60 protein-coding genes and 2 pseudogenes (1 of these 62 only partly in view) are annotated in these 56,439 nt (G+C 45.9%); 26 read left to right on the forward strand and 36 right to left on the reverse strand.

Translation table 11 applies throughout. The features are described from left to right. Window positions 1–105: 105 nt before the first annotated feature. From JGK20_RS01610 to JGK20_RS01630, 5 genes are all read right to left on the reverse strand, one after another. Window positions 106–5,304, reverse strand: a complete 5,199-nt coding sequence (locus JGK20_RS01610; protein WP_293229028.1) for a hypothetical protein — start codon at window positions 5,302–5,304, stop codon at window positions 106–108. Window positions 5,305–5,939: 635 nt separating this feature from the next. Beyond that, window positions 5,940–6,317, reverse strand: coding sequence for a hypothetical protein (locus JGK20_RS01615; RefSeq protein ID WP_293175861.1), 378 nt, complete (start codon window positions 6,315–6,317; stop codon window positions 5,940–5,942). A gap of 509 nt (window positions 6,318–6,826) precedes the next feature. Continuing rightward, window positions 6,827–7,519 (reverse strand): response regulator transcription factor, encoded by a 693-nt coding sequence (locus JGK20_RS01620; RefSeq protein WP_293155027.1) that lies wholly within the window; start codon window positions 7,517–7,519, stop codon window positions 6,827–6,829. Between the two features lie 437 nt (window positions 7,520–7,956). Further along, entirely contained in the window at window positions 7,957–8,784 is an 828-nt protein-coding gene (gene map, locus JGK20_RS01625; protein ID WP_293175863.1) for a type I methionyl aminopeptidase, read from the reverse strand. A gap of 413 nt (window positions 8,785–9,197) precedes the next feature. Then, window positions 9,198–11,300, reverse strand: coding sequence for an FAD-dependent oxidoreductase (locus JGK20_RS01630; RefSeq protein ID WP_293229077.1), 2,103 nt, complete (start codon window positions 11,298–11,300; stop codon window positions 9,198–9,200). A 133-nt stretch (window positions 11,301–11,433) separates the two neighbouring features. Here JGK20_RS01630 and JGK20_RS01635 point away from each other — a divergent pair, with 133 nt between their 5' ends. Together JGK20_RS01635 and JGK20_RS01640 are read left to right on the forward strand one after the other, a co-directional pair. Beyond that, window positions 11,434–11,946, forward strand: a complete 513-nt coding sequence (locus JGK20_RS01635; RefSeq protein WP_293213743.1) for a hypothetical protein — start codon at window positions 11,434–11,436, stop codon at window positions 11,944–11,946. An 88-nt stretch (window positions 11,947–12,034) separates the two neighbouring features. Then, entirely contained in the window at window positions 12,035–12,796 is a 762-nt protein-coding gene (locus JGK20_RS01640; RefSeq protein ID WP_293175869.1) for an aldolase/citrate lyase family protein, read from the forward strand. 43 nt (window positions 12,797–12,839) lie between these two features. Here the strand turns inward: JGK20_RS01640 and JGK20_RS01645 are convergent, their stop codons facing one another. Continuing rightward, window positions 12,840–12,965 (reverse strand): hypothetical protein, encoded by a 126-nt coding sequence (locus JGK20_RS01645; protein ID WP_293175871.1) that lies wholly within the window; start codon window positions 12,963–12,965, stop codon window positions 12,840–12,842. Window positions 12,966–13,049: 84 nt separating this feature from the next. On the opposite strand from JGK20_RS01645, the gene JGK20_RS01650 reads away from it, so the two are divergent. Continuing rightward, the gene (locus JGK20_RS01650; RefSeq protein ID WP_293195945.1) at window positions 13,050–13,718 is read left to right on the forward strand and encodes a 2OG-Fe dioxygenase family protein; all 669 of its coding nucleotides are present in this window, start codon (window positions 13,050–13,052) and stop codon (window positions 13,716–13,718) included. 367 nt (window positions 13,719–14,085) lie between these two features. On the opposite strand, the gene JGK20_RS01655 is transcribed toward JGK20_RS01650, so the two are convergent. The 4 genes from JGK20_RS01655 to JGK20_RS01670 form a co-directional block, all read right to left on the reverse strand. After that, window positions 14,086–14,499 (reverse strand): nuclear transport factor 2 family protein, encoded by a 414-nt coding sequence (locus tag JGK20_RS01655; RefSeq protein ID WP_293175875.1) that lies wholly within the window; start codon window positions 14,497–14,499, stop codon window positions 14,086–14,088. Between the two features lie 122 nt (window positions 14,500–14,621). Continuing rightward, complete coding sequence (locus JGK20_RS01660) at window positions 14,622–16,112, reverse strand: hypothetical protein (RefSeq protein WP_293175876.1); 1,491 nt, start codon at window positions 16,110–16,112, stop codon at window positions 14,622–14,624. A gap of 146 nt (window positions 16,113–16,258) precedes the next feature. After that, window positions 16,259–17,098: a Uma2 family endonuclease gene (locus tag JGK20_RS01665; RefSeq protein WP_293195943.1), complete on the reverse strand. Its 840-nt coding sequence runs from the start codon at window positions 17,096–17,098 to the stop codon at window positions 16,259–16,261. A 221-nt stretch (window positions 17,099–17,319) separates the two neighbouring features. Further along, the gene (locus JGK20_RS01670) at window positions 17,320–18,315 is read right to left on the reverse strand and encodes an AEC family transporter (RefSeq protein ID WP_293175880.1); all 996 of its coding nucleotides are present in this window, start codon (window positions 18,313–18,315) and stop codon (window positions 17,320–17,322) included. 98 nt (window positions 18,316–18,413) lie between these two features. Between JGK20_RS01670 and JGK20_RS01675 the strand changes: the two genes are divergently transcribed. Next, window positions 18,414–18,728: a hypothetical protein gene (locus JGK20_RS01675; RefSeq protein WP_293175882.1), complete on the forward strand. Its 315-nt coding sequence runs from the start codon at window positions 18,414–18,416 to the stop codon at window positions 18,726–18,728. 122 nt (window positions 18,729–18,850) lie between these two features. On the opposite strand, the gene JGK20_RS01680 is transcribed toward JGK20_RS01675, so the two are convergent. The 8 genes from JGK20_RS01680 to patD form a co-directional block, all read right to left on the reverse strand. Next, window positions 18,851–19,057, reverse strand: coding sequence for a glycogen debranching protein (locus tag JGK20_RS01680; protein WP_293175884.1), 207 nt, complete (start codon window positions 19,055–19,057; stop codon window positions 18,851–18,853). A gap of 214 nt (window positions 19,058–19,271) precedes the next feature. After that, entirely contained in the window at window positions 19,272–19,757 is a 486-nt protein-coding gene (locus JGK20_RS01685) for a GNAT family N-acetyltransferase (protein WP_293175886.1), read from the reverse strand. 445 nt (window positions 19,758–20,202) lie between these two features. Continuing rightward, the gene (locus JGK20_RS01690) at window positions 20,203–21,276 is read right to left on the reverse strand and encodes an RNA polymerase sigma factor, RpoD/SigA family (protein WP_293175888.1); all 1,074 of its coding nucleotides are present in this window, start codon (window positions 21,274–21,276) and stop codon (window positions 20,203–20,205) included. Between the two features lie 125 nt (window positions 21,277–21,401). Then, on the reverse strand, window positions 21,402–23,075 hold the full coding sequence (locus JGK20_RS01695; RefSeq protein ID WP_293189617.1) for an ABC transporter ATP-binding protein: 1,674 nt from the start codon (window positions 23,073–23,075) through the stop codon (window positions 21,402–21,404). Window positions 23,076–23,370: 295 nt separating this feature from the next. After that, the gene (locus JGK20_RS01700) at window positions 23,371–23,520 is read right to left on the reverse strand and encodes a hypothetical protein (RefSeq protein ID WP_293229082.1); all 150 of its coding nucleotides are present in this window, start codon (window positions 23,518–23,520) and stop codon (window positions 23,371–23,373) included. Window positions 23,521–23,524: 4 nt separating this feature from the next. Further along, window positions 23,525–24,109 carry a zf-TFIIB domain-containing protein gene (locus JGK20_RS01705; RefSeq protein WP_293175894.1) on the reverse strand — a complete coding sequence of 195 codons (585 nt, stop codon included), beginning with the start codon at window positions 24,107–24,109 and terminating at the stop codon, window positions 23,525–23,527. 50 nt (window positions 24,110–24,159) lie between these two features. After that, window positions 24,160–25,614 carry a transposase gene (locus JGK20_RS01710; RefSeq protein WP_293189613.1) on the reverse strand — a complete coding sequence of 485 codons (1,455 nt, stop codon included), beginning with the start codon at window positions 25,612–25,614 and terminating at the stop codon, window positions 24,160–24,162. Between the two features lie 92 nt (window positions 25,615–25,706). Beyond that, on the reverse strand, window positions 25,707–26,105 hold the full coding sequence (gene patD, locus JGK20_RS01715) for a heterocyst frequency control protein PatD (RefSeq protein WP_293189611.1): 399 nt from the start codon (window positions 26,103–26,105) through the stop codon (window positions 25,707–25,709). Window positions 26,106–26,206: 101 nt separating this feature from the next. Between patD and JGK20_RS01720 the strand changes: the two genes are divergently transcribed. Both JGK20_RS01720 and JGK20_RS01725 read left to right on the forward strand, forming a co-directional pair. Continuing rightward, window positions 26,207–26,332 carry a hypothetical protein gene (locus JGK20_RS01720; RefSeq protein WP_293175899.1) on the forward strand — a complete coding sequence of 42 codons (126 nt, stop codon included), beginning with the start codon at window positions 26,207–26,209 and terminating at the stop codon, window positions 26,330–26,332. Between the two features lie 345 nt (window positions 26,333–26,677). Next, complete coding sequence (locus JGK20_RS01725; protein WP_293175901.1) at window positions 26,678–28,951, forward strand: bifunctional (p)ppGpp synthetase/guanosine-3',5'-bis(diphosphate) 3'-pyrophosphohydrolase; 2,274 nt, start codon at window positions 26,678–26,680, stop codon at window positions 28,949–28,951. Window positions 28,952–29,381: 430 nt separating this feature from the next. Here JGK20_RS01725 and JGK20_RS01730 read toward each other — a convergent pair whose 3' ends face one another. Continuing rightward, entirely contained in the window at window positions 29,382–30,251 is an 870-nt protein-coding gene (locus tag JGK20_RS01730; protein ID WP_293217462.1) for a glycine betaine ABC transporter substrate-binding protein, read from the reverse strand. 93 nt (window positions 30,252–30,344) lie between these two features. Between JGK20_RS01730 and JGK20_RS01735 the strand changes: the two genes are divergently transcribed. The 6 genes from JGK20_RS01735 (at window position 30,345) to JGK20_RS01760 (ending at window position 34,692) form a co-directional block, all read left to right on the forward strand. After that, the gene (locus JGK20_RS01735) at window positions 30,345–31,712 is read left to right on the forward strand and encodes an aldehyde dehydrogenase (RefSeq protein ID WP_293175905.1); all 1,368 of its coding nucleotides are present in this window, start codon (window positions 30,345–30,347) and stop codon (window positions 31,710–31,712) included. 235 nt (window positions 31,713–31,947) lie between these two features. Beyond that, window positions 31,948–32,268, forward strand: coding sequence for a nucleotidyltransferase domain-containing protein (locus JGK20_RS01740; RefSeq protein WP_293229085.1), 321 nt, complete (start codon window positions 31,948–31,950; stop codon window positions 32,266–32,268). 229 nt (window positions 32,269–32,497) lie between these two features. After that, a complete protein-coding gene (locus tag JGK20_RS01745) occupies window positions 32,498–33,403 on the forward strand; it encodes a Uma2 family endonuclease (RefSeq protein ID WP_293229088.1) in 906 nt (301 codons plus the stop codon). A gap of 153 nt (window positions 33,404–33,556) precedes the next feature. After that, window positions 33,557–33,931: a DUF433 domain-containing protein gene (locus JGK20_RS01750; protein WP_293175912.1), complete on the forward strand. Its 375-nt coding sequence runs from the start codon at window positions 33,557–33,559 to the stop codon at window positions 33,929–33,931. Further along, on the forward strand, window positions 33,932–34,294 hold the full coding sequence (locus JGK20_RS01755) for a DUF5615 family PIN-like protein (RefSeq protein ID WP_293175914.1): 363 nt from the start codon (window positions 33,932–33,934) through the stop codon (window positions 34,292–34,294). A gap of 47 nt (window positions 34,295–34,341) precedes the next feature. Next, window positions 34,342–34,692, forward strand: coding sequence for a 4a-hydroxytetrahydrobiopterin dehydratase (locus JGK20_RS01760; protein ID WP_293175916.1), 351 nt, complete (start codon window positions 34,342–34,344; stop codon window positions 34,690–34,692). An 8-nt stretch (window positions 34,693–34,700) separates the two neighbouring features. Here JGK20_RS01760 and JGK20_RS01765 read toward each other — a convergent pair whose 3' ends face one another. Continuing rightward, the gene (locus JGK20_RS01765) at window positions 34,701–35,450 is read right to left on the reverse strand and encodes a response regulator transcription factor (protein WP_293175918.1); all 750 of its coding nucleotides are present in this window, start codon (window positions 35,448–35,450) and stop codon (window positions 34,701–34,703) included. Between the two features lie 311 nt (window positions 35,451–35,761). On the opposite strand from JGK20_RS01765, the gene JGK20_RS01770 reads away from it, so the two are divergent. Further along, window positions 35,762–35,902, forward strand: a complete 141-nt coding sequence (locus JGK20_RS01770; protein ID WP_293175920.1) for a hypothetical protein — start codon at window positions 35,762–35,764, stop codon at window positions 35,900–35,902. Window positions 35,903–36,046: 144 nt separating this feature from the next. Next, window positions 36,047–36,301 (forward strand): DUF6761 family protein, encoded by a 255-nt coding sequence (locus tag JGK20_RS01775; protein ID WP_293175922.1) that lies wholly within the window; start codon window positions 36,047–36,049, stop codon window positions 36,299–36,301. Between the two features lie 388 nt (window positions 36,302–36,689). On the opposite strand, the gene grxD is transcribed toward JGK20_RS01775, so the two are convergent. From grxD to JGK20_RS01790, 3 genes are all read right to left on the reverse strand, one after another. After that, on the reverse strand, window positions 36,690–37,010 hold the full coding sequence (grxD, locus tag JGK20_RS01780; RefSeq protein WP_293175924.1) for a Grx4 family monothiol glutaredoxin: 321 nt from the start codon (window positions 37,008–37,010) through the stop codon (window positions 36,690–36,692). 338 nt (window positions 37,011–37,348) lie between these two features. Next, window positions 37,349–37,606, reverse strand: coding sequence for a BolA family transcriptional regulator (locus JGK20_RS01785; RefSeq protein WP_293175926.1), 258 nt, complete (start codon window positions 37,604–37,606; stop codon window positions 37,349–37,351). Window positions 37,607–37,648: 42 nt separating this feature from the next. Then, window positions 37,649–38,272 carry a hypothetical protein gene (locus tag JGK20_RS01790; RefSeq protein ID WP_293175928.1) on the reverse strand — a complete coding sequence of 208 codons (624 nt, stop codon included), beginning with the start codon at window positions 38,270–38,272 and terminating at the stop codon, window positions 37,649–37,651. Between the two features lie 299 nt (window positions 38,273–38,571). On the opposite strand from JGK20_RS01790, the gene JGK20_RS01795 reads away from it, so the two are divergent. The 4 genes from JGK20_RS01795 (at window position 38,572) to JGK20_RS01810 (ending at window position 43,176) form a co-directional block, all read left to right on the forward strand. Then, window positions 38,572–38,970 carry a transcriptional regulator gene (locus JGK20_RS01795; RefSeq protein ID WP_293175930.1) on the forward strand — a complete coding sequence of 133 codons (399 nt, stop codon included), beginning with the start codon at window positions 38,572–38,574 and terminating at the stop codon, window positions 38,968–38,970. Window positions 38,971–39,175: 205 nt separating this feature from the next. Continuing rightward, window positions 39,176–41,503, forward strand: coding sequence for a S8 family serine peptidase (locus tag JGK20_RS01800; protein ID WP_293229092.1), 2,328 nt, complete (start codon window positions 39,176–39,178; stop codon window positions 41,501–41,503). A 291-nt stretch (window positions 41,504–41,794) separates the two neighbouring features. Next, window positions 41,795–42,712 (forward strand): fructosamine kinase family protein, encoded by a 918-nt coding sequence (locus JGK20_RS01805; protein WP_293229095.1) that lies wholly within the window; start codon window positions 41,795–41,797, stop codon window positions 42,710–42,712. 35 nt (window positions 42,713–42,747) lie between these two features. Next, window positions 42,748–43,176: a hypothetical protein gene (locus tag JGK20_RS01810; protein ID WP_293195926.1), complete on the forward strand. Its 429-nt coding sequence runs from the start codon at window positions 42,748–42,750 to the stop codon at window positions 43,174–43,176. 273 nt (window positions 43,177–43,449) lie between these two features. Here JGK20_RS01810 and JGK20_RS01815 read toward each other — a convergent pair whose 3' ends face one another. Then, window positions 43,450–45,150 (reverse strand): ABC-F family ATP-binding cassette domain-containing protein, encoded by a 1,701-nt coding sequence (locus JGK20_RS01815; protein WP_293229098.1) that lies wholly within the window; start codon window positions 45,148–45,150, stop codon window positions 43,450–43,452. Between the two features lie 300 nt (window positions 45,151–45,450). Here JGK20_RS01815 and JGK20_RS01820 point away from each other — a divergent pair, with 300 nt between their 5' ends. After that, on the forward strand, window positions 45,451–45,678 hold the full coding sequence (locus tag JGK20_RS01820) for a DUF2281 domain-containing protein (protein ID WP_293229100.1): 228 nt from the start codon (window positions 45,451–45,453) through the stop codon (window positions 45,676–45,678). Next, window positions 45,675–46,064 (forward strand): annotated as a pseudogene (locus JGK20_RS34410) (type II toxin-antitoxin system VapC family toxin). The gene JGK20_RS01820 and the pseudogene JGK20_RS34410 overlap by 4 nt, the downstream one beginning before the upstream one ends. Window positions 46,065–46,093: 29 nt before the next feature. Here the strand turns inward: JGK20_RS34410 and JGK20_RS01835 are convergent. Then, window positions 46,094–46,417: a hypothetical protein gene (locus JGK20_RS01835; RefSeq protein ID WP_293229108.1), complete on the reverse strand. Its 324-nt coding sequence runs from the start codon at window positions 46,415–46,417 to the stop codon at window positions 46,094–46,096. A 31-nt stretch (window positions 46,418–46,448) separates the two neighbouring features. Between JGK20_RS01835 and JGK20_RS01840 the strand changes: the two genes are divergently transcribed. The 3 genes from JGK20_RS01840 to JGK20_RS01850 all read left to right on the forward strand — a co-directional run bounded on the left by JGK20_RS01840 (window position 46,449) and on the right by JGK20_RS01850 (window position 47,584). Beyond that, window positions 46,449–47,006 carry a XisI protein gene (locus JGK20_RS01840; RefSeq protein WP_293229111.1) on the forward strand — a complete coding sequence of 186 codons (558 nt, stop codon included), beginning with the start codon at window positions 46,449–46,451 and terminating at the stop codon, window positions 47,004–47,006. Between the two features lie 136 nt (window positions 47,007–47,142). Further along, window positions 47,143–47,427 carry a type II toxin-antitoxin system mRNA interferase toxin, RelE/StbE family gene (locus JGK20_RS01845; RefSeq protein WP_293229114.1) on the forward strand — a complete coding sequence of 95 codons (285 nt, stop codon included), beginning with the start codon at window positions 47,143–47,145 and terminating at the stop codon, window positions 47,425–47,427. After that, window positions 47,411–47,584: a hypothetical protein gene (locus JGK20_RS01850; protein WP_293229116.1), complete on the forward strand. Its 174-nt coding sequence runs from the start codon at window positions 47,411–47,413 to the stop codon at window positions 47,582–47,584. Before JGK20_RS01845 ends, JGK20_RS01850 begins: the two co-directional genes overlap by 17 nt. Before the next feature lie 96 nt (window positions 47,585–47,680). Here JGK20_RS01850 and JGK20_RS01855 read toward each other — a convergent pair whose 3' ends face one another. Continuing rightward, a complete protein-coding gene (locus tag JGK20_RS01855; RefSeq protein ID WP_293229119.1) occupies window positions 47,681–48,454 on the reverse strand; it encodes a GUN4 domain-containing protein in 774 nt (257 codons plus the stop codon). Window positions 48,455–48,544: 90 nt separating this feature from the next. Further along, the gene (locus JGK20_RS01860) at window positions 48,545–48,808 is read right to left on the reverse strand and encodes a hypothetical protein (protein WP_293229122.1); all 264 of its coding nucleotides are present in this window, start codon (window positions 48,806–48,808) and stop codon (window positions 48,545–48,547) included. A 221-nt stretch (window positions 48,809–49,029) separates the two neighbouring features. Between JGK20_RS01860 and JGK20_RS01865 the strand changes: the two are divergent. Together JGK20_RS01865 and JGK20_RS01870 are read left to right on the forward strand one after the other, a co-directional pair. Then, window positions 49,030–49,867 (forward strand): annotated as a pseudogene (locus JGK20_RS01865) (Rpn family recombination-promoting nuclease/putative transposase). A gap of 360 nt (window positions 49,868–50,227) precedes the next feature. After that, window positions 50,228–51,034: a pentapeptide repeat-containing protein gene (locus JGK20_RS01870; protein WP_293229125.1), complete on the forward strand. Its 807-nt coding sequence runs from the start codon at window positions 50,228–50,230 to the stop codon at window positions 51,032–51,034. Between the two features lie 66 nt (window positions 51,035–51,100). On the opposite strand, the gene JGK20_RS01875 is transcribed toward JGK20_RS01870, so the two are convergent. From JGK20_RS01875 to JGK20_RS01890, 4 genes are all read right to left on the reverse strand, one after another. Next, a complete protein-coding gene (locus JGK20_RS01875) occupies window positions 51,101–51,433 on the reverse strand; it encodes a type II toxin-antitoxin system RelE/ParE family toxin (RefSeq protein ID WP_293175957.1) in 333 nt (110 codons plus the stop codon). Further along, the gene (locus JGK20_RS01880) at window positions 51,430–51,681 is read right to left on the reverse strand and encodes a hypothetical protein (protein WP_293175959.1); all 252 of its coding nucleotides are present in this window, start codon (window positions 51,679–51,681) and stop codon (window positions 51,430–51,432) included. Before JGK20_RS01880 ends, JGK20_RS01875 begins: the two co-directional genes overlap by 4 nt. Window positions 51,682–51,722: 41 nt before the next feature. Continuing rightward, window positions 51,723–52,013 (reverse strand): helix-turn-helix transcriptional regulator, encoded by a 291-nt coding sequence (locus JGK20_RS01885; protein WP_293175961.1) that lies wholly within the window; start codon window positions 52,011–52,013, stop codon window positions 51,723–51,725. A 108-nt stretch (window positions 52,014–52,121) separates the two neighbouring features. Next, a complete protein-coding gene (locus JGK20_RS01890) occupies window positions 52,122–52,487 on the reverse strand; it encodes a transcriptional regulator (RefSeq protein ID WP_293175963.1) in 366 nt (121 codons plus the stop codon). 138 nt (window positions 52,488–52,625) lie between these two features. Here JGK20_RS01890 and JGK20_RS01895 point away from each other — a divergent pair, with 138 nt between their 5' ends. Further along, complete coding sequence (locus JGK20_RS01895) at window positions 52,626–53,063, forward strand: hypothetical protein (protein WP_293229129.1); 438 nt, start codon at window positions 52,626–52,628, stop codon at window positions 53,061–53,063. 16 nt (window positions 53,064–53,079) lie between these two features. Here the strand turns inward: JGK20_RS01895 and prfA are convergent, their stop codons facing one another. The 5 genes from prfA to truA form a co-directional block, all read right to left on the reverse strand. Further along, window positions 53,080–54,177 (reverse strand): peptide chain release factor 1, encoded by a 1,098-nt coding sequence (prfA, locus tag JGK20_RS01900; protein ID WP_293175967.1) that lies wholly within the window; start codon window positions 54,175–54,177, stop codon window positions 53,080–53,082. 314 nt (window positions 54,178–54,491) lie between these two features. Further along, a complete protein-coding gene (rpmE, locus tag JGK20_RS01905; RefSeq protein ID WP_293175969.1) occupies window positions 54,492–54,800 on the reverse strand; it encodes a 50S ribosomal protein L31 in 309 nt (102 codons plus the stop codon). A gap of 332 nt (window positions 54,801–55,132) precedes the next feature. After that, window positions 55,133–55,543 (reverse strand): 30S ribosomal protein S9, encoded by a 411-nt coding sequence (gene rpsI, locus JGK20_RS01910; RefSeq protein ID WP_236504525.1) that lies wholly within the window; start codon window positions 55,541–55,543, stop codon window positions 55,133–55,135. Then, window positions 55,543–55,998, reverse strand: coding sequence for a 50S ribosomal protein L13 (gene rplM, locus JGK20_RS01915; protein ID WP_293189578.1), 456 nt, complete (start codon window positions 55,996–55,998; stop codon window positions 55,543–55,545). The genes rpsI and rplM overlap by 1 nt, the downstream gene beginning before the upstream one ends. A gap of 117 nt (window positions 55,999–56,115) precedes the next feature. Continuing rightward, on the reverse strand, window positions 56,116–56,439 hold the 3' portion of the coding sequence (gene truA, locus JGK20_RS01920) for a tRNA pseudouridine(38-40) synthase TruA (protein WP_293175974.1). It continues 519 nt past the right edge of the window; only the last 324 of its 843 coding nucleotides appear in the window; the start codon falls outside the window, past its right edge; it ends in the stop codon at window positions 56,116–56,118.

Consider the following 56,439-nt stretch of genomic DNA (forward strand, 5'->3'; position numbering starts at 1 on the left):
AACTACGTACCTTAAGAGCGCTGAAGCGCAACTACGTACCTTAAGAGCGCTGAAGCGCAACTACGTACCTTAAGAGCGCTGAAGCGCAACTACGTACCTGTAGCTTTACTTATTCTTATTGAACGACTGTTTGCCAAACCCAAGACAAAGCAATCGATCGCCCTCAGCGACATTTGGGTCATTCTGTAAATAATCCCCCAACCACTCGCAACTCCGAGCAATAATATTATTTAGCTCCAAATTCTCCACAGGTAACAGAATTACAGTCCGATCCCTGCTAGCAAAACCCAGAGTTTTGCTGTCAGAACTAAAAGTAACGCTCAACACCCGATCGCTCGATTCCAAAGTCTTCGATAGCAGCGCCTTCTTGCCGTCAAAATTCCACAGCTTAACAGTATTTCCCGCACTCGCTGCCGCAATCAATTTGCCGTCTGCGCTGAAACTCACGCTTTCCACAGTATCGCTGTGGTTGAGTTTTTCAGTTAAATTAGCTGTCTTACCATCAAAAGCCCACAAGTAAACTTTTTTGTCAGCACAACCAGCAGCAATAGTCTTACCATCTGGACTGAAACTGACATTTCTTACACTGTCTGCGTGATCGAGAGATTTCAGCATCTTCGCCGATGTACCGTTAAATTGCCAGAGGTAAACTCTCTTTTCTCCAGCCATTTCAGCATCATTTTGTGTTTCACTTGCTTTATTCTCAGCAGCGGTAGCAGTAGCAATTGTTTTGCCGTCAGGGCTGAAACTAACGCTAATTACTGGATTGCTGTGATCGAGTTTTGCAAGCATTGTTGCTTTAGTACCGTTCCAGCGCCAGAGATACAATTTGCGATCGGCACTGGCGGCGGCAATTATCTTGCCATCTGGACTAAAACTCACGCTTCTCACAAGGCCACTATGACGCAGGGTATCTAACAGTTTCCCGTTTAAACTCCAGACTTTCACGGTTTTGTCATCGCTGGCAGAAGCCACAGTTTTATTGTCTGGCGAAAAGCTCGTCCAGGTAACAGAATCCTTGTGGTCTGTTAAGGTTTTGATTAAACTCCCATCAGGGCGCCAAAGTCTTACCGTATTATCGCCACTAGCAGATGCAATTGTTTTGCCGTCCCCACTAAAACTGACTTTATAAACCCAATCTCCATGCCCGGATAAAATCTTATTCAACGGAGTGCTGTTTGGTTGCCAAAGTTTCACCATCTTGTCCTTGCTGGCGGAAGCAATCGTGCCGTCGCTGCTGAAAGTTACGGCCCTCACGTCGTCTTGATGTCCTCGAAAAGTGTTGAGCAAATTGCCGCTGCGACTCCAAATTTTTACGGTATCGTCGGCGCTGCCTGTAACTATCTTTTCGCCGTCGCGACTGAAACTCGCGCTGACAACTCCGTCGTTGTGTCCTTTGAGAGTTTTGATTTCCTCACCCTTTCGATTCCAAATTTTGGCTGTGGTGTCGGCACTGGCTGAGACGATTTGTTGGCTGTCGGGACTGAACTTCACGCTGTAAACAATGTCAGAATGTTTGGTTAATGTTTTGGGATTAATTTGAAATTTCTGGGTTTTACCTTTGCGATTCCAAAGTTTGATAGTTTTGTCAACACTTGCGGTCGCAATTGTTTTGCCGTCGGGGCTGAAACTGACGCCGAGCACCCAGTCTTTGTGTTTGGTTAAGGTTTGCAGCAATTTTTTTGTTTCCAGGTTCCAGATTTTGACGGTGTTGTCGTGACTCCCGGAAGCTAGGGTTTTGCCGTCGGGGCTGAAACTGACGCTGGTAACAATTTTGGTGTGGCCGGATAAAGTTACGATCGCACTTTTGTCGTTATCCACTTGCCAAATTTTAATTGTGCGATCGGCGCCACCAGTTGCGATCGTTTTCCCATCCGGGCTAAAACTAACACTCGTCACGCTATCGCCGTGCTTGAAAGTCTTTAATAACTTACCTTCTTTGCTCCACAATTTAACCGTTTTGTCAGCACTTGCCGAAGCAACTGAATTGCCATCTGGACTCACACTCACATCCAAAACAAACTTGCTGTGCTGCTCAAAACGGTTGCGTTCTTGCACCCCCGAAACTGCTTGTCTGAGCCTCTCAGCAATCTTATTTTTAGTATCCACAGGCAGCGCCGTACTTTTCAGAGAATCGCGACCGATTTTGATACTATTTTCCAACACTCCTAATTGATTTTTTTCATTAGAAAGCACCAAAGCCTCCGATGCGGAATTTAGGGCATCAGTCCGACTTGTTTCTGCTTCTTGCCGCGCGCTTTCTGCTAATTTTGCTTGCTCGAATCCTATCCAAGAAACACCTCCGAGTACCAGCACTCCTAGAATCGCCGCCCGCAATTGCCATCTCCGAGTTTGATAAAGTTGAGCTTCCGCTTGGTGCTGTTTGTCTCTAGCTAAGCGCTGGTTGTCTCTAGCTTCCGACAGCAAAGCATCTCGCTCTCTGTCTTTACGAATTTGTTCAATTTCATCTCGGTTAATTTGGTTTTGCTTGCGTAGTTCCTCAAATTCTGCTTTTTTATCTAATTCCTGCTGCTGGCGGATGAAGCTAACTAGATAGTCGTGAACGAGCTGATAAAGCTCTGCCGGCAGTTCAGTCCACCGAAAAACTAAACCGGATTTGACTAACAGTTCTAAGACTAAATCTAATTTATCAGTGGCTGCAAATATCGCTAGATCGGAGGCTAATTCGGCGCGGGTTTTCAGGGGTCGAATCTCATCTTCATCTGTGAGAAAATACAATATTCGGCGAGCAGCCCCTTCATTTTCTGGCCCGCAATCTTTGATGACTTCTTCGAGAAATCTTTCGACTAATTTTTGTTGGGGACTGTTGCCCAGTTCCTGATATTGAGTTAAAGTTCTAATGTCCTCTTGTTGGAGTTGAGCGCCCACAAGTTGCAGTTCGATCGGGCGGACTTCTCCCAATTCTCCAGCTAAATCTTTGACTAATTCTTCGATCAGCTCCGGTTCTAAGTAAAACTGCGATCGTTCAGTTAAAGTGCGAATTACCGCTCGCGCATCGCCCTGGGAAAAATTACCCAAATAAAACAGAATATCTTTGCTGAGAACGTCCGCCAAAATATCATTGTTGATAAATTTTGTTGGGTTTTTGGGTCGGGAAAATTCCAGCAAATAGTGCAGGTAATCTTCCCGCAAAGACAGGACGACTTTTAAATACTTGATTGTCAAGCATTCCCGCAAAAAATCAAAGAATATCTGTCTTTCCGCAGGCTCTTTCCACACGAAAAAGAATTCTTCAAATTGGTCAAATATCAGAACAGTTACTAGATGTTCTGAGTTTGTTTGCAACTCTTTGATGATTTTCTCATATTCGATCGCCTGTTTTTCGACAATTACTTCTACAGGCTGTGACTGCTCAATCCGATCCTGATTTACTCCAACCGAGCCGCCGTTAAATTCCTGCCGCAGATTGCCGTTGGCTGCGCCTGCTGCGCTCAAATCTCCCGAAGCCGATCCCGGTACTGCATCGAAAATGTCGCGATCGAATATTTCAGCTTTCCCGGCAGATAACTGTCTGGTCAATTCCCGCGGCCAGTTGTTGTAAACTTGCAGCACTACAGGCAAAACAGTCCGCATTTCGATCTTTTTTTGCTTGAGAGCCGGCACTAATCCCCCGGTGACAATTGAACTTTTGCCAACTCCAGACTGACCGTAAATTACTGTCAGTTTGTCCGGGGTATTGTTCATCCTATATATCAAGCGATTGAGGTCTGCTTCTCTACCGGAAGCGGTAATTTCGTCAGCAATAGTAGGAGCGGCGGCAACTGTTTCGGCGGGATTAATCGCTTCTCTGTGTGGCTGCAATTTTCCGGCTCCAATAAAAGCTCGGAAGCGATACGTATGTTCTACCGCTCGATAATCTTGCTTAAGCTGAAATGCTTTGAGATATTCTCCCCGCTGAAAATAGAATCCTCGCAGCATTTCTAAAACCCGCAAATACAGTTGCGGGTTGTAGCAAGGTTCGGTTTGCGATCGAGCTAGCTCTAAATGTGCGATCGCCTCCTCAATCTCGCCCAACTCGCTCTGAGCCTCTGCTAAAATTAACAGATATAAGCCTAGATGCTGCGATGTTAGAGGCGTTGCGTGTCCCGTCGCTTCAAATTTTGAGTTGAGAGCTTGTAGGGCGACTAAAGCCCATTCTTTCGCCCCTTGCCAATTCTTTTGCTCTAAGGCTACTCTAGCCAAAAAGCCGTAATCTTGAGCCAAATTAACTGTTGAGTTTTCCATATTTTCATGTAACCTCCGAGCTTTGATAGCTAAATTCCAGAGTGCATCCCAATCTTCTAAATGCTGCAATACTTCGCCTAGTTGATTGATGAATATACCGACGAGATATGGCTGTCCCGCGCGTTCGAGAACATCAATACATTGCTGAAAATAATTTTTAGCTTCCGTCCAGTAAGGACGGTTGCCACTGCGGTGTTTTTCTGCTTGAAAACGGTAGCAAAGACCGATGTGAAATACTAGAATTCCCTCTAATACTGGTGCAGGGTGAACGGTAAATAACAAATCACTAAATTCTGTTTTGGGGCCGATAAATGCTACTTGATACTTCCAAAAACTGAGACTTTTTTGATACAATTCAAGAGCTGCATGGATGCGGTTACTAGCATATTCGTCTCGGGCGCGAATAAATTGCAAGCTTGCTTCAATAGCTGGTTCTAACCTGATGTTGCAAGTTTGCAAGTCTTGTCTCGCCGACTCTAATTCAGCTAAAGAATTGGCTCCGAGAATGGCAGAGTTACTTAAACGCCATTTGCCGCTTTCTAAAATCTTAGCAAAAATGCGATCGCAACTTTTGCCCAAAAAATCCACCAACTCGTCTGGGCCCAGCACAAATTCAACACTTGTCGTCCAAGTCTCGATATCTGTGACTAACCGAATCAGTTTTTTTAAGATTTTGTCTGTCACCCACAGCACCACTGGGAAGGGAAAATTATTGCGAAATTCTTCCCTGACGTAGTTGGTAGATGTCAGTACGCGATCGATCGCACTTACCGACTCCAATCCAAACACCATTAAAGCTTGAGGCTGGCTGCCTTCAAGTTCGGTTTCTATCGTCGTGTACAGAGTTTTAACAGATTTCGGGAGGACAATTTCTCGAATCTCGACACCAGACTGCTGCCGCAATTGCCGTACAGTTTGTTCTCGCATCGCACTGTAATTGCACCGCACCAAAATCAGCGAAAATTGCCCCTGAGACATTGAAAGAGTCCGGGAGAGAGTTTGCAGCGCACTTTTATTTTGCTCTGCTGCGGTGTCTTGGTGGCAGTGCGAATTAACCATAATATTTGAAAATCCTGATAGATATAGATGCTTTCAGTTGACAGTTGATAGTTGACAGTTGACAGTTGACAGTTGACAGTTGACTGTTGATACCAATTTAATGTGAAGTTGCATATATCTCGATCCCCCTAAATCCCCCTTAAGAAGGGGGACTTTGAGGATATTTCTTGTCCCCCCCCCTTATTAAGGGGGGTTAGGGGGGATCGGATTCGGGAGTAGCCTCTAACATCACAATTATTCAGAGTTCTATTCTCTCTCTGTGTCCTCTGTGTTCTCTGCGGTTAAATCATTCCTATGCAACGGTCAACGATATAATAAATATAGCCTTTCTCAAAAAGATGAGGTATGCCTGACAGCTTATATAACCAATTAAACTCTTAGGGCTAAAGCCCAACAACGTACCTTGTTTTTAGCTGCCCGTACCTCAGCTCTGAAACTGTCCGATTATATTAGCCGATCGCCCTTAAAACATACCCGAAGAAATACATACTCTGTTATTATCATAATCTCAGGAAAATCAACCGGATTTTACTGATTTTTTTTACCCTCGGTGGCTCACATTCTCCCGAGCAAAAAAGTCGTGAAGCGTAGCTATCCCGTAGGGAATCGCCAAAAATCCCACAAATCTGATGCAGTTATTCGCAAACGGCTGAAATCTTGCATTCCCTGCTTTGCTGGCCCCTCGCCGCACTGAGATAAACTACGGGCGGCGGTTCCTCAATGACAACTTGCACATTTTCGATCGCATTTTCGATCAGAATTTTATCAATCTCCATATCTAAATTAGTAGCTGAAAAATCAGGTCGATCCCAATCTTCGCTTTCTTCAATGAGGATTGTTGTGGTTGGTGCCGCCATCTCTAAATCAAGCTCATCACCTAAATTAGAAACTTGCTTGTTTGGCTCGATTTTCTGACCGGTATCAGTAGCTAAAACTTGAGTGTTATTGGCAATTAGTACGATCGGCAGTGCTACCATTGCACTTATCGTTTGTCGCGCCGTGCTTTTCCTCATAATCTCCTCCTAGTATCAACTAAATTTTGGTGCTGCTATAAATTTAAACATCGGCCGCTACTTGACTGCGCTGCTATTATTTAATCGTCGCTTATTTTCGAGAAAATATACCCGATATGTGACACTTCGGGGCAAGTTTGCCTGACGGAGGGTATCCGGCTAACTCTTCCCGTTTCTATTGATTACTTGAAAACTCTTAAACAATCAGGTTTTCCTGTAAGTAATTTTGGAAATGAGGGTAAATAGGTACGTAGTTGGGCTTTAGCCCTCTTGGGACATATAGCCTTTCTCTAAAAGGTTCGCGGAGCAATTTTGTGAGAAAAAGCTTGACATCGTAAGGGTTGCAGCATACATCGGCATACCTCATCTTTCGCTCGAAAGGCTATATATCTAAAGAGGGCTGAAGCCCAACTACGTACCTTGATTGATTGGACAGAATTCTCGTTACCAGGAAGAGTCTGGTAATGCAGAGTGGCGAGGAAGAGCCACCAGCAAAATCGAGACGGTTGCTACTTTGTCAAACCGTGTTCGAGAGCGTAGCGAACCAACTCAGTACGGCTGTTAGTACCAGTTTTGCTAAACAAACGGCTGACGTACTTTTCCACATTCCGCACGCTAGTTTCCAAGCGGCGGGCAATTTCCTTATTCATCAAACCTTGAGCAACCAAATCCAAAACACTTTGCTCTCGCGGAGTCAAATCAATTTTAACCGACGAACTACTTTGGACGATCGCACTCCGCCCGCTTAGCAAAGACTCAATTCTCGCCATTTGGCTGGCCAAAGCAGCAATATCAGGACTTTCAGCATTGCCGCCCGTCTCCTTAGCCGCCGCGCGGCGGGCGAGCAAATTCGTGACAATTGCCACTAACTCGTCGGGATCGAAGGGTTTAGAAAGATAAGCATCGCAGCCTGCTTGATAGCCTTGAATGCGATCGCCAGTCATCCCCTTAGCCGTCAAAAACACCACCGGCAAAGCCTTATAGCGAGGATCTTCCCGCACTTGCTTGAGAAACTGATAGCCGTCCACCTGCGGCATCATAATATCTGAAATCACCAAATCCGGATTCATCTGCTGCAAGAGTTCCCAGCCATCCCGAGCATTACTGGCAACCTCAACCGAAAAATCGCTATCTTCCAAATAAGCTTGTACTGCTTCCCGCAAGCCCGGTTCATCATCTACCAATAATAGTCTTGCTGACATATCCCTTACCCTTACGTTTTACCACTATTATCTTTTAATTTAGCCGAATTCAACTATTTTTTCACTCCATCTATAGAAGCAACTCCAAAAATTGCGATTAAACTCAAAAGTTTTGAGTTGGGTTTCGATCCAACAGACAAGATTACAAAAATAGTTAGGACTGGCTTTCCGGCCCATCCCACAACAATCATTTTTTCTGGGGCGATTCTCCAGATCGTCGTCCCACAAAAATGATTGTTGTGGGACGATGCTCAGATCGTCGCCCGAAAAATTGATCAAAAAGACTTTTACCAGAAAGAATTGGTTGAAAGCCCGATCGGGAGAAATTAAAATCAGACTATTGATTATTCCAATCCTCGGACTTAAAGGTAGAGGTCGTTCTTCAACTGTCAACTGTCAACTGTTGAAAATCTTGTCTATTCTTAAAGCCTTCCCAATTAAACTTTTGAACGATCGGTCAAAATTTCATAACCGGTATCCGTCACCAACACAGTATGCTCGAACTGAGCAGACATAGCATTGTCAACCGTTACAGCAGTCCACTTGTCAGCAAGCGTCCGAGTGTACTTAGAACCTGCATTCAAAATCGGTTCGATCGCCAATGTCATACCCGATCGCAATTTCACGTTAGGCATTTCGCGGGTGCGGAAATTGAAAACCGACGGTTCCTCGTGCAAATTGCGCCCGACACCGTGGCCTGTAAACTCCTCAACAATGCTAAAACCGTTGCTTTTGACATGATCTTCGATCGCACCAGCGAGATCGAGCAAATAAGCACCAGCCTTGACTTGTTCGATACCTTTATAGAGAGCTTCTTCTGCAACTCTAATTAATTTTGCCGATTCCGGTGTCACTTCCACAACTGCGATCGTGATGCAAGAATCGCCGTGAAAACCTTGATAATATGCTCCCGTATCTACTTTGAGAACATCTCCGGATCGAATTACTTTTTTAGGGCTGGGGATGCCGTGAACAACTTCGTTATTAATGCTAGAACAAATTGAACCAGTAAAACCGTGATAACCTTTAAAACTTGGAGTTGCACCCATTTCACGGATGCGTCTTTCGGCATAAACATCCAAATCAGCAGTAGTCATTCCCGGTTTTACAAGTTGAGAAATTTCTTTCAGAACCGTGGCGACAATTTTCGCTGCTTGCCGCATTATTTCGATTTCGCGTTCAGACTTAATTTCAATGCCTCGACGCTGTTTTGTGACTTGGGGTTCTTTAGTTGGGCCAGAAAGCAGACTGCTAAAAATATTCATGTATTGAATGTCAGGTAATTTTGTGATTTGAGGGCGGGTATAGCAGTGGACAGTTGACAGTGGACAGTTGACAGTTGCACAGTCAGGAAATCAAACCGTTGATGCTATGGGTTAGGAGGCTCTATTCATGAGGTTATTTATGTCCTCATCGCTGGGGCGATTGCTATAAAAGCAAAAAACGGCAAATATTGGGTTTTTTGGGGAAAAACGGGTTTGTTGTTCCGAGCTGTCGATCGCTTGTCCTTTAGCTAGCTTAATATTTTTCTTGGTAATCTGCACGGGAGAGGGAGAGGGGGAGAGGGGGAGAGGGGGAGAGGGGGGACAGGGGGGACAGGGGGAGAATGGGAACAATCCTCTTTTTTCCTTCTTCCCTCTTCCTTCTGACTAATGACAACTGACTAATGACTTCTTATTTATTTCCAGTTTTGCCACGAACTATTGAAGATAGAAGTACCCGGAAATGCGATCGGATTCTTATTTTGCTGCAACCGCAACTGTAACGCCTCCAAATTCGGTTCGCGGGAGGGCAATTCGTCCACCAATTCATAGGGTAAAATCCCCTTTTCTAGGGAAAAAGCAGCCGTAACTCCCGCAGCAGCCCCAGCAGACCATTCAAAGGAATGCACTCGATAAGCAGCCGCTGCCGTGTGGCTGACAGCAATACTTTTACCCGCCACTAACATATTGTCAATCTTCTGAGGAATCATTGCCCGCAGGGGAATTTGGAACGGATAAGCCGATCCTTGACCTTTGCGAGTGCCTTCGCGTTCGGTGTTTCCCGGTGCTTCTGGCGGGCTGTTGGTCATGCAGGGGTGAAAGTCGATCGCATAATGACCGATACCTACACTATCAGGATAAATCGTGGCGCGCGATCGCGATTTTGTCTCCTCAACAGACTGAATTCCCACAGCCAAAGCCGGCGCATTCAAGCCTCCCAAAGCCAGCCACAAATTGCGATACTCTTGTTCCGACAAATTCTGGCGGTAAAAATCCGTCTTAAAATCATTGCGAGACATATCAACTTCCCACACCGTAAAACCTTGAGGTTGAGTAAAAGTCGGCCGCCCAATAATCCGCCGCCCCTCCCGCATATAAGGATACTTAGAAAGTCCGTGAACCGTCCCCATGGGCGAATCCAAGCCGCTCAAAAAGCGATTGTTAGGATAAGGCTTTTTCACTCCATTACCTAATTGCGAGTCAGTGGTTCCTGCTACCAGCCAGTAGAAATATCCTTTCGCATTCTCTTCACCGCGGCGCAAAGTTTCCGCGCGCAAACCGCCCATCCAGCCGCCCGGTTGCAGTTGACCGTTTGCTGCCAATTGCGATCGAGAATAAATTAAATTATCCTCGGCAGAACCGGGACGGTAATCATTCCCCCACGTCCAGTTTTGCATGGAAATATCCCCAGGATAAATCGGGAATTGCTTCGGGTCGGCAGGGCGCGGCTCATCCGGTCTCATGCTCCTAATTTGGCGGTAGCTAAAAACTAGCGGAAAACTAGCTAATCTCGCTAATTCATAACTGTAGTAAGGAGCGTATTGTTGATAGAAAGACGGCTGTTGGTGCTGCTGCGGTTCCTTCGTTGCCTCCATGGCAAAAGTGTAGGTAAAACCTTGGGTGCAGTAAGTGTCGCCGTTGGGGCTGGCGGAGGAAGGTTCCAGAGGAGAACGCGGGTCAATTCCCAGGCGGTAGGGAACATCGGCAAGTCCGATTAATTCGCCTGTTTCAGTCGCATCTACCACGAACCAATCTGCACCTCTCGGTTGGGATTTTGACTGGTTTGGTGGTTTGGAAGTAAACCGAATAATAGTTTTGTTAAATCGCGCCGAGTTTTCGTAGCGATAGGCATCTTCGATGGTTTGAGACAGAGTTTCGGTGTTGATTGGCCCGGTATTGGGGGCTGGTTTGTGTTGAATGCCGATCGCACTTTTAATCTGTTGGCCCCCAACCGCATTCCCCGCCGAGGCCGGAGTAACTGCTAGTTCTTTAATCACCGTATTGGGAAACCATTTCAGCTTCCCTTTGCCTTTTTCTGCGGCATCTTGCAAAATGTCAGATAGAATTTTGTGGCCGTTGTAGGGCATAAAACAGGAATAGCTAACCCAACAGCCGCCGGGATTTAGTCTCCCGTAATGTTCCTTGATGCGCTGCCGCAGTTCTAGGTAGCCGCGCGGGTAAAATAAGAGCGATCGCTGAGTGTCTCTTTCATCTAGTGCGGAGGTTCCCTGGGAGGAAATTTGACCGCCCAGCCAGTCAGTAATTTCGGTGATGCAAACGGTGCGCCCCGCCAGCAAACCTTCGTAGGCGGTAGCAGCACCTGCTAGCCCGCCACCGGCTACGAGAATGTCGCAAGTTTCCTCTTTGTCGGGATTGCGAGGAAGCGCAGCCAAGGCTGGGGTAATAGCCGAGAGGGAGGTAATCAGGCTGAGGGTGAAGGTGACGAGCGATCGACCTTTGAGCGAAGAAAATAGATACCGTCGCAGTTTAATCGGAGATTGTGGAATCAATTTAGACATAAGTGAACAACACTCATCGCATCCAAATGTTTATTTTGCAGTATACTGGTATTTCGCCGTGTTGTCAGGGCAAACTTTTTTATACAAGAGGCATAAATACCATCAACAACTATATAAAAGCAGGATAAACCTTATGCTTAAAATCGTCAAATTTTTTAGATCTTTGATTCCTTTTGAGAGTTTAACAATTACGACAAGTTTAACTTTTTCGGAAGTTTTGCACAGGTTGGACGAAGTTGTCACTCCTCCCAAACTTTTTAGAGTAACTCTACCCTTCGGCCCGCCACCTGCAAAACCTTACGAAGGAACAATTTCTGGCAATACCTTCAAAATCAGTCGCATCATCACGGGCCGCAATTCATTTTTGCCAATTATCGAAGGAGATATCCATTCTCAACCGTTTGGTTGTTCCATCAAAATTAGGCTGACTTTACATAAAATAGTCCTAGCATTTATGATTCTTTGGCTGTGGACAACGGGCAGTATTGGAATGTTTGCTTTATTTGCTTGGTTAGTAGAACCCTCTGTGGGCCCAATATTTTTACCGATATTAGGAATGTTTATTTTTGCATGGCTTTTGTGTTTGATTCCTTTTAAAATAGAAGCAAAATCAGCTATAAGATTTATGTCAATTCTCTTAACATAAAGTAACTTGTTGCGGGATTTTGTGAGCTATAAAATTTAAAATAATCAGCGTCAATCCGCGTTCATCTGCGGTTAAAAATTCCAAACTTATGCGTCAAAACGAACTCAAACAAAAAATCAAACAAGGCGAAACAGTCCTCGGCTTATTTATGAACTGCGCCTATCCCGCATTCATGGAAATCTGCGGTCATGCTGGATTTGATTTCGCCGTCATCGACATGGAACACGGCCCCCTGCACCCGCTAGCGGCTGAAGATTTGTGCCGCGCCGCCGACTGCGTCGGAATTGCACCCATCGTCCGCGTCCGCAAAAACGACGGCCCACAAATTCAACGAGCTCTCGACATCGGCAGCGCAGGGGTTCAAATACCTCAAATTGAAAGCAAAATCGATGCCGAAATCGCTGTCAAAAGCGCTAAATACAGTCCTCTGGGCGCGCGCGGCCTTTCTTTCGCTACGCGGGCCGGACGTTATACTGCTGCGGGCGTTGATATCACGGACAAACTCAATGAAGAATCCTTGGTGGTGATTCACATCGAAGGTAAAGGTGGCATCGAGAACCTGGCAGAAATTGTGACAGTCCCTCATATTGATGTGATTTTTTTGGGGCCTTACGATCTGTCACAGTCGATCGGCATTCCGGGCCAAGTTCGCGATCGGCGAGTCATCGACATGATGCAGGAAGCAGTGCAAACCATCCGCAAAGCAGGTAAAGCAGCAGGTACTTTTGCCGACAACCCGGAAATCGCCAAGCAGTGGATTGATGCTGGCGTTCAGTACGTTGCAGTTGGGGTCGATGTTGCCGTCTTCCTGCGGGCTTGTCAGTCGCTAGTCAAAGCAGTGCGGAATTAATTTGCTAAGTAAATCCACTTAATTAAATGTGAAATAGCGATCGCTAAAAAGCTTGCTGTGTATGTCTTTTTACCTCTTCCCTCTTCCTTCTTCCCTCTTCCCTCTTCCCTCTTCCTTCTTCCTTCTTTACGATATCTTTGCAAATTTTGTAGTATTTTTTACGACTCATTCAAAAAACCTGAGCTAGAGTAGAAGTATAAACCTTCTTAAGGCAAAACTTAAGAGGGGAGCAAGGCTTAAAGGAGAATAATTCATGAAAACCATATTAGAATCCATTCATTTGGACTATGCTTTCATGTTTACTTTTAAGAAGGTAAACTCGATTAAGCTAGAAGGTTTCAAGCCATTTTTTAACGATATGCCTGTAGATCCTTATATTAAAGGCAAGTATCGTTCGAGAAGATTGTCGCGGTTTGTCGTGAACGGGAATGAGTTAGTTAAGTTACCTCACGGCTATTTGTTTCAAAGCAAAGAGTACAATCCGGTGGTGGGCGACATCCGGCGGGAATTTGCTGAATTGGACGATCGGCTAATTGCGCTCGATAACTTCAAACAACTGATTTTTGCTTTCTTCGATTCATGCAAAATTCACCCGGAAGCTGAAATCGGAGTGCATCAAATCAGGACGAGTTGTTCGCCGAAAAATTTCGGCAACCCCGCACCGGAAGGCATTCACCAAGACGGTACTGATTTTATCGCGATTTTCTCGGTCGATCGCACTAATATTGTGGGCGGGGAAACGCATTTGTATTTGGCGAAGAAAGAGAAGCCTGTTTTTAATAAAATTCTGCATCCGGGAGAATTGCTGTTAGTCAACGATCACGAGTTTTTTCACTTTACTACGCCGATTAAACCGGAAGTGGAAGGAGTCGGAACTAGGGATGTCTTTGTGATCACTTCTCCTAGTTTGCTTACTGATTGAGGATGAGGTATGTTGTTGCGCTTTAGCGCTAAAGCGCAACTATAGCGGTTCTCAGAAAGGTGAGGTACGTTGTTGGGCTTCAGCCCTCTTAGCGGGACTGGTTACATAACGTATCAGTCATACCTCACTTTTTGAAAAAGGCTATACCTTTGGAGCGCTGAAGCGCAACTACGTACCTTTAGAGCGCTGAAGCGCAACTACGTACCTTTGGAGCGCTGAAGCGCAACTACGTACCTAAGAGCGCTGAAGCGCAACTACGTACCTTTGGAGCGCTGAAGCGCAACTACGTACCTTTGGAGCGCTGAAGCGCAACTACGTACCTAAGAGCGCTGAAGCGCAACTACGTACCTTTGGATAGGTTTAGGAGTTATCGAAATTTGCGTTCAGACTCTAGAATTGGAACATCATTAATGCTGGCTTCACGTCTTCGCATTAACCCATTTTCGGCAAATTCCCACTGTTCGTTTCCATAGGCGCGATACCAGTAGCCTGAATCATCATGCCATTCATACTCGAAGCGGACAGAAATCCGATTATCTGTAAAACTCCACAGTTCTTTCTTTAAACGGTAATCTAATTCTTTTGCCCATTTTCGTGTTAAAAAAGCTTTGATTTGTTCCCGTCCGCTGAAGAATTCCGCGCGGTTTCTCCACTCAGAATCTTCTGTATAAGCTAGGGCTACTCGTTCGGGATCGCGGGTATTCCAGGCATCTTCGGCAGCTTGAACTTTGGCTTTTGCTGTTTCTAGCGTAAAGGGCGGTAGAGGTGGTTTGGTTTCCATAAGCTTTGTTGTTTGTGACTGGAAGGAAGTCCGCTAGACTTACGATTTGTGCGAAATAATTGGGATTGCCCTAGTATAGAACTCGAATTGCGATCGTTCCCAATCCCAAATCTAAAATCGTACTAAGTTCCTACTTTTAATTTCTGCATAGTTTTCTGAAATCTCCTCAGCAGAAATGCTAGAAACAGCCATTGAGCAAGAATTCCCAATCCCACAAAAGGTATTGCTGTTGGTTTGTAGAACTGCCAAAACCCATAGCCGAATAGCGTCCAAAGTGCGGCGGTTGCAGGAATGCGATCGGGGATGAGTTCCCAATATAGGAGCATTCCGGGAGCAAGGAGCAACCAAATGCTGAATCCACAGCTCGCCCATCCCATTGGATTGCGAACTTTCGTCGCACAAACTTGTTGCACGAAGGTGGCGGATATTAAGATCGTATTTGTCGTACACAGAACTAAAAGACCTGTTTCTACAAGTTTTTTAGTGCCGATACCTATCCAAAATAGCCAAGGTACTAACAGCGCACTTGCTACGATTAGATGGATAATAACAGCCACTAACAGAGGGCTTCGATCCGACCAAATTAAGCTTTGCCAGCCGGGAGAATCATAGCGTACCCACTCTAATAAAGCTTGGCGTTGAGGGCAGATAGCAAGCATTAAAACCAGCAGCAGCATAACGGTCAAAACGTACATCGAGATAGCTGCCAAGGTGGCGTTCTGCTCATCCACCACGCTTGTGGGTAGGAAAAAGCCTAGAGCGAGAACTTCTACACCAGCTAAAATGGCATAACTTTGCCGTTTGCCGATCGCAGTCGATCGAGGTTTGTTGAAATTCCGCAACAATATTCGCCACAGCAAAAACGCAGTAGTGCCTAACACCACTAAACTAAAAGTATGAGACACCACACCTATGTTGTTAATCGGGAGCAAAAACCACGAAACAACAGGATGTGGGTATCCGAATATTTCTGAATTCGCCAACAGCGGCCGCCATGTGATGGCGGTGTTCCAGCTCATGTACAATGGGGCGATCGCGCAACAGGCGATCGCCCCAACTCCAAAGGCTGTTGCCTGTGGTGGGTTCCCTGTTCTCTGTGTTTCACTTACCAGCCCGCAGAGCATCACTACGCTGTAGCATATAGCGCATCCAAGTGCGAGCATCAGATAGACGCTGGCAATCAGGGGCAGCGAAATCCCCGCTTGCAAGCCGGCCAAGCAGTGCAGGGGAACCATCAGCCCTAGGAAAATATACAGCAGTACGGGAACGCCCAGCATTTTACCCAGCAGAATCTGCCACGCCGGACACGGACTCAGCCGAATAAAATTCAGAGTTCCCCGTTTCTGTTCCTGTCCGATGTCGTTGACTATCCAATAACTTCCGAGGGTAAATGTTACATAGGGCAGCATCCAAGTGATGATTTGCCACAAGTCCAGCCAGCCGTCTGAAAAGAGGCGGGAATTTGGCGAGGCAATCAGCAGTAAAATAATTTGGAAGATGACCGAAAATGAGACCGCTGCAATGACTGTGTGGGGTTTGAGTCTACCGCGAAGTTCCCGCAGCAGTTGCGGGTTCCAGTTACCTAAACGATCGATCAAAACTGAGTTTGTCATCGGGGAATAGATAGATAGGATTGTTGGCTGTTTCTGTTCGCTTTGCTGTCTGTTCCTCAGTCCCGGTAAAACCAATTCAAATTTTTTCGGTACTGGAAGCGGGCGATCGCACGCTCAGTATAACTCCGAGGCCATCAGATTCGATCTCAATCCTCAGCATCCGGATCGATGCCCATTGCTCGCAGTCGATCGGCTAACTGGGCGGCTTTTCGCTCCGCTTGTTCGGCTTTTCGCTCTGCTTGTTGGGCTTTTCGCTCTGCTTGTTCGGCTCTTTGCCGTTCTTGCTCGACTCTAGCCCGCTCAATTTCAACTTGTTCGGAGCCAATTAACAGCAAATTACCCTGGGAATCCCACCACCGCAGCCAAAGCATTTCTTGATTTTGATAACTTCCCTGCCAAAGTCCCAATTCTACATCTAATACAGGAATGGGATAGTGACCGCGTTCGTTTGGCTCGATCCTGCGATAGACAAAATCTATCAGGTGATAGACTTCTAAATTGCCCGTTTTAATTTCATAAATGCCGTAGTAAGGAATGCGGATAATTCTTTCGTAAACCCAAAACTTACCCGGTTTAGTTGTAGTACCGTCAGCGGCTACAGCTAGCGGAGTGCGATCGCGCTCTTCATCTCCATTCCCGCTAGCAAACTCTAAAGCAATGAACGGAGCCATGTGTTCCCGCCAAAGTACATAAGAACGGCGATAACCGTCGATTGTTGGCGGTACGTTGGGCACATAAAACCAATCCGGTGCTTCTGCGCCTCGCTCTGGCGGGTCAGTTTCTCGCCAGTAAATTCCGCAATCTTGCCCGATCGCATATTGTCCGTCTGGATGCAGCCGCTCTACCACCGACGCGATCGAATCTGTCAGAATGATACTCTGCGGATGCTCCTGAAAATTCTTCACAAATGTACCGTCTTCCTCTGGCAGTTGGGTATGATCGGGGAATGCAGGAGGCAAACCTGTAGCAGTTATTGTCTCGTTCATCGTCGTTTCCCGTGCATTTATTGTCAATTGTAATCCGAAATTTTAGAGTCATCTAATTTGACAATTCAGCTAATATTAGCAACCGCCAGCTATTGTCATGGTAAAATTGCACGCTGCACACCCTACAGACAGATTATGTGCATCAAGGACTATTTTTCCTTCTTCCCTCTTCCTTCGAGCAACAGTCAACAGTCAACAGTCAACAGCCAACTCAGTTAATATCAAATAAAGCAAGCCAACCACAGCGGAAGCATCAACAGCAAACCGACAGAAGTGAGGGCGATACTGCTAGCTAACAAATCGCGATCGAGTTCATATATTTCTGCTAAAATTAGCACCGAAAGAGCCGTGGGCGTTCCCGACATCAACACCAAAACCAACCTCGGATCGCCGCTCAATCCGAAAAAACTAGCACCCAATCCGATCAGTACCGGCACAATTACCACTTTTAACAGCGACGGGATTAACGCTAGTTCAAAACTTTGCCATGTTTTAATAGCTCTCAGCCGGATACCAACCAACACCAAAGCACTAGCAATTACCCCTAAAACTGCCGTCTGCAATCCCGATTCTACAGTCTCAGGCAGGGGGACACTTCTGGTAAAAAAACCAATGATAAATGCCCACAGGGCGGGAACTGTTAGCACGTCCCGAAGCTGAATCCACCAGTGATTTTTTCCATCGGAATGCCCGAAATAGCTAGCAAGAAATACACCAAATCCGTAGCTTCCCATCACGTTGTTGGTGACGCTGTACAAGACGGCCCAGTTGTTGTTATCGCTGCTGATGATCGCGGGGGTGATTGCTAATCCGACAAAGCCGGTATTCCCTAACATCGCAGCTAGGATAAAACTGCCTTGGCTCGATCGCGTCAGGGAATTTATATTTAATAGAAATAAATTAACTACAGAATGTTTGCCGTCAAAATATGGCTTTTTGACGTGGCGGGTGCTCAGCCGCCGTAATAATACCCAAGTCAACCAAGCTAAACTCGTACTGACAAATAATACGAATATGGCGATCGCCGGTGTGAATCCGACAGCACCGGAAAAATCGCTCTGACGGGCTAAAACTGCAATTTGCAGGGGTATCCCAATCCAGAACAGAAAGCGGCTCAGCAGCTTAGGAAAATCAACTGGGATGTACCGAAATACCAGCAGTCCCAACCCAGTCCAGATCACTAGAGGCGTATAAGCGTGAAATAATGTCTCAATCATAAAAACTTAACTTGACAATTTGAAATGCCTCTATTGACTAATAGTAAGGCTAAAACCAGTTTGAAAAATGCGATTTGTCGTTAGCGGAACTTGCAGCTATGGGATCGCAGGATGCAGGCTGTTTCACCCTCCCGCCGGGGAACTGCGCCCCCGCAATTTCCCGCCCAAATTCCCGCAGCCAGGAGGACACAATTTTGAGAGTATCAGACATCAACGATTGCAGCATTGTACTTTCAGATACACTTTCACCAGATTTGTTTGAATTTTACAAAAGTGCGATCGTCTTAGAAGGCTCTGCTAACGAGTTATCTGGCATTTTCCGAAATTATATGCTGTGTTTTCCGGCAGTTGCGATCGCACCTCAATACAGCGAGACTAAATCTGCTGATAAGTCAACCAAAAACGCATATTAAGCGCCAACACGACGGAGGGTATCGATCAAAATTTTAGACGAAAGTTCAAACTCCCAAATTGCATCTGTGGAGTCAATCTAAAATCTAAAATCTAAAATCTAAAATCGACTAACTTGCCCTCATCAATTCAATTTCAAAGAATTAACAGGCACCTCATCCCAAGAAGTAACTGTTCGCAATGTAGCAACCCAGCCCTGCTGTTTTTGCTCTGCCGTCAAATTCTGCTCAAAAGATTCGTGGCATTGCTTGGCTTGAGTCTCATCGCCACAAGCAATGCAAGCATAAAGAATACCCGACGGATCGATTTGCTCGTTTACCCAAATAATCACGATCTACTCTCTCAGTCAAAATCTACTGTCACTTAAATTTTCCTATATTTTTGCCAATTATTTACTAGGATTTACCCAACCCAAAATTGACCCACGAGGTGCCCAGAAACCGGGTTTTTCGGGAAAAGACGGGTTACAGACGGCAGATTCAGCAAAAAGCCCGGTTTCTGAGAGTCGTTTTTGAGAGTCCCAGTGCGATCGCCAACTGATAAAATCACTTCGAGGCCAAACTCGCCAAAGACTCCCCCGCCACCCGGCAAATCCGCCAGTCGGGCATCACATCAGCACCGATACCCTTGTAAAATCCGATCGCCAATTCATTCCAATCAAGCACACTCCACTCCAAGCGCCCGCAGCCCCTTTCCACCGTCAACCGCGCCAAATAAACAATCAAAGACTTGCCAATTCCCCGCCCGCGAAACTCAGGGATCACAAACAAATCCTCCAAATAAATCCCCGGCTGAGTCAAAAAAGTAGAATAATTGTAAAAAAATAGCGCCCAGCCGACAATCCGACCTTCGGATTCTGCTAGAATCGCTTCAGCAAAAGGGCGATCGGCAAACAAATGATTTTCCAAATCTACCGCATTACCTGTTACCGCATCAGATAACTTTTCGTACTCAGCTAAAGCCTTAATCAAATCAAACAGCACCGGCACATCGGCGCGGGTAGCTGGACGCAAAATCACCTCATCAGACATAAATCAATCAGTAGTAAGCGACAATCAACAATTTAAAATACCACATCAAGATATTTTTAATTCTACTCGTTACCAGGCTCCTGCCTAGTAACGCAGATCTGGAGGCTCTGCCTCCTTTTTTCCCAGCCGAGGCAGAGCCTCTGAATATCTGTTCCAAGGCTCTGCCTTGGGGGAGGATCTCAGTTTTGCATTTAATAGTGCGAGCGGGGGCGATCGCGTATTATACGATACGCGAGCGGGGGCGATCGCGTATTATACGATACGCGAGCGGGGGCGATCGCACTATAAGAAAAAAATGCTTTTTACAAAAATAAGATGCTCCCCTGCCTTGGAACCAGTTAAACCAATTAAACCCGCCTCCGCGGGTTTTGTTTGTATAGACGCGAATTTCATTCGCCGTCCAATATTTAAGACTTTTCACAATGCAAACTCAATGTTTTGAAGCTTATTTCAACCAGCCCTTCAACCGTTCCGTCACCTGAGGGCGGCGCAGCTTTCGCATAGCCTTATTTTGAATTTGACGGACTCGTTCGCGGGACAGATTGAACAAACTACTGACTTCTTCTAAAGTGTAAGGTTCGCCAGTTATCAAACCGTAACGCATAGCAACAATCTCTTTTTCCCGCTCAGTCAAAATATTATCCAACACCTCCAAAATATCTTGGCGCATCATCATCTCATTCATCTGAGCTTCGGGAGATTGCGTTGCATTATCTTCAATAACATCCAAAAGTTCCGAACTTTCTTCCGTGCCGATGCGGTGGTTGAGAGACAAAGATTGGCGGCGCACTTGCTGGAGGTAACGAAGCTGTTCGGAAGTAACTTCCATTTCTTTAGCAAGTTCAAGTTCAGTGGGATTGCGTTGAAGAGAACGCCTCAAATCCCGATAAACTCTTTTGAGTTTATTTAACTGTTCGACAATGTGAACCGGCAACCGAATTGTCCGCCCTTGATTGGCAATTGTGCGGGTAATTCCTTGGCGAATCCACCAATAGGCATAGGTAGAAAATTTATAACCCTTCTCAGGATCGAACTTTTCGGCGGCTCGGTTCAAACCCAAAGATCCTTCCTGAATTAAATCAAGAAAAGGCACGCCCCGGTTGAGATAGCGTTTGGCAATCGAAACCACCAAGCGCAAATTAGAGCTGATCATTTTCCGTTTCGCCGACTGACACTGGTAGCGGATCTGTTGCAGTTGAGTTTCGCTCACCCCCAAAGCCGTGGCTAGTTCAGCTTTTGTGGGCACTCTGTCCAATTCCTGCTTTAAACGCTCTTCTAGTTCCTGAAGGGCTACCAATTCTTGAACGCGGCGCGCCAACTCTACCTCTTCGGTGGCAGTCAGTAGGGGATAGCGAGCCATTTCTTTGAACAAAGCTCCCACGGGATCGTCGGCAGACCAACTGTTGTATGCTGACGATCTACTTACCGTCGGACGATCGATCTCGGTGTCCTCATCCTCTGCGATTTCGAGTGAGGCTTCGGATGCCACCGCAAAACTGCCTAAGTCAGATTTTGCCATATTTGCTTGGTGTCCGTGGGATGATTTGAAAAGTATCCCTTCACTGTAACGAATTTAATCAGAAATTTCCGAAATCCATATAGAAGTTGCTGACTAATATCTGATTGCGCTAATTTTATACATTTTTATTGAGTTCGAGCCAGTAAAGGAGCAGCCTGCAATAACTCCTGAGTATAAGGGTGCTGCGGATTAGTAAAAATATCCCTAGTTTTCCCGATTTCCACAATTTTTCCCGAATTCATTACCGCAATGCGATCGCAAAAAAATCTCGCCACCCACAAATCGTGGGTAATAAACAGATAAGTCAAATTAAATTCCTGCTTCAACTCCAACATCAGCTCTAATACTTGAGTCTGTACGCTAGCATCCAGCATACTCACAGGTTCGTCGCAAATAATCAGTTGCGGCCGAGTAATCAAAGCTCTGGCGATGGAAACCCGCTGCTGTTGTCCCCCCGACAGTTCCCCCGGATAGCGGCGAAAGAAATCCTCCCCAGGAGTCAAACCCACCCGCTCTAACATTTGGATTACTTGTTTTTTAGCTTCCTCTCCATTAGCTAATTTGTGAATCAACAAAGGATCGGCAATACTTTGCCCGACAGTCATCATTGGATTCAAGCAAGCGTGAGGATCTTGAAATACCATTTGCATTTGGCGGCGGTGTTTCCTGACAGCATCGCGGCTCAAGGCAGTGATATCTATGCCTTGAAATTCCACTTTCCCACCTGTCGGGGGAATCAGTCGCAAAATTGTGCGCGATAACGTACTTTTGCCGCAGCCGGACTCCCCTACAAGCCCGAGGATTTCTCCCCGCTCCAGCTCTAAACTAACGCCGTCTACGGCTTTAATTACCTGGCGGTTCCTCGAAAATAACTGGTCTAATAAATTGCTTTCTAAACTGTAGTGCTGCTGTAAATTCGTCACAGTCAACAGAGGTGAATTTGTTAAGTTTGTAGTGAGGACTTCAGTCCTTCTTTCCTCCGATGTTAACCCTTTACCCGAATCAGCTTGAATGTGCAAAGCTGCTTTCAGGAGCGATCGAGTATATTCGTGTTGCGGCCGTTCAAAAACATCCAGCACTGGCCCCGTTTCCACGACTTTGCCGCCGTACATCACCGCAATGCGATCGCAATACTCAGCCACCATCGCCAAATCGTGAGAAATCAATAAAATCGCCGTTCCTCTTGAAGCGCAAAGTCGGGTTAACTCCTGCAAAATCTGAGCAGCGACAGTTACATCCAAACTCGTCGTCGGTTCATCCGCCACAATTAATTTAGGATCGAGCAAAAGAGCCAAAGCAATTGCCACTCTTTGGCGCATTCCACCGCTAAATTCGTGGGGAAATTGCGACCAGCGAGACGCCGGAATTTTCACAGCATCCAAAATCTCGATCGCCCGTTTCTTAGCTTCCTTGCGATTCAAATTCGGTCTGTGAGCCTGCAAAGTCTCAATGCAGTGTTCCCCAACAGTCATCAAAGGATCGAGACGAGTCATCGGATCTTGAAAAATCAATGCCACAGCTTCGCCCCGAAAGCGTCTGAGCCGCGAAGCATTCATCTCAAACACCGACTCTCCACCAAAACCAACCCGCCCCTCAACCAAAGTCGAATCCGGCAGCAACCGCATCGCCGCCCTACCCAAAGTTGACTTACCGCACCCAGACTCCCCAACTAATCCCAGTTTTTCCCCCGGTTCCAACGCCAGGGAAACCCCATCAACGGCCCAACCGGATTGGCCCCGCCGCTGAGGATAAGCTACTCGCAGATTTTCAACCGAAAATAGAGAAGAGTCATTAGTCATTAGTCCTTAGTCCTTAGTCCTTAGTTATTGGTTATTGGTTATTGGTTATTGGTTATTGGTTATTGGTTATTGGTTATTGGTTATTGGTTGTTAATTATTAGTTGTTAGTTATTAGTTGTTAGTTATTGGTTATTGGTCATATCATGTCCCGTCATATAATCCTAAATCGTTCGTAGTGAGGACGGCGAGTCATCAATCGGGGTGACGGGATAAATTTCATCCTTACTACAAACAATTTTATTAATGACAATCGACCAGACATGATAGCAGTTAATTATTAGTTGTCAGTTAGTTGTCAGTTGTTAGTCAGTATTTGATAACTAATGACCACAGCCAACTGCCAACTGCCAACTGCCAACTGCCAACTGCCAACTGCCAACTGCCAACTGCCAACTGCCAACTGCCAACTGCCAACTGCCAACTGCCAACTGCTGCCAACTGCCAACTGACTAAATTTCCTTTCGTTTCAACTCAGCTCTCCGCAATATGTAAGTAGCCGCACAATCAGCATGGGGATGGTCTGCTAAAACTTCCGCTAGTTCCAACACATATCCGGCGATATCCGGGCCCAGCTTCTCAGTCAGCACCTGACGTTCCCGAGCAGCGAGTTCTTGCACGCGGGCCTTAGCTTGCCAGTTGGGAGAAAACATCTTGTCAATCTCGGTGTGGAATCCCAGACTTTCGAGAATATCCCACTCGCCGTTATCGCACCAAATTCCTCCGCACAGCATACAGCGCTCTATGTAAAAGGGCACTCTGCTAAACGGAACCTTTGCCCGCGACAGATAGTGACCGTCTTCGGGACACAGTGCTGCTTTGCTGTCGTAGGGAGACGGCGTGAATTCTATGCCGAGAGTGCCAGTCGGCTGAGGCTTCTCGGATTTGTTGTACCAGAGGCTGTGTTCTTTCTGCCAAGCTTCGTATTCTTTGCCCGGAATCCAGATACCGTAACAGTTGGGACACCACTGCACCGACATACTGCCGGCTAAGGTGCCACCGTCTAAGTTGGGATGCTTGCATTTTGGACATTCCACCGCTTTATTTCTCCTTGCCTTATCTATATTCCCTGTTAATTCAGATACATTTAACCCGGTAAATCTAGGAATCCACCCAAATCTACTGTGTATGGCATAATCTGGAAAGCTTGCAGCTTACCAGACATGGAGGTATCCCTCAAAGCTTTCAACAGAATATTGAAAGCGCCGTTTAAATCCCTGTCCAGAGTGTGTCCGCATTCGGGACATTTAAACGTTTTTAAGCCGCCCAACTTGCTATGGATATGACCGCATTTTGAACAAGTCTTACTGGTGTACTCTTCTGTCACGTCTACTACAACACAACCGTACTTGGATGCTTGATGCTTCAACGTTTGTTTAAAACGATAATGACTCAAAGTCACCATCGCTCTAGCTGTCTTCGTGGCAAGTTTTCGCTTACCCTTTTTTACCATTTGCTGCGTTTCAAATGTTGGCAAGAAAATTAACTTATACTTGCTAACTAGGTAATTAGCCGCCTTATTGTGCAATTCCGAAACTAAGTTCTTAATCTTAACACGAATCCTTGCTGCTACTTTTCTCAATCGATACCGCAGCCGCTTAAACTGACTACCTTTGCTTTTTCCGAGCCGAGACATTAACTTGTCTAAATGTCTGGCTAACCGATAAATGCGACCGATATCACTTTTGCCTAATTTCAGTATATTATGACCGTCAAATCCTGTCATAAATGTTCTGATTCCCGGGTCTAAGGCAATCGCTAATTCGGATTGAGTCGGAGGCGGTGCAACAGTGTCAACCGCATAGCAGATAAACCATTGATCGTTGATAATACTAAGGGTTGGTTCGTGTTGCATTACCTCCACTATTGCTTCAGACGCTTTAAAAGACAAGCCTTTGGTTTCGCGCGGATAGAATGTGTTTGATTTCCAGTTCGCTGTTTGAAACCTAATAGTTTGAGTTGGTTCTTGACAACTTCTAAACTTGGCTGTACCTTGGGATTTACAAGCTGCTTTGTGTGCTTCGCAGGCTTGAAATACTGCTAGTTGACGCGGGTTGTATGGCTGTTGAGACACCCATTCAGGTGCTGAATCCATGATGCGTTTACGCAATTCATATTTACCGATTTTTTCATTTTTGAGAATGGCAATTGCTTGATTGTAACACCATCTGCTTGCGGCTATCCATGTCCGCCATTTCTGAGCTAGTTTTGTTTCCGGGTAGACTCTGATCTTTTTGGATAGTAGATTTGTCTTGACGCTGGGAGTAGAGTCCGCAATCGTCAGCCTGGATGATTCATAGGATATCTTCAACCATTTCTGGTTGGGGAGATAAGTCTGTTCGGCACAGAACCAGGAGTTAGCAATTTTGCTGTTGACAGATCCACTTGATAATATGGATCTGTCAACTCCTGGGCGCGAGTAGATCAAAGCGATCGACGACCACAACTGTCTCGATATCTCCTGACATGACTTGTCCCAAAAAGGCAAGAATTTCTTTGCGTGTGAAGTTGAGTCCGTATCCAATGTATTGGAATTCGTCATACACGGTGGTTTTTTATTGATTACATACTATCAATGTCTACCGCTATCTTCAAGGAATTTACAAGAAATCGTTTACTATACGAAAACAGTTATTAATTTTGCATCTCGACGGGCCCGGGCGCACCAGAATTTTTTTGGAGCACCGCGCCGCAGTAGCCAATTAGCGTGTTAAGTCGCTCCGCCGTCGCAGTTTGCCTTGCGGATGCTGTTGCTGGCTGCTTCGCTACTTGCAAAAACGTGACATCTGTTCCCAATAACCGCAGTTGCTTGTGAATTTCCGTCAAATATGACTGTTCTGGGGGGGGTTCTGAGGCGTCTAACTCAGTGCTGGGGACTCTCATAATTTGGTTTCCGAAAAATTGTTGCACTTTTTTGTATTCGATCGCCAGCGCTGCCCGATCGACCTTATCCTGTGTAACAGTTCTTTGTAGCTGTTCGAGTGCTTGCTGTAATTCTTCGTAGCAATGGCGGCGGTCTTCGGACAATATCATGATTTTGTGAACAAATTTATATTTATAATCAAAGTAGATTCTTGCTTAAGGTTGGCTCAGATGAAGGAAAGCCGTGCCTTTTTGCAGCAATTCCCTGTTTTTTGAGAAAATTTCATCACTGGGGGCGTGACTCGATCGCTCTGGCTTCTGCTTTGAGTTTAGCGTTGCCTGTAAATGCCGATCGCCCGCTCCACCAAAAACAGGTACAGTGTCCTAATGCTCGCTAGAGTGGATATCTTCAAATTTTAGACCCTAGTTCCAGATTCATCTGTCGAGTCAAATCTCAAATCTCAAATCTCAAATCGACTGACCTCCACTGCTACCGCCAAAATATCCCCATTTTACCCGATCGATCGACCGCAGTGGCGGCAGTGGAGTCACTATATTTTCCTACCTGCGAGGGGGGGCGACTCGCAATTAGATAGGTATAGTTAACAGAAAAATTGACTATTTTTTTGAATTGCAAATTGTGGCATTCAATTAGTTTAGTATAACTAAACACATAATTTCGGCAATTCAACCGAAAACTGGCATTTAACCATTTGTATTTCTAATTTTTAAAGGTGTACCCCATGAACGCAAACACTCTGACTCCCTCGAATGCGATCGATCCTTGCATAGTTCCCGACTGGCTGCAAGAATGTCTGAATGCTCGATCGCAACCTGACGAAGCCCCAAATCCGAATTGTACGACGGACAACGGCTTAATTTGTCGGGCCTTTGAATTTGCCCGCGACTTGCACGAAGGACAGTACCGCAAATCGGGAGAACCTTATATTTGCCATCCCGTAGCTGTAGCTGGAATACTCCGATATATGGGCGGAAACAGCGCTATGATTGCTGCTGGTTTCCTCCATGACATTGTGGAAGATACAGATATTACTCTCGAAGAAATAGAACAGCGGTTTGGGGCAGAAGTGCGACAGTTAGTCGAAGGAGTCACCAAGCTTTCTAAGTTTAATTTTTCCAGCAAAACAGAGCGCCTTGCCGAAAATTTCCGCCGAATGTTCCTAGCAATGGCTAAAGATATTCGCGTGATTGTCGTCAAACTCGCAGATAGGCTGCACAATATGAGGACTTTGGAGCATTTGTCCGAAGAAAAGCAGCGCACCATTGCCCTAGAAACCCGAGAGATTTTTGCTCCCCTGGCGAACCGTTTGGGTATCGGGCGCTTTAAGTGGGAATTGGAAGATTTAGCCTTTAAATACCTGGAACCGGAAGCTTACCGCGAAATTCAGGACTTGGTGGCGGTGAAGCGGGGCGATCGAGAAACCCAACTTGCAGAAGTCACAGATTGTTTGCGAGAAAGGCTTGACAATTTAGGCATTAAATGCTATGAAGTCAGCGGCCGTCCCAAACATTTGTACGGGATTTATGGGAAGATGCAGCGCAGGCAAAAAGGCTTTAACCAAGTGTACGATATTGCTGCGGTGCGGATCATAGTAGAAAGCAATGATGACTGTTATCGCGCATTGGCGATCGTCCACGATTCATTCCGCCCGATTCCCGGCCGCTTCAAAGACTATATTGGTTTACCAAAAGCCAACCGCTATCAATCGTTGCACACCGGAGTCATCGGCACCAGCGGCCGCCCCATCGAAGTACAAATTCGCACCGTAGCAATGCACCACATTGCCGAATACGGCATAGCAGCCCACTGGAAATACAAAGAAACCGGCGGTTCCAATACCACAGTAACCGGCGACGACGAAAAATTTACCTGGCTGCGACAACTGCTAGAATGGCAAACCGATCTCAAAGACGATCGCGAATATTTACAAAGCATTAAAGACAACTTATTCGACGAAGATATCTACGTTTTCACTCCTAACGGAGACGTAATTGCTCTCAATAGCGGGTCAACACCCGTAGATTTTGCTTACCGCATTCACACAGAAATAGGCAATCGCTGCACCGGCGCCAGAGTCAACGGGCGGATGGTGACACTAGACAAGGTTTTAAAGAACGGTGATATTGTAGAAATCTTGAATCAAAAAAACGGCCATCCCAGCTCCGATTGGCTGAATTTTGTCAAGACAAACGGAGCAAAAAACCGAATTCGCCAGTGGTTAAAGCGATCGCACCGAGATGAAAATCTCGCTCGCGGGCGGGAATTGCTGGAAAAAGAATTAGGTAAAAACGGCTTAGAATCCTTGCTGAAATCTGAACCCATGCAATCAGTAGCTCAGCGCTGCAACTACCACAGCGTCGAAGATTTAATCGCAGGTTTGGGCTACGGCGAAGTCACCCTAAATCTCGTAGTCAACCGACTGCGAGATTTAGTCAAAGTGCAGCAAAAAATAGAAGCTGCACCCGCAGGAATCCAGGAATCGCCAGTACAAATACCTGCATCAGCCGCACCCAAACCCGTACCGAGTTCATCTCCGAGCAAATCGCCGATCGCAGGTGTAGAAGGATTGCTGTATCATTTAGCCGGCTGTTGCTGTCCGATTCCCGGCGAATCAATTATTGGAGTAGTGACTCGCATCCGAGGAATTTCGATTCACCGACAAGGCTGTTCAAATGTTGAGAGTGTACCGGGTGATAGATTAGTTCCTGTGAGTTGGAATTCCACCAACCGCAATGAATCTCGCCCCAATACTTATCCGGTTAACATTCAAGTCGAAGCGCTCGATCGAGTGGGAGTTCTCAATGATGTATTATCGCATTTAAAAGACAACAAAGTGAACGTCCGCAGCGCTCAAGTCAAAACATATCCAGGATTGCCGGCATTAATTGACTTGTGCATGGATATCCAGGATAAAGAACAGTTCGAGCGGACTTGTATGCAGATTAAAAATATGAGCGATATTTTGAATTTGCGGAGGCTGAGTGAAGCTGAGTGAAGGAACTTAAGAAAGACGGCGGTTGAAACCAGGTTTAGAAAAAATGAAGAAAGACGGCGGTTAAAACCGCGGAGTTTACGGGCACACAAACAAAGTCCGCCTCCGCGGACTGAAGAAGATCACATAATTTTAACCGTTCCTTCTTCAACCTGCGAAGGCAGGTTTTGTCTGTATAGACGCGAATTCTATTCGCCCGGTCTTCTGAAGAAGATCACATAATTTTAACCGTTCGTTCTTCAACCTGCGGAGGCAGGTTTTGCTTGTATAGACGCGAATTCTATTCGCCCGGTCTTCTTCGAGACGCACCCGATTGTAGGTTTGTAGTGAGGACTTTAGTCCGCAAAAAGAAGGACTAAAGTTCTCACTACAAACCTATAGTTGATATTTTGCTCGACATGATATCCAACCATTTTTTGCATAATTCGTGCCTTTATTTCGCCGGAGTTGCAGGCTTGGACTCACCCAATTTTTGCTGCAAAAACTGCCGCGCTAATTGTGCGGCATCCTGCTGTTTCCCATCAACTTGATAGTTGAGTTGGCGCATATCTTCCTCGGAGATTTTGCCGCCCAACTCTGCGAGCACTGGACGCAATTCGGGATATTTTTCCAAAATTTGCGATCGCACAACCGGCACAGCTTCATAGGGCGGGAAATAGTTCTTATCATCTTTGAGCACTACCAAACCCAAACTTTGAATCAAACCATCGGTTGTGCCTCCAGCAATCACATCTACTTCTTTTTGTTGCAGTGCTTGATAAAGCAATCCTAACAGCAACTCCTTCGGTTCTTCCGCAAATTTAATCCCGTAAGTTTTAGCCAATCCGGGAAATCCATCTTCTCTATCTTTGAATTCCGGCCCGAAACCAGCGCGCAATTTTGGTGCAGCTTTACCCAATTGCGAGAGATTTTGCAAGTTAAGTTTTTTGGCATCGTCTCCCCGCACAATAATCGCAAAACCGTTATTAAATCCCAGGGGTTCAGTCCATTCGGCTTTAAACTGTTTGGGATATTCTTGTTTGAGGTAGGCGAGGACTTTTTTGGGGTCAGAAATCGGCTTTTGTTTGAGAATGTTGGTAAAACCTGTACCCGTATATTCGACGTACAAGTCAATTTTTCCTGCTGTTAGGGATTGATGGCAAAGCGAGCCTCCGAGGTTGAGTTCGCGTTCTACTTTAATATCTGTTTTGGCTTCGATGTGCTGTGCTAAAATTTCTGCAAGGATGACTTGTTCGCTAAAGTCTTTTGAGCAAATAACAACTTGTTTTTGAGAACTCGAATTGCAGCTTGTAACTGCGAACAAGCAAAGCAATGATAAACAGGAAGATAAAAAATTGATTTTTGATATTTTCATTTTTTTATTGTAACATTTATGTAGATAGATACAGGAGAAAATATGCTATTGAGTGTCAGGGATACGATCCGGGAGCAGCGACAATTTTTTGCTACTGGGAAAACTAAAGATGTGGATTTTCGGATCGAACAACTCAAAAATCTCAAAAGTGCGATCGTCTCCAATCAATCACGGATTGTGGATGCTGTCAAGGCTGATTTGAACAGGCCGGAGTATGAGGCTTATTTTGAAATTGCTGCGCTCGCAGAAGTTAATTATGCCATCAAAAACGTTGAATCGTGGGCCAAGCCCAAAAAAGTGCCAACACCGATCGATCAATTCCCCGCCTCAGCCCGGATTTACCCGGAACCTTTGGGCGTCGTTTTAATCATCGGGCCTTGGAATTACCCGTTTCAGCTCATGATATCACCTTTAGTCGGGGCGATCGCCGCCGGCAACTGCGCCATCCTCAAACCCTCAGAAATCGCCTCGCACACGTCGAAAGTTGTCGCGGATATGATTCTCACAGCCTTCGATCCCGCCTACATCGCAGCCATCGAAGGAGGAGTTGAAATCAGCCAACAATTATTAGCCGAAAAATTCGACCACATCTTCTTTACCGGAGGCACAAAAATCGGTAAAGTAGTCATGGAAGCCGCCGCCAAACACCTCACACCTGTCACATTAGAATTGGGTGGCAAAAGTCCTTGCATTGTAGACTCAGACATTCAAGTTGAATATACTGCAAGACGCATTGCGTGGGGCAAATTTATCAATGCCGGTCAAACTTGTATTGCTCCAGATTACCTGTTAGTTGACAAAAAAGTTAAACCCGCTTTGATGCAAGCAATTAAAACATCAATTCACGAATTTTACGGCGAAGATCCGCAGAAAAGTCCCGACTATTCCCGAATTATCAATCAGCATCATTTAGGACGTTTGGCAGAGTTTATCAAAGACGGTGAAATTGTCGCGGGCGGTCAAACTAACGTCGAAGACAAATATATTGCGCCGACGGTAATTGACAAGGTTTCCTGGGATTCGCCGGTGATGCAGGATGAGATTTTTGGCCCGATTTTGCCCGTTTTGGAGTATGAAGAGTTCTCAGAGGCGATCGCCCAAATCAACGCCCACCCCAAACCGCTAGCTTTGTATTTGTTCTCAAAGGATAAGGAGAAACAAGAACGAGTTTTGCGCGAAACTTCTTCCGGCGGAGTTTGCATCAACGACACGGTGATGCAAGTCGGAGTTACAACTTTACCTTTTGGCGGAGTTGGCGACAGCGGTATTGGTAGCTATCATGGGAAGGCCAGTTTTGATACTTTTTCACATCAAAAAAGCGTGCTGCAAAAGTCATTTTTACTTGACTTTAAATGGCGGTACGCTCCATATCTAGGTAAGTTGGATTTGATTAAGAAGATTATCGGTTGAGCGAGCGACTACTTGTTTCAATATCATCGGGGCGTGATTTCACCAACATCTACAATACAAATAAGATCGCGGTGTTATTCCGCCCAGATTATCCATAATCTGACAATATATAGCCTTTCTCAAAAAGATGAGGTATGACTGATAGCTTATATAACCAGTTCCACTAAGAGGGCTGAAGCCCAACAACGTACCTCATATGAGAGCTAGATCCGCTATAACTTGATAAACCAACAATATGAACGAGAATTTACCAGAAATATTAGCTGAACTGCGCCACTACTTTAATGATTTGTACGGCGACAGACTTGTACAGTTAATTCTCTACGGTTCCCAAGCCAGAGGAGATGCGAAACCAGATTCTGATATTGATATTTTGGTTGTATTGGACGAACCTGTGAGTGCTGGCAAAGAAATCGCTCGCACGAGTGAATTTGTTGCCGCTTTGTGCTTAGATCGTACTGTAGTAATTTCCCGGACTTTCGCCTCCGCAGCACGTTTTCAGCAAGAGAGAAGTCCTTTCTTTCTAAATGTTCGCAGAGAAGGAGTATTGATTTGATACCAGAACAAATTGCTTTTTTAACCAAAGCCGTTGAAAGCTTACGAGCAGCTAAGTTGTTAGCTGGATCGAATAGGTTTGTAGTGCGGACTTTAGTCCGCAGAATTTGATGCGGACTAAAGTCCTCACTACAAACCTTTTGAATTTAACGAAATTAGATGCTGGGAAATCAGCCACCTGCTTAATATTGCTTGAGTTAAAATAAAGTCAGTTATTCCCCTAAATTCTTATGTTTCCTAAATATCCCGTGCCTCAAACAGAACCGCCCCGATCGCCAAAAGAAACGCTTCCCACGATGTACGATCTACCTAGCGAAAATCCGGAGGAACCTGGTTTGCCTGATGAATTTCACGGCTTGCAACCGCAGTTGCTGAGCTACACTTTCCGCCCTTCCACCTATTCAGCTTCCCAAATATTTACCGGGAGCGACATGAATCTTTATTATGACGTGCGTCACCCGCTTTGGTACAAGCGCCCGGATTGGTTTGGAGTTGTCGGAGTTTCCCGATTGTATGATGAAGTTGATCTGCGGCTGAGTTATGTCATTTGGCAAGAGGGTGTGAATCCTTTTGTGATTGTAGAATTGCTCTCGCCGGGAACAGAAAAAGAAGATTTGGGAGAAAATGAGGGGGAAAATATACCGTCTGCGCCTGAACAAATAGCAGGAAATGGTAACATTAACCACGAACCGAGTTCGGAAAAGCCACTGCGGAAATGGGAGGTTTACGAGCAGGTTTTGCGAATTCCTTATTATGTTGTTTTCAGTCGCTACACCAATCGATTGAGGGCTTTTAAATTGGATGGCGCTCGCTATGAAGAATTAGAACTGTCTGACTCGCGCCTGTGGATGCCTGAGATTGATTTAGGCTTGGGTTTGTGGCACGGGGATTATCTGGGAGTCGATCGACTGTGGTTGCGCTGGTACGATAGTGAGGGCAATTGGATTCCGACTCCCGAGGAGCGAGCCGAACAGGCACAAGAGCGTGCCGATGAGGCACAAGAGCGCGCCGATGAGGCACAAGAGCGTGCCGAGCAGGAAAGACAGCGTGCAGAGATTGCCGAAACTCGCTTACAATCTTTCATCGAAAGACTGCGGGAATCTGGCATCGATCCCGATCGATTCTTGAACGGTTAATACTGAATGAGGCGGGAAAAGAGAGAAAGTGCGATCGCTCTTTTCATGAGTATAGGGAAAAAAGGGCGATCGAACATTTATTTACATCAGGCTGACGCACAACGATCGTGCTATAATTAAAGTTGGTAAGTGTTCGATAGCGAGCCAGAGACAATGAGTAAAACTGTAGAAGTAACTGTAGTCAAGAAACCAAAGCAATTAAAAGACTATTTTGATTTTTGGGCGGCTGATGATATTCGCATTAAAGAGACCCGCATTGGGATCGAGGATATTCTCGATGAATACATTTATGGTAAGAAATCACCAGAAGTCATAGCAGAGCTGTTTCCCACAGTAACTTTAGAGCAAATTTACGCTACAATTTTTTACTATCTACAAAATCCAGAAATTGTAGAAAAGTATGTAGAAGATTGGTTAGAGTACACTCTAAAAGCACAGGCAGAACACGATAAAAATCCTCCGCCTGTTGTCTTACGGCTTCGGAAGTTAAAAGCAGAAGGCGATGCGAATCGGGCAGCAGCACAATAAATGGCAATTCAGTACCTTATAGATGAAAATATGCCGTCCTTGTATCGCGAACAGCTATTGCGTCATCTACCAAATTTAATTATCCACACGGTTGGGGATTCAGGTGTGCCACCTAGAGGTACACTAGATCCAGAAATTATAGTTTGGTGTGAAAAAAATGGTTTTTTACTCATTACTAAGAACCGCCGCTCAATGCCATTTCACTTGGCAGATCATTTAAGCACAGGTCATCATTTACCAGGAATTTTGGTACTTCGCCGTCAAGCAGATGTTGGTCAAGTGATTGCTGATTTAGTATTAATTGCAGAAGCGGCTGATGATGATGAATATCTAGATCGCATTAGTTATGTACCTTTAGCTTAATCCTAATAGAATACCCAGAAAACTATCATCGAACTAAAAAGCAATTTATGCCCACCCTATTGCAAGAAAAATGTGCCGCCTGCCTCCCAAACTCTCCCCGCGTCACAGCTTACGAAATTGTCCAACTCAAACCTCAAATTCCCGACTGGAATTTGATTGAAAAAAATGGTATTCCCCAGTTAGAGCGCACTTACAAGTTCCCGGATTTCAAAAGTGCGATCGCCTTTACTAACAGTGTAGGCGAAGCAGCAGAAACTGAAGGGCATCACCCCGCACTGTTAACCGAATGGGGAAAAGTTACCGTTACTTGGTGGACTCACTCGATTTCGGGACTGCACCGCAATGATTTTATTATGGCCGCGAGAACAGATGCGATCGCACATCAATTCTCAACCTAAAATCAGATCTATCGGCTAATGATAGTTTCAGATGTCGGAGCGCCGAATACGGGTGAATGTTGTTGATTCGTATTCAACAATTCCAGATTCAGGCGGTAGCCGACATTCCGCACAGTTTGAATTAGACTCGGCTGTCGCGGGTCGATTTCGATTTTTTTCCGCAGAGAGAGTACGTGAGTGTCGATCGTGCGCGGGTTGTCAATCGCATCCGGCCACGCCCGACGCAGCAAATCGGAGCGCGACAAAGGCACTCCTCCAGCTTGAGCCAGCACGTACAGCAGGCTGAATTCCTGGGGAGTAAGCTCGATGTGTTCCTCATGCAGCCTGACTCGGCGCTGTACCAAGTCAATTTTTAGCCGCCCGCACTCCAGCATCGCGGGCGGTACCATTGTGCGGTTGCGGCGCATCAGGGCTTCCACCCTAGCCATAAATTCTTGCATCCCAAACGGTTTAGTCAGGTAATCGTCGGCGCCCGACTTCAAACCTTCGACAATATCCGCTTCTGAATTCCGCGCTGATAGCATCAAAATCAGCGATTGCTGCTGCTGTTGGAGCCAGCGGCAAAATTCCAAACCGTCCCCATCAGGCAATTGGGCATCAAGAATCACTAGGGTTGGCTGGCGGCTGAAAAATATTTCCCTAGCATGACTGATATCCGCTGATTGGTGCACCCAGTGACCGACTTGCTGTAAATGCCAGCCCAAGAGCGATCGCAGGTGCGGATTTCCTTCAACAATTGAAATACTTGCAGATCCCACAACGGCGAGCTTCCCTTATCACTAATGGGTACCAGGTTAACAGAGCTTTTGTCAAGGTTTTGTAACCATGGCTACTCAAGCATAAGCTGCGTTTAAAGCGACGAACAAACTTCTAGTATCAATTTTAAAGATTTGGTCAAATTGCGATCGTCAGACCTGAGAAAGGTTAAATCATTCTGGCGGTGAGCTTACAATGAAAATAATATAGCTTACAGCCGATCGAGCCTATGACCTAGCCACCTGCTTTGACCGAACCCCCCGACAGGGTATCCACTCCCAGGAAGTTGACAAATCGCGTAACTGAAACTAAAATGCGTGCAACCGTTCGCTCGGTAGCCGGAACACTCACTCAGTTCGATCGCCAAATTCAGCAACATCCCGATTCTATTAAACGCACGGTGAATTATTTAGGTGCGCGCCAAAGAGTCGAGCCACTGCATAGCAGCAAGTGAAATTTTTTATGGAGGGTAGCCTGTTGAGCAGGGTAAAAGCTTTTATTTAGCAATCGCCTCTCTTCTGAGCTTGCTCAGTATGAATCCGGGCAGTTCCTAAATCCCGCCGTCATTATACACCACAAAGGATTTCAAACTCAGACCATGCTACAAGATACCCAAACAATCCGGCACTACCAAAAACTCACCGACGCTCTCGTCGAAATGTGGAATAGAGGTTATCGTTTCGATGACCTGCGGCTTTACTTAGATGGCTACCTCGCAGCCCTGCGACATTGTAACAGCCTGGAACCCTATCTGATTCACAGATTAGAGGAAGAAGCAGCGCGTTACATTCACGATACTTCCAATTTTGAAATGCCACAGACACAAACGCAAGCTGAATCAGACTATTATTAAACACCAAATTTGGTTTAATAAACCCGCTGATTATTTGGGCATCGGGCATCGGCAAAAGAGGGAATCGGGAATCGGGAATTGGTTATTTGTGATTTCCTGCTTTTTCCTTCTTCCTTCTTGCTTCTGCTATAAATCAACCTAATTCAACGTAAAACCCGGTTGCTATTAGATCCCCGGCTTCTTGAAGAAGTCGGGGCTATGTTTGTTCTGTCTGATTTTAAACAGTGGGCAATTGACAATTGTCCGCTAGCGGGTTTAACTTCCCCACTTCAGGAATGTGGCGTGGGGGAGTGGAGTTGAAATCCCCATAAAAAAACCTCACGCTTCACACTTTACTGTCAACTGTCAACTGTCAACTGTCAACTGTCAACTGTCAACTGTCAATTGTTTAAGAAGCCAAAGCGACTTCTACAACTTCTTGCAATTCGCCCTTTTGATACATTTCGATCAGAATATCCGAGCCGCCAAGAAACTCGCCATTGATATAAACTTGGGGAATTGTCGGCCAGTTGGAATACTCTTTAACGCCTTGACGAATTTCTTGGTCTGCCAAAACATCAACTGTTTCGTAAGGCACTCCCATCGTATTGAGAATTTGCACCACAGTATTAGAGAAACCGCACTGTGGCATTAACTTATTGCCCTTCATGAACACCATGATTTTGTTTTGCTTAACCAATTCGTCAATTCTTTCATGTGCTGTACTCATGGTATCTCCTAATATTGTTTGAAAATTTTTAAACGTTGACAGTAGTTTCTGATGAGGCAGAAACCGGGTTTTTAACGAAAATTTCTCGTTACCAGAAAGAATTGGTTGAAAGCCCCAAGTCTTTGAGGGAGAAATTAAAATCAGACTATTGATTACTCCAATCCTCGGACTTAAGGGTAGAGGTCGCTATCAAACTGTCAACTGTCAACTGTCAACTGTCAACTGTCAACTGTTGAAAGCCATAGATTCCGGTGCAAAAGCCGATTTCTTTGGTTAGCAACTGTTTCTCAAGCGACTATTGACACAAGCACAAACTTGCGATAATTGCGACTAAAAAACTAAGCAACTTCACTTTTGGCTGCCCATTCTGCCGGAGTTAAGGTTTCCAACGCCAAAGCGTGGATAGCTTCACTAGCCATTGCCTGTTTGAGAGCTCCGTAAACCAGTTGGTGTTGCTGTACTCGGGTTTTCCCTTCAAAGGCAGCAGAGACTACTCTCACCTGGTAGTGATCGCCGCCTCTCAAATCCTCAACTTTTAGCTTAGCGTCTGGTAATCCAGTCTGAATCATTTCTGCTACTTGAGACGGTGTAACCATTGGTATTTGTGATAAAGGGCTGTATTGAGTATTTTAGTGGAACTATTTGTTAGACGATCGCGGTTGAGTTGCAGCAGGCCGGGGATAGGGGGCATCCACAAAGCCCAATTCCAGTAATTGCTGGTAAGCTTTTTTACCCAAGTCGCGAGTTGGCTGTTGCGATCGAATAATCTGAATCAGTAGGGGAACAGCCAGTTCCGGCTTATTTTGTGCGCGGTGTACCAACGCCAGCCGGTAGGTAGCTTCGTCGCGCATTTGGGCTGTTTCCACAGCTTTGGTGCGGTTGCTGTCGGCCAAGCGGATGTCAATTCCGGCAAAACTGCTGCCCAGTTGCTGGTAGAAGTTGGAGAGTTGATTGAAAATTTGGCGGGATTCTTGAAGTTTTTGAGCCGCCAGCGTGTAATTTTGACTGGAAATAGCACCACTGGCTTCTGTCATCAAACGCTGACCTCCGGCAATGCTCAGTACGCTGCTGTCTGGGGTGACAGGGCGGAGGTTGTTGGGGTCTGTGGGGTCGTCGGCGGGTTCGACTTGCGGTTGGTTATCTGGCCGAGAAGGTTGTTGTGCTTGGGCTTGGAGCGGTTGCAACAGGGTCAAAACTGCGATCGCCCCGATCGTCATCCGGGCGGTGAAGCGAAGCCAGCAAACAGTTGCAGAGTATACCATGAAATTACTTTGCGCCTCGGCGCTTTAAAAAGATATTTAGCTTGAGCCGATCTTACCATTGGCGATCGCAACCGGCTAAGTGTAAACCAAATTTGTTCAAATGTCAAAGGGTGCGATCGATTTTGGATTAAACAAAGGAAATCGCGGGGGATTGGACATATCCCGGCGATTTAGTCCCGGAGGCAGAAACCGGGTTTTTTTACCTAAATACTGCATTTGAGGCTTTAAAATTGGTGAAAAACCCGGTTTCTTTGGTTTTGATGCGTAAGTTTCGATCTAATTTAACAATAAAATGAACCATGAATATCACAATCGAGAAAACAGTCTACGGTCAACTGCTGGCGAAATCGCAGCCTAAGCCCATCCTGAACGAAGAAGATAACGATCTTGCCCTCGCAGAAGTCGATTTTCTGATGTCTAAGGAAGAATTAACACTAGAAGAAGAAACTTTACTGAGTCTCTGGGGAATCTTGATCGAAGAATACGAATCAAAATATTACCCAGATCCAGAAGTGACTCCCCGGGATGTTCTATTGCATTTCATGGAAATTCGCGAACTCAAACAAGCTGATTTAGTCGGCGTGATTGGTTCCAAAGGAGTAGTCTCTGAGGTGGTTAATGGGAAACGGGCGATTAGCAAGGCGCAAGCTAAGGCGCTGGGAGATTTTTTTAACGTTAATCCTAGCGTATTTATTTGATGGTAGTTGTTCGATCTTTGTCGATCGGCATTTTTGGGGCGGGCAGGATGCCCACCCCACAAGAAGATTCAGTCTTTTTTTGGGGCGGGTTCAAAGCCCAACCCCTACTCCCCACAAGAAGATTCAGTCTTTGTGGAACAGGCATCTTGCCTGTTTTTCAGAGATATAGTAAATACTGGATCAAAACTGAACAGGGGCATTTCTAATGACACAACCGATCGCACTTTCCGCAAATACCTTACAAAATTATCAAGGTATCGGAGTTCCCGAAGCAAGTCTGGCAGTGATTTTGCAGCGCGGCGGCGATGAATTGTTGCTGTCAAAAGTTCCAAACCGCTTTACAGTCCGTCCGTCAGCGACAGCATCGACATCAAATAATTGGGCTGCAACAAATCAGGCAAAACTTAACCGTCGCGTCGGCCAAAGTAATCTGGAAGAATATCTAGTGGCGCCGGAAAACCTAGATGCAGCAATGCAAGCCGCCCGCGCCAGTGATGCTGTAGTTTTTGCCAGCCATGTCTATTGTCCCGCAAACAATCCGAGTACATTCTTTTATTTAACCGATCGCATTACTATTCAATTTGGCGAACAAGTAAACGAAGAATCGCGAAGTGCGATCGCCAATGCAGCAAATTTAACAATAATCCGGCCAGTCGAAGGCATTCCCAATACCTTCGTCTGCGAAGTCACCAAACAAGCAACCGAAAACCCGATTAAAATTGCCAACCGCTTGACAAGATATCCAGAAGTTTTGGTGGCGGAACCCAATATTATCCTAGAAACTCAGCAACATTATACACCCCGCGATCCGCTTTATCCCAAACAGTGGTATCTCAATAACAAAGGCGGTGACGGAGTTGTCAGCGGCGCTCAAATTTATGCAGAACCAGCTTGGGATATGACTCGCGGCGTGCGATCGATCGTAATTGCGATCGCCGATGATTCAGTCGATCTGACGCACCCCGATTTTCAAGGCCAAGGCAAAATCGTCTCGCCCATCGATTTCAAAGACGGCGACACTTCCCCGATGCCGGTTGCTGAATCGGACAACCACGGGACAAGTTGCGCCGGTGTCGCCGCTGCGGAAGAAAACGGTAAAGGTACTGTCGGCGTCGCCCCCGGATGCGCCGTGATGCCGATCCGTACCACGGGTTTTCTCGATGACGAGTCGATCGAAAAAATATTCAATTGGGCGATCGACAAAGGCGCCGCCGTCATCTCTTGCAGTTGGGGGCCTGGGGCAGTTTACTATCCGCTTTCCCTACGCCAAAGCGCCGCTATCACCAAAGCAGCAACCCAAGGGCGGGGCGGCAGAGGCTGCGTGATTCTGTTTGCTGCGGGGAATGCCAACCGCCCCGTTAACGGGACTGTGGACGAGAAAGGCTGGCCAAATAACGTTGTGGGCGGCAAAACTAATTGGCTAGCAGGATTTGCCGTACACCCCGATGTAATTGCGGTGTCTGCTTCCACTTCCCTCAACAAAAAAGCAGCCTACAGCAATTGGGGCACCAGCATCTCGGTTTGCGCGCCCAGCAACAACGCACCGCCTGGAACCTGGCTACCAGAAACCGGATTTATTGCGACTGCGCCGGAGGTGTCGGAGTATTTGCCAGGTTTGGGGGTGTTTACTGCCGATCGCGTCGGGGTTGCCGGCTACGACTCGGGGGACTACACCGATAGCTTTGGCGGCACTTCCAGCGCCACTCCAGTAGTCGCTGGAGTGGCAGGTTTAGTGCTTTCGGCAAACCCTCGTTTGACGGCGCGGGAAGTGCGGGGAATTCTCGAACAAACTGCTGACAAAATTGTCGATGCCGATGCCGATCCGCAGTTGGGGAATCGCCTGGGAAATTACGATGCTAATACTCGCCGCAGCGATTGGTTCGGTTACGGGAAAGTGAATGCTTTAAAAGCTGTGCAAGCTGCGGTGAGAAAGGCTGGCGGCAATCCAAATATCGGCGGTTCCAGGTTCAGCGATATTTCTGGACATTGGGCAGAAAAGTTTATTGAAGCTTTGGCTGCGGCGAATATAATTAGCGGTTTTCCTGATGGTTCTTTCGGGCCTGACAACAGTTTAAATCGCGCTCAATATGCGGCGCTTTTGGTGAGTGCATTTAGTCCGATTCCGAAGGCGGCGGCTACCAATTTTATTGATGTTTCGGCGAGTTTTTGGGCGAGAAGTGCGATCGAACGGGCGAATCGGGCGGGGTTTTTGTCGGGGTTTCCGGGGTTGAAGTTTGGCCCGAATCAGAATTTGACGAAGACTGAGGCGATCGTATCTTTGGTTAACGGTTTACAACTTAAGGGTGGCAATCCCGATATTTTGAAAGTTTACAGCGATCGCAATCAAATTCCTAATTTTGCTTTAAGCGCCGCAGCCACAGCAACAGCTTTGAAGATTGTAGTAAACTATCCGGCGCGCGATCGGCTTTCTGGGCAGCGAGACATCACCCGGGCTGAGATTTCGGCTTTGATTTACCAGACATTGGTAGCAATTAATCGCGCCAAGGCGATCGACTCTCCCTACATTGTCTAGCCACTCCCGAACCGCTGTTGGGCATACCGAATTATTCTGGTCATCTTCAGGCGGTTCGCGAGTAATATCGCCGTTCGTAGTGCGGACTTCAGTCCGCAGCATATTGCGGACTGAAGTCCGCACTACGAACAGTTTTTTGTTATGGTAATCGACCCCACATGATATTAAGATATATCCACAAAAAAGACGGTCGAATAATTCTATTGTGTCCGATCTGCGATCGATTAATCGCAGTAAAGTGTCGCCAGTCAGATACACTAATGGCGATCGCCCTCAAAACCATTTGATGCTATGTGGCACAAAATTGCAGCACACATCTCCCAAGCAACCGGAGACACATTTTCAATAGACAACCGCCGTTCAGTCAGCGGTGGCTGCATCAACCAAGGCTATGCTATCAACAGCAGTACCCGCACTTATTTCGCCAAAATCAATCAAGCTTCCCAAGTCGCCATGTTTGAAACTGAGGCGCTGGGTTTGCAGCAAATGGCCCAAACTCAGACTATTCGCCTTCCTCAACCGATTTGCTGGGGAACTGAGGGCAATTCTGCTTATATTGTATTGGAATGGCTGGATTTGCGAAGTGGCGGGAGCGAGATAGCCTGGGCCCAAATGGGACGCAAACTGGCTCAAATGCACAAATACACCCCCCCCAGCCCCCCCTTGCTAAGGGGGGGAGAAGAGGTTGATTATGCCCTTTTGAGGGGATGTTTTGGTTGGAGTGTTAATAATGCGATCGGCTCAACTCCTCAAATTAATAACTGGACTGCTGATTGGGCAGAATTTTGGGCAGAACATCGGATTGGTTATCAGTTACAGTTGGCTAGGCGTCGTGGTGGAAATTTCAGTCGAGGGGAAACTTTGCTAGCAGCTATTCCCAAGTTATTGGAGGGTTACAAACCTCAACCTTCCTTAGTTCATGGGGATTTGTGGGGAGGAAATGCCTCGGTAACTGCTGCGGGGGAACCAGTAATTTTTGACCCCGCGACTTATTGGGGCGACAGAGAAGTCGATATTGCGATGACGGAACTTTTCGGCGGTTTTTCCCCAGCATTTTATCGGGGTTATAATGAAGTTTGGTTGCTAGATTCAGGCTATGAAAAGCGCAAAAAGCTTTACAACTTATATCATATTTTGAATCACTTTAATTTGTTTGGTGGGAGTTACGAGTCGCAGGCAAATCAAATGATCAATAAAATTTTGGGTTAAGATTTCAATATTAATTGGATTAGAGGGGATCACAAATGAAGTTTTGGCACTGTTGTACCAAACTGGGATTTATAGTTTTGTTTTTGAGCAGCATCCGGGCTGAGAATGCTTTAGCTGCTTTACCCTTACAGGTGGGAGTCTATCACGGCGGCGGTTCTCGATACATTCAGATTGCTGAAAAACAAAATAGAATCTGCTTCAAAGGCTTTTCTTCTAACGGAGTTACTGTGGCTTCCGTTACGGCGGATACTAAACGGGAAAACTTCTACAAAATTAACAAATTTGAGGGTGGATTTTTGTTGCAGCAAGATAAAGATACTCTGTTATTTGGCCCGGTAAATGAGTCAAGTAAGTATGTAGCAGATTATGGTTTTCCTAGAAATTTAGATAATGATTTGCAGGAGTGTCTTAATTCCCAGAAGCCATTCTTTAAACAAAAATCAGGCGGCAGAGGTTCTCGCTAAAATTATTAATTGCTGTGGCTGTCATCACGAGTTACAGGCAAGTCAAATGATTAATAGAATTTTGGGTTAAACTATTAATGAGTTTTTCTATGATAAGCTGTTCTACATTTAAATTGTGGATTAAAAATCAATAAAGATATTGTGGAATGGGCTTCTAGCCCGTTCCGAGCATCCTATTTAAATGCTGCCCCAGCTTAGAAGCGCTCTAATATTGAAATTGACTCAATTCAATATCGGGACACGACATTGCCGTGTCCCTACCAGTCAAGTTACTTACTTTTGTTTAGCCGCCGCTTTCTTCTTCGCTTCCTTCTCGGATTTCTTGGCAGCTTTCTCAGCTTCAAGTTTGGCGAACTTGGCTAGTTCTTTCTCTTCAGTTATTTTGTCCAGATAGTAATGGTAATCTCCCAGATAAGTCCGAAACTCGCCGTCGCGAACTTCTACTATTTTGTTAGCGACTTGAGAGATAAAATAGCGATCGTGCGAAACGATAATTACAGTGCCGTCGTAATTCTTAATCGCCTCTTCCATCATCTCCTTCGCGGGAATGTCGAGGTGATTTGTCGGTTCGTCCAAAATTAGCAAGTTCACAGGTTCCAGCAGCATTTTTGCCAAAGCCAGACGGGCTTTTTCTCCACCGCTTAAAGCGCCAACGTGTTTGAATACTGTTTCACCGTTAAACAAGAACCGCCCCAACAAAGTCCGAACTTCTTCATTTTTCCAGTCGGGTACTTCGTCGTGAATGGTTTGCATCACGCTTTTATTCAAATCTAAGGCTTCTGCTTGATTCTGTTCAAAGTAACCGGGGATGACGTTGTGGCCTCCCATTTTTACCGTACCTTCGGTGGGCGTTTCTAAACCCATGATCAGGCGCAGCAATGTAGATTTTCCGGCACCGTTGGGGCCGAGAAAGGCTATGCGATCGCCTCTTTCAATTAATAAGTCTGCTCCCAAAAATAGGATTTTCTCGCCGTAGGTGTGTACTAAGTTTTCAATTATGGCTACTTCGCGGCCGCTGCGGGGTGCGGGGGGAAACCGGAAATGCAAGGTTTTTAAGCCGCCGGTGGGGGCTTCGATGCGTTCGATTTTGTCTAACTGTTTCTCGCGACTTTTGGCTTGGGTGCTGCGTGTGGCGCTGGCGCGGAATTTTTCAACGAATGCTTGCTGTTTTTCTAGTTCTTTTTGCTGGCTTTCGTAGGCGCTGAGTTGGGCTTCGCGCGCTTCTGCTTTTTGCAGGAGGTAGGATGAGTAGTTGCCGAGGTAGGTGCTGGAAACGCCACGTTCGGTTTCGACTATTTGGGTGCAGAGTCGATCGAGAAATTCGCGGTCATGGGATACGATTACCATTGGGGTTGTCAGCCCTTTGAGGTAAACTTCCAGCCATTCGATCGTTTCTAAGTCGAGGTGGTTGGTAGGTTCGTCTAACAGCAGGATATCGGGTTTTTGGAGGAGAATTTTACCTAAACTCATCCGCATTTGCCAGCCGCCGCTGAAAGCGCTGACTAGCCGATCGCCATCTTCTTGTTCAAATCCGATTTCTGGTAAAATTTTCTCGATTTGGGCTTCTAATCCGTAGCCGTTTAAGCCTTCAAATTGTCTTTGTAGCCGATCCATTTTGTGGATCAGTTGGTCAAGATTTTCTGGGCAGGAGTTTTCCAAGTCTCGATGGACTTGCATTAGGGATTCGTGGACTTCGTTGGCTTCGCTGAAGGCGCGCCAAAATTCCTCCTTGACGGTGCGGGTGGGGTCGATTTCAAATTCTTGGGAGAGGTAGGCGATGTGGAGGCTGGCGGGGCGAATGACTTCGCCTGAGGTGGGTTCCATTTCGCCGGCGATGATTTTGAGTTGGGTGGATTTGCCGGCACCGTTGACGCCTACTAAGCCGATGCGATCGCCCGGTTTGACTTCCCAGGTGACATCTTTGAGTACGACGCCTGTGGGGTAAATTTTACTGATGTGTTCGAGTCGCAGCATTGTTGTGGGGGCTGGGGAAGGGGAGGTTTAGCGGCGGATGGGATGCCGGCGCTGAGGTCGAGTTAATCTTAACAAATTTTAATTATATTTAGTCATTGGCAAGATTTGGGTTTGGGCGGGCGATCGCCAAGAAACCGGGTTTGTGCGAAAAATTGCCGGTTGTCAACTGGATATTTAGGAAGAAACCCGGTTTCTGACATCGATGCGGGATAGGGCGATCGGGTCGTTTATGTGTGGCAGGGTTGACTGCAAACCCGCTATTCTGATTCAAGAGAGATGAATGGGATGGGAGCAAAAACAATGACCATCGAGCAAGCTGTATTAGAAAATTTACGCCAATTGCAGCCAGAGCAACAGCAAGAAGTCCTAAACTTCGTGCAATTTCTCAGGCAAAAGTCCGATCGGAAACAACCTCGGCGCAGCTTGTACGGATTGTGGAGCGATTTGAATATTGAAATTACAGCGGCCGATCTTGCCGAAGCCCGTGAAGAAATGTGGGGTAATTTTCCGAGGGAATTTCCTTTATGAGCGCAGTTTTGGTAGATACCCATGCAATTGTTTGGTATTTCTTGAAATCGGGGAATTTATCTGCCACTGCTTTGGCAGCAATCGAGCAGGCTGAGTCGGTTTATGTGGCTTCGATTTCAGTTGTAGAAATCATTTACTTGAACGAAAAAAGAAGGTTGCCAGCAGTGGCTTGAGAGCGGTTAATTCAAGCCTTAGCTGATATTAATACTGGATGGTTGGTGGTGCCACTCTCCATAGAAATTGCTCAGGCAATTGCCCAAATTCCACGAAATGTTGTGCCAGATATGCCCGATCGCATTATTACTGCTACTGCTTTTTATTTGAATCTGCCATTGGTTAGCTGTGATTCTAAGATTCAGGCAGCCAACATTCAGACGATTTGGTAAATTAGGATTTGGTGCGGCGATCGCACTTGTCAGGAGGTTGAGTGTGATCGATCGGGCGATCGGGCTGTTTCAGATTGAATTTCTCGAATAATGGTTGAGACTTGTTCTTCTGAATCTAGATGTCGTGCTAAAACTTGGGCTGTTGCTTCTAGGAGGCGATCGCTAAACAATTTTGTTAAATCTTGCCGCAAACCTTGCCCAATGTAAAATTTTAGCACAACTGACAGAGGCATATCTCGATGCAGTGCTACTTTGTTTAGGGATTCTAAGGTATCTGTTGGGATTTCGATCGGTACAGTTGTTGTTGGGCGCGATCGGACTTTTAATGTCAGTTCTTCTTCAACGTTGTTCATATAATTTAGTTATGGCAGAGGAAATAGTACAATGGATAGCTTAAATAATTATCGCAAACTTGTTAAGCAGCTCCTGACTGAATACGCTGAGATTCCCGTTTTTGACAGCGGGACGCAAAACGCAACAATTTTTGATGTGGAAAATGACCGCTATATGTTAATCAATATAGGTTGGTTTAACGAGCAGCGAATTCACCATTGCGTGATTCATATTGATATTATTGACTCTCAGGTGTGGATTCAAGCAAATAATACCGATCGCCTGATTGCTGAGGAGTTAGTTGCAGCGGGAATTCATCCCAAATCTATCGTTTTGGGGCTTCAACCGCCTGATGTTAGACCTCATACTGCTTATGGAGTTCCTTGTAGTGAGCAGCAGCGAGAATCCTTGAAAGTATCATGGAGTGGAATGGATTTGAATTGTAGGGCGATTCCCTACGGGATAGCTTCGCACGCGCGTACTTCAAAAACCTTTAAAGCAGGCGATCGCACCTCCCATCGCCTTCAGCAAATTCCATTAAAATTGAGTAAAATAAGACAGCCCTCATCCCCACAAAACCTAACTCACCATGCAAACCTCAACATTTGATAGTATTTTAGACGAGATCGAAACATTGTCTATAGACGAACAAACTGCTTTACTTGTGATCATGCGGAAAACAAGACTATCAATCTGGAAAGGTGTTTCGAGGTACGGTTAATGAAGCGATCGCGGAGCTAAACCGTTGAAACTTATCACCTTTGCTCAATCATTTAAACGTGCCTACAAAGCCTTCATCCGCAAACACCCGGAACTACAGCCCAAAGTTGAAGCTATTTTAAAACTTTTGGCAGAAAACTCTTTCGAGCCATCACTGCAAACACACAAACTCAAAGGTCAGTTAGCGGGATCTTGGGCTTGTTCTGTGGAGTATGACTGTCGGATTGTATTTAATTTTGTTGAGAATCCAGAGTCAGGAGATGAGGAAATTCTCTTGCTTGATATTGGCAGCCATGATGAGGTGTATTGAAAATGCTGGCTTATGCGATCGGCTTTTTATATCTGCTTTTTTAATAGGGAGGAAAGGGCGATTGATCGATCGCGCTTTTTCTTATTTGTTAAGGGCGATCGCACTTCAAGAACTTTTAAAGCAGGCGATGGGAGAAGGTTGTAAAAAGGTGGGGTGATGAAGTGCGATCGCTTTTAGGAGTGAAAGGGCGATCGTCACTCAATCCCATGTTCTATACAAGTGTGTAAACAAGTTTATGTGACCAGGATTTTGACTACAGAGCAATACCGCAAATTGAAAGCCTATACAAGATGTTTAGTAAGACAGAATCATTCAGTGCCTCATTTTTCGTAAACGAACCATGTCCTTCCTCCCAGTAATAAGCTGTAGGAAGATGTCCATAGGGAGCCTGGGTTGCAAAAGTAAGATCATTATATTGTTTTGTATATTGACCCAGGTTGTCAGGATCGTACCATCCTATGCGTTTTATGAATTCCTCTCTTAATTCAATTTTCTCTTTAAGTGCCTGAGAGTCAGTTCCTTTTCCTCTTTTTTTTAAAGACATAAGGGATAGTGCATCCTCCCCTAGTTCTGATATAATTCTTTTTTGTACACTAAATCCAAAGCGACCATTGCTATATTTAAGCCAAAGTCGATCAATAGTACAAAGATCAGTACAAGGGAAGTAGTCGGCACTTTGGCAACTGACACGGTGATTATCCACCGTAGCATACTTATATTCTCCAGATTGGATTTTTCTCTCTACTGTTGCATTTCCTACATTGAGCATCATCTTGCCGGTTTCTTGATCGGCTTCTCTCCATTTGCCTTCTGCTAGTAGGTCACGAAGGCGTGTGTAGCTATAGTGAGTAGAGATGCTGCTCTCAAGTGATACTTCAAGATTTGAATAATCAACTTGAAGACTTGAATAATCAACTTGACTGGCTTTAGTCCTACTTGATGCCTTACTAGATTGATTGGTGCTTGATGCCTGTGACATCACGAAGTAGATAACTACAGCCAACACAATTAAAATCAAAATCCACATTGATAGTTATCCTTTGGTAAGTGTAGCGGGGGATTGTAACTCAATCCCCCTTATGGTTGTTTCTACTGGTAAAAATCAATTAAAATTAGTTTATCCGCCATAATTACCGCTACCATAGCCAGTTTCTTTGGATATCTCTAGCATGATCGATTGATTGGATTTTACTTTTTGTATTTCCCTTTCTACTCTCTCTTTTTCTTCCTGGTCTGCTATTCCGATTTGCTCGTGAAATTGAGATACAATTGTCACATTCGGAATATCAGCAACCTGTGATGGCGATAAAATTCCTTGAGCTAGAGCCAAAAAACTCATAATATTCCGAATTTTTTCCGCTAGATCGTATGGTAAACTCACTTTTGTCAACTCCTCTGCTAGGGTAATTTGTAAACATGAACGCTAGCCAGCTCCTGGCATTAAAGTATTCTAATGAGTCAACTTCAGCTTTGTCAGTGAGAAAAAGTGACAAAAAGTGACAAAAAGTAAGGACTTTCCCCAAATCGCCCTAAAATCTTCTCTCAGGTAGATGCCGCTAGAGTTAAACTCTTCTAAATCACCCCTCTGACAACCCAACTTCCTTGGCCTACGACAACACCTGCAAATATCTAGCCGAAAAATTCCCCGCCGCCTTCGTCCGCTGGCTGCTACCAATTGACGAACCCACCAACATTCAGGTACTCAAAACCGAACTCATCCAAGAACCAATCCGCGCAGATTCTCTCGTCTTCCTCCAAACCGATCGCCAAATCCTACATCTGGAATTTGAAACCCGACCCTACTCCGACCCGCCGATCGCCTTCAGAATGCTAGACTACTACGTCAGGCTCAAACGGCAATACTCTTGTTCCATCAATCAAGTAGTAATTTTTTGTTTTTGTATCCGAGTACACAGACGCGAACACCCGACACGGCTATCGAGTGCTTCGCCTCTGGGAACAAGACCCCGCTTTACTGCTGTCCGTCCCCGGCTTACTCCCACTGGCGACACTATCCCAAACCAACTCGCCGCGAACTTTGTTAGAGCAAATCGCTACTCAGATTGCTACAATAGAAGAAGCTACCCAACAAGCAGATTTACTCGCTTGTACCCAAGTGCTCGCAGGTTTGAGATTTGAAAAAGACTTAATCAGACAACTATTTAGGAAGGAAACTATGCGCGGTTCTGTGATTTACCAAGAAATTCGCGAAGATGGCCTCCTTGAAGGAAGACAACTAGGCCTCCTTGAAGGAAGGAAAGATGAGGCGCTGTCGTTGCTCACTCGCCTGTTGATTCGACGGATTGGTCCGATCGCACCTGAAACAACCGAGCAAATTCAGACTTTATCCGTAGAAGAATTAGAGGATTTAGGAGAGGCGCTGCTCGATTTTTCAGAAGCCTCAGATTTAACCAATTGGTTGAATGAACATCAGCCTTAATTGCTAAGATATAGCCTCTTATATTAATTTAATGGATCGTTGCACATATTCCGATCCCCCTAAATCCCCCTTAGTAAGAGGGGGACTTTGAACGCACTCTTGTCCCCCCCCTTAAGAAGGGGGGTTAGGGGGGATAAAATTCTATGCAGCCTCACAAAAAATTGGTATTATATTAATTTAATGGGTCGTTGCACATATCTCGATCCCCCTAAATCCCCCTTAAGAAGGGGGACTTTGAGAAGAGTCTTGTCCCCCCCTTGTTAAGGGGGGCTAGGGGGGATCGGATTCTATGCAGCATCATAAAAAAATGGTATTATTGTCAAAACTTCACCAGATATATACTCCAAGGAAACTTAAGCCATGACCGTTGATGAAGCAATCGCGATCGCAGAAACCCTCCTTGATGGCGAAGGCTTAAACGACGTGCAAGAGCTCATCTTCAGACAATGCTGGGAAGGCAGACATTCCTACGAAGAAATTTCTCAACTTTCTCAATATAATGATGAATACATCAAAGCGCTGGCGGCTAAACTCTGGAAACAACTCTCAGAGGCTTTTGATGAAAAAGTAAAAAAAAATAATTTACGCTCTGTTTTTAAGCGGTACTGGCGACGAAATCAAGTGATATTACATCGAACTCAAGTAATTGGAGTTAATCTCAGCGGTGCTAACTTAAGCGGAGCGAGACTATCATTCGCAAACTTAAGTGAATCTGATTCGTCAGCAGATTTACACGGTGCAATTCTATCTGATTATCATACAGTATCAGATGAAATTATTAAGTCTGAAAACCCGCATAACCAGGGAGTTTTGTCAAGCACAAAAGAACGGATTTATCACTGGAATGATTTGCGCTTTCACTGTGAAGAACAAGTAAAAATAGCCGAAGCGCTCGATCGCACTTCCGTCCTCTTCTTCCCCAACTCCAAAGCCCGCCTCACCACACCCTCCGGCCGACAAAACCAAGAACCAGATTTCCTCATATTTCACCAAGGCAAATGGGGTATTCTGGAAATATCGCATCCCGACACAGAAAAAGATGAAACGCGCGATCGGCTGTTTGCATCTCACGGTATCAGCATCATCCACTATTGCGACGCTAACAGATGTACAGAAGAACCCGATCGCATTGTCCAAGAGTTTTTAGATTTATTGAGTCAGGGATAGGGCGATCGCATTTAGTTAAGGCGTATTCCTGTATCGAGCGGCGATCGAAAACATCTTATGGGAGCCTTAAACTTCTTCATCAAGATTAGACAAAATATCTTCCAAATCCCTAGCACCATGCAAAACACGGAGAACCTCCACCCGATCGTCTTGAATCCGGTAAAAAATTAGATAATCTTGAAAATCCTTAATTCGCCACTGACGAATCTCCCCCATCCGAGAAGAGATTAATCGCACGACTTTTCCCATTCCCGGTATCGTCGCTAATTGGGCAAAAGAGGCTTCGGCTAACTCCAGAAATCGCTCCGCAGCACGAGCATTTCCATTGACCAGAATATAGTTTGCCTGTTGTCTGAGATCCTGTGTGGCACGATTTTTGACAATTAATCGATCGCTCATACTGGTTGTGAATCGCCACCCAAAAGAGATGCCCGCAAATTCTGCCAGTACGCAGCCGTAACGGGTTCTCCATCCGAGTCTAAACCCTCTTGCAGTAAACCTTCTAGTTTGGCTTGTGCGTGTTTTCGCTGGCGATCTTGCTGCACCAAATCTAGAAAATACTCTACCGCACTGGCATAAGCCCCTGTCTGAATTTGAGCGTCAATATAGATTTGCAGCTCTTCTGGTATGGCAAGAATAACGTTCATCTAAACACAACTCCTAGTTTACAGATAAATTTGCCTCATATTCATTCTCCAGCAGCCTCAGCCGACGCAGCGAATCTATCCGCTACAGCTTTGCCAATTAGCGCCACCTGACTTAGAGGCAAAAACTGAATTTTTTTGACAATATCGTTAATTTCTGGTGGTTGCGAGACTGGATTGCCATCCAAAAAGCTGAGAAACTCTTCCAGAGTATAGCCTGCTCTGGCAGCGAGCTTACCCAAGTTTTCAGTATCGGGAACCGTATCGCCCCTTTCCCAAAGCTGAACAGCGGTAGCAGAAACGCCCAAAAGCTTGCCAAACGCTCGTTGACTCATTGTTCCACGAGCAGTTTTGATGATTTCACTAAGTTTTTGTCTATTTTGGATGTTCACAACTGAAAAGCTATGCGATCGTACCTACCAGTCTACTTACAAACTGATACATCAACTATATTTCCCAGAAGACTCAGCAGCAGCAGCGAGCCTATCCATCACGGCTCTACCAATCACCGCCAACTCACTAATCGGCATACACTGAATTTTCTTCAGCAGCTCATTGGTATTGACCGGTTCCTGCACCGGCTTACCTTCGAGATGAGCCATAAGCTCTTCCATCGTAAAGCCTGCTCTTGTAGCAATCTGAGTCAAATTTTTCGTATCTGGAAGTACCTGCCCCTTTTCCCAATACAAGACAGAAGCAGCAGAAACTCCCAACAGCTTGCCAAAAGAAGTCAGGCTCATCGAGCCCCGCGCTAACTTAACAACCTCACTCAGTTTTTTCTTAGCTTCTGCGTCCACGGTATCAGCCACGAGATAACCACAATTCCTAGTTTACTTGTGTACCAACAAATTTGTCTGTCTTGCTTGACAGGAGAAGATTTAACAGATAGTATTTTAAGTAGATTGAAAGCTTTAATTTTAATTAAAACAGATTTGGGAGAAATACAAATGACCAAGAGACGCAATCTAAAAACTCACAAGCCCAGCCGCACCCGTCAAAGCCTTACAGCCTCCGGTTGGCTAAAACCTCAGTGCTGGCAAATCTCCAAAATAGAAGCAGCCGAAGCTCTGAGAATGCCCGTCAACCGCATAGTCAAAGTCTACCCCAAACAACATCAAGTAATAGTCGTTTACCTGAACAAGAAAGGACAAAAATGCAGTTCCTTTTTCAGCTACCGACTATTTGCCAGATGGCAGCAAGAGACGATCGCCACAATTGCCAGTTGTCGAAACCAGCAAACTCTCGCACCCCTAGAAATCATCGTACAGTACGACCTCGAACATTTCAAGTATCCAGTGGCGATCGCCGATGCAATTTGGGAAGCCCTACTCAACCACATCCGTCAAGTCATCAGGGAACAAAGGCTCAGCAAACAATGCGCCTAAGTTCCCCATCAACCAATTAATTAGAAGTAGAAGCAGCCAACTCGACCAAACGTTCCTGCTGATCCTGAGAAATACAAGTCTGAATAATCTCCTCAATATCCCCTTCCAAAACACTATTGAGCGAAAAATTCTCCCCCAAACGGTGGTCGGTAGCCCGGTTATCCTTATAGTTGTACGTGCGAATTTTTTCCGATCGCGAACCAGTACCAACCTGAGCCAAACGCCGCGACTTCACCTCATCCTGCTGCTCCCGCAACTTCATATCATAGAGCTTAGCCCGCAAAATCTGCATCGCCCGCTCCTTATTCTGCAACTGACTGCGCTCCTCAGTACAGAAAATCCGAATCCCCGTCGGCTTGTGAAACAAATCCGCAGCAGTTTCAACCTTGTTCACGTTTTGGCCGCCAGCACCGCCCGATCGAGCCGTACTCATCTCAATATCCTTCGGATCGATATGAATCTCCACCTCATCCACCTCCGGCATCACCGCCACCGTCGCCGTCGAAGTATGCACCCGGCCACCAGCTTCAGTCACCGGCACTCGCTGCACCCGGTGCACTCCAGCCTCAAACTTCAGCTTGCTATAAACGCTATCCCCCGTGATTTCCAGAATCACCTCTTTAAAACCACCCATGTCCGCCAGTGACTCGCTCACCAACTTCACCTGCCAGCCTTCAGTTTGAGCGTAGCGCGAATACAGCCGCAGCAAATCACCCGCCCAAATACTAGCCTCATCTCCGCCAGTACCCGCCCGAATTTCCAGCATAATATTCTTGTCATCGTTCGGATCGCGCGGTAGCAGCAACACCTTCAAACGACTTTCCAAACTCTCCAGCTTCGACTCAAGTTCCTCAACTTCCATCCCGGCCATAAGCTGCATTTCTCGATCGCTCGCAGCTTCCTTAAGAACTTGCCGCGCGCCCACCAAATCTTCCTGAGTAGTTTTCCACAGGTCAAAAGTATCGACCACTTCCTCCAAGGACGATCGAGCTTTTGCCACCCGCTGAAACTCATAATTATCCCTAGCCACATCCGGGTCAGCCATGCGGCGAGTCAACTCATGAAAAGTTTGCTCCACCGACTTCAATTTATCCAGCAAATAAGATTCAGCCATGTCAAATGTCCTCCGTCAATCGATTTTAGATTTTAGATTTTAGATTTTAGATATTGAAGAGAAGTTGGGATAGAATCGCGATCTTTCCTCAGCGGAAGGGCCGTAGCAACTCTTCAGTCTAAGCTCTCCAATCCGAGGGCGGATAGATTTTAGATTTTAGATTTTAGAATTGAAGAGAAGTTGGGATAGAATCGCGATCTTTCCTCAGCGGAAGGGCCGTAGCAATCTCAAATCTCAAATCCAAAATCCGAGAGCAGTCAGTTACCAGTAGAAAAAAACTACTTCCAACCGACTGCGGACAAATGACAATCCGGCTACTTCTTCTTTTTGCCTTTAGCAGCAGCCTTAGCAGCATCTGCTTTCGGGTCTTCCATTTTCAGCGGCCCCGACATAGCATCTGCCTTCGGCATTTCTACTTCCGTCATGCCGTATTTCCGCATAAAGCGTTCCACACGACCTTCAGTATCAATAATCTTCTGAGTGCCAGTATAAAAAGGATGATTTCCCGACCAGACATCAACTTGAAGCTTTGGTCTAGTCGAACCAACAGTCATCACAAGTTCGCCGTTGCAATAAACCTGAGCTTCGGGATACCACTCAGGGTGAATGCCTTCTTTCGCCATTTTTTTTACTCTCTAATTTTTGACTTTACAACCATTTTAGCCGTCATCGGACTTGTACGCCAACAACAGCCGTAATTTTGCCCTATCTGCTTTGAAAACCAGAATCAGGAATCTGAAAAAAACCTTGAAAAAAGGAGGATGGAATCTAGAAAATTTTTCTTTCTTCCCTCTTCCCTCTTCCTTGCTCTTAGCAAATATTCAGGGTTTAAAACCTCCACTCCAGGAAGCCGAATTGTTTTGAGAACTACGCTAGGGCTTAGCGGAGAGTTAAATCCCAGTATTAAAAAGCTCAACTGTCAACTGTCAACTGTCAACTGTCAACTGTCAACTGTTTAACGTTTCGAGTATTGAGGAGCCTTGCGAGCTTTCCGCAAACCGTACTTTTTACGTTCTTTAGCCCGCGGGTCGCGAGTCAAATAGCCCTCAATCTTCAGAGGTTTCCGGTTGTCCGGGTCTAACTGACAAAGTGCTCTAGCGACACCCAAACGAATCGAGTCAGCTTGACCTGTCAGGCCGCCGCCTTCGACTTTCACCAAAATGTCGTACTCATTTTCTAGACCCAAAGTTTCCAAAGGAGCCTTAGCGAGTGCCAAATAAGTGGGGTTGAATTGCAGGTACAAATCTCCCTCTTTACCATTGACAGTCAGTACGCCTGTGCCGGGAACCAAACGTACCCGCGCTACGGAACACTTGCGGCGGCCTGTACCCCAGTACACAGCGCGGCCGGTATCTGTTGCTTGCATTACTCATTTCCTCCCGGAATCGTGTGAACAATTAATTCTTCTGGTTGTTGAGCTGCGTGCGGGTGGTTAGGGCCAGCGTACACTTTCAACTTAGTAAACAGTTGTCTGCCCAGAGATGTGTGAGGCAGCATTCCCCGAATCGCTTCTTCGACAATTCTTTCGGGCAAACGTGCTTGCAATTTGGCAAAAGTTTCTGTTTTCATGCCGCCCGGTCTGCCAGAGTGGCGGCGGTAGATTTTTTGGGTGCGTTTTTTGCCAGTAACAGCGATTTTGTCAGCATTGATGACAATTACGAAATCGCCGGTATCCATGGAAGGAGTGTAAGTGGGTTTGTGTTTGCCCCGGAGGTGCATGGCAACTTCTGTTGCCAGACGGCCCAGGCGCTGGTCGGCGGCATCGACCACGTACCACTTGTGCTCTAGGGAGTCTTTAGTAGGGACGTAAGTTTTGTTCATTGTTAGTTGTCAGTTGTTATTTGTTAATTGTTATTTGTTAGTTGTCAGTTGTTATTTGTTAGTTGTTATTTGTTAGTTGTTGCCAATAACTAATAACCAATAACTAATAACTAATAACTAATAACCAATAACTAATTTGGGCTGAGTGTCGTACCAAACATCGGTGGGAAAGGGAAAGTCCTGATAGCCAACCCGCAACAGGCATAAACCTTGAGCGGGAGCGGCGTATTTTACCATTTCTCGGCGTTCGTTGACCCAGATATCAGTGAAATTGTCGATCGCCCTTTCCCCCCGACCCACCTGCACCAGCAACCCCACCAGCAGCCGCATCATCCCGTACAGAAACCCGCTCGCCTGAACCTCAATATAGATAAGAGGCCCAGAACGGTGACACTCTGCCGCTTGTACGTCCACCCAAGAATGGGGGCGAGCAGACCCTGC

The sequence above is a fragment of the Microcoleus sp. PH2017_05_CCC_O_A genome (assembly GCF_020738785.1).
Classification (GTDB): domain Bacteria; phylum Cyanobacteriota; class Cyanobacteriia; order Cyanobacteriales; family Microcoleaceae; genus Microcoleus.

Coding starts and splice junctions, on each gene's coding strand:
- JGK20_RS01610 (WP_293229028.1), bottom strand. CDS start 5,304: ATGGTTAATTCGCACTGCCACCAAGACACCGCAGCAGAGCAAAATAAA.
- JGK20_RS01615 (WP_293175861.1), bottom strand. CDS start 6,317: ATGAGGAAAAGCACGGCGCGACAAACGATAAGTGCAATGGTAGCACTG.
- JGK20_RS01620 (WP_293155027.1), bottom strand. CDS start 7,519: ATGTCAGCAAGACTATTATTGGTAGATGATGAACCGGGCTTGCGGGAA.
- map (WP_293175863.1), bottom strand. CDS start 8,784: ATGAATATTTTTAGCAGTCTGCTTTCTGGCCCAACTAAAGAACCCCAA.
- JGK20_RS01630 (WP_293229077.1), bottom strand. CDS start 11,300: ATGTCTAAATTGATTCCACAATCTCCGATTAAACTGCGACGGTATCTA.
- JGK20_RS01635 (WP_293213743.1), top strand. CDS start 11,434: ATGCTTAAAATCGTCAAATTTTTTAGATCTTTGATTCCTTTTGAGAGT.
- JGK20_RS01640 (WP_293175869.1), top strand. CDS start 12,035: ATGCGTCAAAACGAACTCAAACAAAAAATCAAACAAGGCGAAACAGTC.
- JGK20_RS01645 (WP_293175871.1), bottom strand. CDS start 12,965: ATGAGTCGTAAAAAATACTACAAAATTTGCAAAGATATCGTAAAGAAG.
- JGK20_RS01650 (WP_293195945.1), top strand. CDS start 13,050: ATGAAAACCATATTAGAATCCATTCATTTGGACTATGCTTTCATGTTT.
- JGK20_RS01655 (WP_293175875.1), bottom strand. CDS start 14,499: ATGGAAACCAAACCACCTCTACCGCCCTTTACGCTAGAAACAGCAAAA.
- JGK20_RS01660 (WP_293175876.1), bottom strand. CDS start 16,112: ATGACAAACTCAGTTTTGATCGATCGTTTAGGTAACTGGAACCCGCAA.
- JGK20_RS01665 (WP_293195943.1), bottom strand. CDS start 17,098: ATGAACGAGACAATAACTGCTACAGGTTTGCCTCCTGCATTCCCCGAT.
- JGK20_RS01670 (WP_293175880.1), bottom strand. CDS start 18,315: ATGATTGAGACATTATTTCACGCTTATACGCCTCTAGTGATCTGGACT.
- JGK20_RS01675 (WP_293175882.1), top strand. CDS start 18,414: ATGGGATCGCAGGATGCAGGCTGTTTCACCCTCCCGCCGGGGAACTGC.
- JGK20_RS01685 (WP_293175886.1), bottom strand. CDS start 19,757: ATGTCTGATGAGGTGATTTTGCGTCCAGCTACCCGCGCCGATGTGCCG.
- JGK20_RS01690 (WP_293175888.1), bottom strand. CDS start 21,276: ATGGCAAAATCTGACTTAGGCAGTTTTGCGGTGGCATCCGAAGCCTCA.
- JGK20_RS01695 (WP_293189617.1), bottom strand. CDS start 23,075: ATGACTAATGACTCTTCTCTATTTTCGGTTGAAAATCTGCGAGTAGCT.
- JGK20_RS01710 (WP_293189613.1), bottom strand. CDS start 25,614: ATGACGAATTCCAATACATTGGATACGGACTCAACTTCACACGCAAAG.
- patD (WP_293189611.1), bottom strand. CDS start 26,105: ATGATATTGTCCGAAGACCGCCGCCATTGCTACGAAGAATTACAGCAA.
- JGK20_RS01725 (WP_293175901.1), top strand. CDS start 26,678: ATGAACGCAAACACTCTGACTCCCTCGAATGCGATCGATCCTTGCATA.
- JGK20_RS01735 (WP_293175905.1), top strand. CDS start 30,345: ATGCTATTGAGTGTCAGGGATACGATCCGGGAGCAGCGACAATTTTTT.
- JGK20_RS01740 (WP_293229085.1), top strand. CDS start 31,948: ATGAACGAGAATTTACCAGAAATATTAGCTGAACTGCGCCACTACTTT.
- JGK20_RS01745 (WP_293229088.1), top strand. CDS start 32,498: ATGTTTCCTAAATATCCCGTGCCTCAAACAGAACCGCCCCGATCGCCA.
- JGK20_RS01750 (WP_293175912.1), top strand. CDS start 33,557: ATGAGTAAAACTGTAGAAGTAACTGTAGTCAAGAAACCAAAGCAATTA.
- JGK20_RS01755 (WP_293175914.1), top strand. CDS start 33,932: ATGGCAATTCAGTACCTTATAGATGAAAATATGCCGTCCTTGTATCGC.
- JGK20_RS01760 (WP_293175916.1), top strand. CDS start 34,342: ATGCCCACCCTATTGCAAGAAAAATGTGCCGCCTGCCTCCCAAACTCT.
- JGK20_RS01770 (WP_293175920.1), top strand. CDS start 35,762: ATGCGTGCAACCGTTCGCTCGGTAGCCGGAACACTCACTCAGTTCGAT.
- JGK20_RS01775 (WP_293175922.1), top strand. CDS start 36,047: ATGCTACAAGATACCCAAACAATCCGGCACTACCAAAAACTCACCGAC.
- grxD (WP_293175924.1), bottom strand. CDS start 37,010: ATGAGTACAGCACATGAAAGAATTGACGAATTGGTTAAGCAAAACAAA.
- JGK20_RS01785 (WP_293175926.1), bottom strand. CDS start 37,606: ATGGTTACACCGTCTCAAGTAGCAGAAATGATTCAGACTGGATTACCA.
- JGK20_RS01790 (WP_293175928.1), bottom strand. CDS start 38,272: ATGGTATACTCTGCAACTGTTTGCTGGCTTCGCTTCACCGCCCGGATG.
- JGK20_RS01795 (WP_293175930.1), top strand. CDS start 38,572: ATGAATATCACAATCGAGAAAACAGTCTACGGTCAACTGCTGGCGAAA.
- JGK20_RS01800 (WP_293229092.1), top strand. CDS start 39,176: ATGACACAACCGATCGCACTTTCCGCAAATACCTTACAAAATTATCAA.
- JGK20_RS01805 (WP_293229095.1), top strand. CDS start 41,795: ATGTGGCACAAAATTGCAGCACACATCTCCCAAGCAACCGGAGACACA.
- JGK20_RS01810 (WP_293195926.1), top strand. CDS start 42,748: ATGAAGTTTTGGCACTGTTGTACCAAACTGGGATTTATAGTTTTGTTT.
- JGK20_RS01815 (WP_293229098.1), bottom strand. CDS start 45,150: ATGCTGCGACTCGAACACATCAGTAAAATTTACCCCACAGGCGTCGTA.
- JGK20_RS01820 (WP_293229100.1), top strand. CDS start 45,451: ATGACCATCGAGCAAGCTGTATTAGAAAATTTACGCCAATTGCAGCCA.
- JGK20_RS01835 (WP_293229108.1), bottom strand. CDS start 46,417: ATGAACAACGTTGAAGAAGAACTGACATTAAAAGTCCGATCGCGCCCA.
- JGK20_RS01840 (WP_293229111.1), top strand. CDS start 46,449: ATGGATAGCTTAAATAATTATCGCAAACTTGTTAAGCAGCTCCTGACT.
- JGK20_RS01850 (WP_293229116.1), top strand. CDS start 47,411: ATGATGAGGTGTATTGAAAATGCTGGCTTATGCGATCGGCTTTTTATA.
- JGK20_RS01855 (WP_293229119.1), bottom strand. CDS start 48,454: ATGTGGATTTTGATTTTAATTGTGTTGGCTGTAGTTATCTACTTCGTG.
- JGK20_RS01870 (WP_293229125.1), top strand. CDS start 50,228: ATGACCGTTGATGAAGCAATCGCGATCGCAGAAACCCTCCTTGATGGC.
- JGK20_RS01875 (WP_293175957.1), bottom strand. CDS start 51,433: ATGAGCGATCGATTAATTGTCAAAAATCGTGCCACACAGGATCTCAGA.
- JGK20_RS01880 (WP_293175959.1), bottom strand. CDS start 51,681: ATGAACGTTATTCTTGCCATACCAGAAGAGCTGCAAATCTATATTGAC.
- JGK20_RS01885 (WP_293175961.1), bottom strand. CDS start 52,013: ATGAGTCAACGAGCGTTTGGCAAGCTTTTGGGCGTTTCTGCTACCGCT.
- JGK20_RS01895 (WP_293229129.1), top strand. CDS start 52,626: ATGACCAAGAGACGCAATCTAAAAACTCACAAGCCCAGCCGCACCCGT.
- prfA (WP_293175967.1), bottom strand. CDS start 54,177: ATGGCTGAATCTTATTTGCTGGATAAATTGAAGTCGGTGGAGCAAACT.
- rpmE (WP_293175969.1), bottom strand. CDS start 54,800: ATGGCGAAAGAAGGCATTCACCCTGAGTGGTATCCCGAAGCTCAGGTT.
- rpsI (WP_236504525.1), bottom strand. CDS start 55,543: ATGCAAGCAACAGATACCGGCCGCGCTGTGTACTGGGGTACAGGCCGC.
- rplM (WP_293189578.1), bottom strand. CDS start 55,998: ATGAACAAAACTTACGTCCCTACTAAAGACTCCCTAGAGCACAAGTGG.